Origin of the sequence: Psychrobacter sp. NG27, assembly GCF_016106655.1 — a bacterium.
GTDB lineage: Bacteria > Pseudomonadota > Gammaproteobacteria > Pseudomonadales > Moraxellaceae > Psychrobacter.
Genome location: NZ_JADGIN010000001.1, coordinates 807,401 through 858,670 on the forward strand (window position 1 = coordinate 807,401; position 51,270 = coordinate 858,670).

A 51,270-nucleotide genomic window follows, 5' to 3' on the forward strand; every position below is an offset into this window, starting at 1 on the left:
ATGCTCAGCCGCCAAAGCCATAATGCCGTCCATTTCACAAGGCCACCCAGCGAGATGCACACAAACGATCGCTTTGGTACGCTCAGTTATTACCGCAGCGATGGTTTCAGGGGTGATATTACCCGTCGCGGCATCAACATCAGCGAAGATCGGTGTCGCGCCAGCATTGACCACTGATGAGATACTGGCTATAAAGGTACGCGGGGTGACGATGACTTCATCGCCCTCTCCTAAACCCAACGCTTGTAAGGCAACATCTAAGGCTAAAGTGCCATTACCCATGGCGATCGCATACTGACTGTCTGCCCATATCGCAAATTCTTTTTCAAATTCACGACCCTCAGTACCGGTCCAGTAGTTGACTTTGTTAGATAATAAGACTTGGCTGACGGCATCGGCTTCAGCTTGAGTAAAGCTAGGCCAAGGTGAAAATGGGGTATTTAGCATAGATGTCTCAATATATTCTTTGCAATAGATAGTGAAAGCTAATTATCAGTGTTGATTTAATTTTACAATGATTACTTATTTAAAGGTCGAGCCGGATTGCCAACGACGACCGCTCCAGCTGGTACGTCTTTAGTCACGACTGCACCCATACCGACAACAGCGCCTTTGCCAATGATCAGTGGCTTATCAGGCGTGCCTTGCTTGATAACTGCCCCTGTGCCGATATACGCGTGGTCATGGATATGGATATTACCGTTACAGCTGACTCGCGGAGCAAAGGTGACGTAATCACCGATGATGCAATCGTGCTCGACATAGCTATATAAATTAGCATGGAAGCATCTACCGATAGTGACGTTAGCAGCAATAGTGACAAACGGACTAAGAGCAGCACCGGCATCGATACTAACTTCATCCATAATCAAGGTGGTGGTTCCCTTTACTGTCCACAACGATATACCATCTTGAACCAGTTTATCTGCAATTTTTTGACGAATACTGCTATTAGCAATGGCGATCAGTACTGACTTATTAACAGGTTGCAAGTCGATAAATCGTTGGTAATTCATCGCTACGTGACCGTTAACTTTGGTGTCTATCGCTAAGGCATCATCTATAAAGACCAGCTGCTGCGCGTTATAATCATCGCCGTACAGTCGCTGTAATTGCTCAACGGCTACCGGCATTAAGCTACGACCACAGCCTGATGCGCCATAGACGGCAAATACTTTACTCATGGCTACTTTCCAAAGCTGAGTGGTCTTGAGAACCAGTAAACTTACTCATTGTCGCCTCACCATCAGCACTGATATCGTCTTTGACTAGTACTTTTTTTACAGTCTTAAGTAATATCTTGATATCTAGCCATAATGATTGATTGTCTACATACCACGTATCTAGGGCAAACTTCTGCTCCCAACCAATGGCATTTCTGCCATTTACTTGTGCATAGCCAGTCACACCGGGACGCACATTATGACGACGCGATTGGTCATCGCTGTATAATGGTAGATATTCCATTAGTAGCGGTCTTGGTCCGACTAGGCTCATATCACCTTTTAGTACGTTCCATAGCTCAGGTAGCTCATCGAGGCTAGTATTACGCAGTGCCTTACCAAAATCAGTCAGACGCTCGCTATCCGGCAATACATTACCCTCGCTATCGATAGCATCACGCATACTGCGAAATTTGATCATCTCAAACGGCTTACCATCGAGTCCGGGGCGCGTCTGACGAAATAATACTGGCGAGCCTAGATTCTTTTTAACCTTGTAGGCAGTGATGACATATACCGGAGAGAGGACGACTAAGGCGGCGCTAGCAGCAGTAATGTCGAATAGGCGTTTTAACATAAAATATCCATTTCATTTAGCATCGTTTGATTGACAGCATGTACATCAAATTTTTCTTCCACCAATTGGCGTGACGCCTTACCCATTTCAATAACAAGCTCGGGATTAACGATAAAACGCTCCATCGCAGCGGCTAATTCTTCCACGGCTTTGACAGGAACGAGATAGCCATTATAACTGTCAATGACGGTCTCACGACAGCCAGGCGCATCGGTAGTGATAATCGGTCGACCCATTGCCATCGCTTCTAGTACGGTGCGCGGAGTGCCTTCACGATAAGAAGGCAATACATAAATAGAACTCGCTGCAATAGCTGGCTTGACATCACTCAGCTTACCCCAAAAGTTAAACAACCCTTCATTAATCCAGCTGTCTAGCTCATGCTGCTGGATAGCATCAGGGTTATCATCGATCCAACCGACCAGATCAAACTGGGCTTGTGGGTATTTGGCTTTGATCAGTCGAGCCGCCTGTGCATACTCACGCACGCCTTTATCCCCTAGCAGTCGTGCTATTAGTAGGAACTTAGGAAACGGCTTGTCATCATCAATAGGAAAAGGCTGTACGCTGTACTCAGAGACATCGACACCAGAGCCATTGACGACTTTGGTCTCTGCGGTAGGTTTCAGTATATTCATAGACTTAAATAGAGCCTCGTCATCGGGGTTTTGAAAAAACACTTTATGAGTCGATGCCAATGCTACTGAGTATAATTTATGCATGATCTTTTGAAGATTAGACTTTTTATAGCCTTTTTCATCTGCACCCTGGAAGGCATAGCCTAAACCCGTAATTAAGGCAAAGCGATGCGGTACTCGTGACATCTTAGCAGCTAGTGAGCCGTAGATCACCGGCTTGATCGTATAAGCGATCATACAGTCAGGCTTAATCTCTCTCATTAGTCGATATAGCGCGATCAAAGTTTTGCTATCGGCAACAGGATCAGTACCAGTACGCTGTATGGGAATATCATGAACGATATAGCCAAGCGCTTCGAGCTGATCGCATTCTTCCGGATAGTCATCAAATTCAGGTGCGGCTATATGTATCTCAAAGCCAGCCTCTTGAATCGCGGCAATCAATGCGCCACGGAACTTTAGAATAGAGGCTGGGTAGCTGGCTATTATTAGAAATTTCATTGATAAACCTTTGACTTATTTACTTTATAGTTGTGAAAAGCGTATATCAATAGATAAAGCAGTACTGGCATAAACATCCACTTTTGACGAGTAGCGATACCCAAATTAGCTGTAGTCATCGCTAAAATACTACAAGTTAAAAAAACATAGGTAAATAACCAAAGGTTTTTACCTTGTATGAACGGTCGAAAATTAAATTTTGACTTCAATAATATGTAAATGAATAAAAATAGTATTATTATATTTTCTAAGCTAGTAACCAAAGCAACGACACTACTAGCTTCAAATGGCAATGGTCTAAAAACATAGGTAAACATCTGCATCGGATAACTCATAGAAGATATATCTAAAGAAGAGCCACCTTTACTATTTAATCCTTGTCTTCCGTCTATATAACCAGAGACACCTTCTAATGACACTTCATCTAGTCCAACATATTGTTGAACAAAATCCACAGATAAAAACACACAAATACCAATAACAGGGAGAAAAAACAGTTTAAAAATAAAATTAACTTTAGATTTAATAATAAAGTAAATTATATAAGAGACCAACATAATAAAAGCAATATGAGGCCTAACCATAAACATAAAAAAGAAAGAGATTGCGATTAATAAAGATGCTTTCTTACTAGTCGTAATAGAATATAAGAATAGACAAGTTGCGAAAAATGACACAGCATCCTTGCCTAAACCTGCACTCCAAAAACTCATAGATGGAATAAATAATATAAAGATCCAATACCAAGAAAACACTTTAAGATATTTTTTCAAAGATAAATACAATAAAACTAATCCAAGAGTACCTAAGAGATTATATAATAGAGTAGTGTTCAAGTAACTTGCATCAGCTCCTTGCGATAGCATAGAGCTAAAATAATTGACGAATGGAGTACCTGGATAAAAATAGGTACGTTCACCAATCACAGAACTTGAATAATAATGTGTTGCATCCGCAACATTGAATAGAGAATACAAATAATAAGTTATTGAAAACAATATATGCCATAAAAAAATGGTAGTGACTGTTATAAAATCACTTCTTCTTCTACAACCAATTAAACATACAATAATAAAGCTAACTATAATTATTATCACAGTAAGCATGTTTTGATAAAAACTTACACCATACATTTTATTTACCTAACAGATTTTTGACAATTCTAAATTTACCACTTTTTTCTGTAGGTATATCATTAACATTTTCAATAGAAATATCGATTTGAAGACCTAGACGCTCTTGTAGAGCTGCAACAAACTTGTCTTGCTCAATGATATTAAATCTATCATTAGTTACTATTAATACTTGAACTCTATCCAAAAAATTCTGTATAACTTGAAATTTTATGATTCCATTGACATTTTTAGTACTATTACTAATATTACCTAGATTTACTTTGCCATGTGTCGGAGATAAAATATAATCAGTTGAGCGGCCTTCAATTTTCTCTACTATTGGAAATAATGAGCCACAATCGCAAATCTGACTGTTTGAGCCAAGCTTTATACGATCGCCAATGCGATATCTTACAAGAGGAGTACCATGGGTTATAAAAGATGTCACGAGTATTTCACCTTCTTGAGCAGGTTGCATATCTTCATTAACCACTTCAAATATTCCAGTAAGCGGGTGTATATGCATATTCCCAGCTTCACATTCTAAAATGAAAGGCGCTCCTTCGGAAGAAGCATATTGATCCACTAGTTTACAGCCCATTACACGATTGATGACTTCACGATGTTCAGGTAAAACTGTTTCAGCCGTCGGGAAAAAAACCTTTACTTTATGTGTAAGATGAAGTTCTTTACTATCCGCCATTTTACATAATTCATAAACACTTGATGGAAAGCCAACTATGAACTCAGGTTTAAAGCTATTAAGAGACTTCCAGTAAGTATCAAAACTTCTCTCATTGATATGAAAAGTAGAATAAAATCTAATCTTATTAATAAAGTCGTAGTGAGAGCAGATCCCCTTTTTTATATCTTTATCTGATATTAAATTCTTACCTGAAAACCAGGCTGTTTTTTTACCAAGCTCATACCCGTGTCTTGCTCTAAAATGATCTAAAATGGCAAAACGCTCTTGCATATCACTTTTGGTGTAGATAACTTTCATTGAAGCACCAGTAGTGCCTCCTGTTAAGCTAACTAACCCATCTTTTTCATTTATTGTTTTTATTTCGTTAAGATGATTAAGGATATCTTGTTTATTTAAGACATTCATTAGACTAATATTTTCAAAGTTATAGTACTTATACCAAGATGAATGAGTTTTGATATATTCGAAAAATTTACTTTTCTTTTTTTCTATTTCTGTTTGCAAATCGATCTTATTAAGATTATCAGCATTTTTATAGTAATTCCTATAGTATCCATATTCATTACTATGTCTTATCTTATACATATAGGTATTATAAATAGTAATAGATAGGTTTAAAATCGGTTCAGGCGAATAATTTATAAATATTTCTTTAAGTTTCATTTTCTACTCTTATAACTCATTTTTAGATTAGCAACATGTATGCATAATTCGCTCAATACTGGAAATAAAGCCTTTCCAGCATTAGCTCTTGCTAAAATTGCATCACCTTCATCCTCCTTAAAAGACTCTTTTATATGAGCTAAATATATCTTTCGCAAATATAATTTCGACCAAAATGTGAGTTTTCTTTTATTTTTTGGAATAGAATAGTTAATAAAAGGATATGGAATACTTTGACTCCTACCAACCCTAGAATGATCCTCACTTATATTAATCCTGACAGAAACAGAGTTAAAAAAAGCGATTTTACCTAGTATTGCAAGTTCAATCCAAACGTATAAATCTTCACCAGCCTTATAATTTTCAGGAAACCCACCTAAGTCTAAAATCTGTTTTTTGTTAATACATACTTTAGAGCTATTTGCAATACTTCCAAATATGGAAGCTCTAAAGAAATTTGATACGTATCCTCTAAATCCTTCTTTATAAAATGAAGGGTTTTTGACAGGCTCATTACACTCTGACTTATATTCATGTTGCAAGCAGTAGAGACCAGCATCAGGAAAATCCTTAATTAAAGATTCCATATTATAAAGAAAATCATCTTTCCATTCATCATCAGCATCTAAAAAACATACATAGTCTGACTTTGCTATAGAAACACCCTTATTTCTAGCAGCAGAAACACCTTTATTAGATTGGTCTATAATAGTTATTAATTTACTTCTTATTTCGCCACTATATTTACCTTTTATAATAGATAGGGAATTGTCAATCGATCCATCATTAACGATTATTATTTCAAAATGAGTATATGTTTGAGACAGAATCGAATCAATGCAACGGCATATCGAATATGATTTGTTATATAAAGGCACTACTATAGAAAAAAACACATTCTCCCCTTAGTTTAATTAAAACCCTAAAATCATTTTAATATATTAAAATAGTGATTAACAGCTTCATACATACTGCTATACTCTAAGTTAATAGACACATTTGCACTGCTTTGAGCAGTAACTAAATCGGAAAAATTCCTACAATGATGCATACTTAACTGGGGATTAGTCATAACAGAATAGTAATCATTAAACTTAAAACCATCTCCTTTTACATTGTCACTAAAGCTAATCCACGTATTCGGAACGTTCATAGCATCAGAGAAAATCAATCCATGTAAAGAAGAGGAAAGAACTTTATCGCATCTTAGTATCTGATTACAAACCTCTTTATAATTTTTCTTAATGTCAATTATCAAGTAATTGGGTTTATTTTTAATAATTTCAGCGGCCAGTTCCAAATCTACAAAATGTGGAATCACTCCAATTAATCCCGTATTAATATAATTATCAGTTCTTGGTTTTACAATCTCTTTAGCTAGGAGTCCGGGATCACCTTTGAACTTAAATCTAATTGAATTGTCGTTTAATAGCAAACTCTTAGCAGTCAAGTCACCTCTTACACCAATAACATCATAATAATCAATCGATTTTAGTGACTGCTCTTCAGAAATAAAGCCAGCTCCTAAAATAATACTGTTTTCATTAGATTTTGCAAGAATGCTTCCACAAAACAAAGCATGTTTTCGTTTGCCACCGTAATATAGTCTAGTTTTTTTCTCAAAAAAGTCTTGTATAAAATCTTCATTGAAAGAGTCACCTGAATTTTTTTCAATGCAATAACTTAGTAAAGGTCCATCTTGAAAATAATCAAGACCCATTATTAAATAAGACTTAGTTTTTATTAAAACGTAATTATTTAATTTAAATAAATTATTATAAATATTCATATAAAACCTTAATTATATAATCTATACGTTAAAGAAACTCTCTTAACACTTTGTACTTTTCTGAAATGCTTATTTTCTCTTTTAATATAAACCTTAGGGTCTTTCGAGTGAAAACATAATAAAAAGAAGGCGATAACTTCTGGGGTAGCATATTTCTTAGTATCTTATTTCTATTTAAGAAGGATTCAAAGTTTTTTATTCTTAAGCTGACAGAGTCTTTGTTAGCTTTAGACCATGATCCCGAGTGCATTGATCTGTATACTGAATAATAATATGGTAAATAACCTGCTCCACCCTCATAAGAACCTAAAATTTGAATAGTAGAATGCCATAGGTTTTCTGAAAAGAAATCAGGGTGAGTAGCAAAAAAATCTATAAAACAATTTTTTCTTGCTATAATTGAAGCCATTGGCATAAACCCTGAACTAGATTTGATAACATCTTTAGCATCTAAAACTTTAGTATTTTCGCCATAAAATCCATACTTCATGTCCTTTAATTGATCATTAATTAAAGTATAACTAGGATGAAAGCAAAGGTTGATTTCTTTATTTTTTTCCAAGTAATTAACTTGGTCTTGAATTTTCTTATCAGAAACCCAATAATCATCACCTTCACAGAAAGCTATATATTCGCCTTTAGCCTCTAATATCAAATCAAAAAAAACAGTTTTTCCTTTGGAAAAAGTATTCTCTTCTGGATATATCACTTTAATTCTATCTTTATTAGATGCTTGAAAATTTAAAACTATTTCTGTTGTGGAATCCAAAGAACAGTCATCAAATATAATGATTTCAAAGTCAAAATCAGTTTTCTGTTTTAAAAAGGATGTAATAGCTTTATCAATATATAGTTCGTGATTATATGTTAAACAGCATATAGTTAGCTTTATTTCTGAACTCATTGTATTGGGACCTTTTACTATAGCTAGTATAAATATTTGAAATTATTTATTATGTATATCTTGTTTTTAAAGTATCAACTTTAATTATCATGCAGTTTAAACTTTTAGATTCAGAGTGTAACTCGCTATAATTCTTCTAACATAACTAGATAAAAATGATGAGGTAACTAATATTACTAAACTAACTATCGATATTTTGAATATCTCTACTATTCTATCTTCACTAAGTATATCTATGACATACTGGTTTGCAAACACAGCTATAATTATAGGTAAAAGTAGTATTTGAATAATATCATTAAACAGCCATTTAATATGCAATCCAGGCTCGAGCTTAGAATGAACATAACCTACCCAAAATACTAAATAAGTTAAATTGACGGACAACCACACCCAACCTGCCCCTATTGCCCCATATTCTCTTGCAACGATTACTAAAGTTGGCAATAGCATTATCAATAAAATTATATTTCCAATTAAATGATATTTTAAGTTACCTCTTGCATACTGGAGATAATAAGGAAAAGCTCCAATAGATAAGAAACCATAGCCAGCAGCATAAAGTTGTAAAATCGGCGCAACCTCCGCCGTTAATAATTCATCCCCTGTCCAAGCAAAGACTATATTATAAGAACATGCAATTATCGTAACAGTCGCTGCTCCTGCAATAACAGTAACTAATTGTGTTGAATTTCTATATAGCTGGATAAGTTCAGCATTTTTATCTTCTGAATGTAAACGTGCCATACGTGGCATAAGTGCAGTCGTAATTGGACCTGCTAGAATCATTATACCTGAGGCTAACATTACAGCTAGAGTAAAGTATCCGTATTCTGTTAGCGATAATATACCCGATAGAATTAATTTGTCAGTCTGAGTAATCAAGACCCAAACTGATGAGGTAAAAGCAATCGTTAAAGAAAACTTCAAAACTGCTTTAACTGGTTTGAATGACCAACCTATTTTAACTAAAATATCATTTTTTCTCGGAAGTAAGCTATTACCTTTCAAGTATATAGCCAATAACTCTAAGACAGCTATCATCAATTGATAAACAAAGAAGATTGTAGGTGTAGCTCCGAAAACCCACATTACAGGTAAAACCACTATAAATCTTAAAGAAGCTATAATTATATTATAGAGGCTTAGCCACACAAATTCTTCTGCACCAGTAATAACTCCTCGGTAAAGTCCACATAGCCATCTCAAAGCAATACTGATAGCCATTATTTCCACTGCTAAATTTACTTCGTCTACTTCAAGAGTTTCAATACTTAACCAACTTGATGAAATATAACTAGAAGAAAAAAACAGTATACTTCCTCCTATAATAGCTATAGCGAGAAAGATCACACTCAATGCTCTGTGTAATTGCTTATATTCTAAAGGGCTAATTGCTCCACCATGATACCTAGCACTTTGACGACTTATAGTGGGCGTGAGTCCTAAATCCAACATCGCAAAGAATGCTTGTAACATAGAGAAAAAGCCAACCAGACCATAAGCTTCTGCTCCCATATACTTAATGTATAAAGGTAGGATTAATATGCCTATAGCTGCTACATAAATTTGACTAGCATAGTTGGCTAGTATATTTTTCCTAAGAGACAAAAGCTTGTACCTTATTTAATTTATTTTCTAATTCAAGCAAGTCTCTTTTTCTCTCTTTTATTTTCTTTGCAGGAGTACCCATATAGATACCAAACTCTTCACAATTTTTGGTAACCAAACTCAAAGCACCAATTGCAACCCCATCTTCTAAAGTAACATTGGGTAATATGACTGAGCCTGAACCCACTATCACATGTCTTCCAATAGTAACCGGGGCATGATTTACATTAGTGAACTGAATAGGCACCATGGGGTTGGTCATATACTCACCACTATAGTCATCATTACTACTATAAATTGCAACTTTCGATGATATGTTACAAAAATCTTTTAATATTATTTTCCCTGATCCAATCAAAGAGCTAAATACCGCAATATGTATATAGTTGCCAATTTCGATCCCATCTACTCCAGCTGAAAGTACAGCAAAGTCGTCTATTCGAACATTATTGCCTATACTAATATTCTTACAGTTATAATAAGAGGCTTTATCTGAAAGAAGAACATTTTCACCGACTGATTTAAAGCCCATAGACTCTATCTGCTCTTTGCTTAAAAAACTCATATTAGTATAACTCCAATAAGTTTATGATCCTCTGAACATCGTTTAATTCTAGATTTGGATATATAGGTAAACACAAAATTCGACTGGCGATATCTCTCGAATTCTTACAAATTTGTTTACTATCTAGATAGGACAAAGTATCTAAGCTAGGATAAAAATATCTTCTAGGTAATATATCGTTCTCTTTAAGCCTAGCTTCAACTTTCAGTAACTGCTCTTCATTTTCAAAAAGTACTGGTGCATAAGCACAATTATTTCTACCATGCTCATTCCACTGCTGCAGTTCCATCAATCCTGATAGGTTTTCAGTGTAGATCTGCCAAATATCTTCACGGCACTGTCTGATCGTATCGATGTCATCTAATACACATAAGCCCATTGCCGCTTCAAACTCATTCATCTTGGCATTAGTTCCCACTGAATCAATAGAAGTCGGACTACTAATACCAAAGTTAATCATCAGTCTGATTTTTTTAGCCAGCTCATTATCATTAGTGATAACTGCACCACCTTCGATAGTATGGAAAAGCTTGGTTGAATGGAAGCTAAGCGTACTGACATCACCGAAATTTAAAACACTCTGACCTTTAAATTGTGAGCCAAAAGCATGAGCGGCATCATAGATAACCTTGAGGTCATGTTTATCAGCAATAGCTTGTATTTCCTCGACATTACAAGGATTGCCAAATACATGTACAGGCACGATAGCACTAGTACTGGGCGTTATCTGTGCTTCTATCTGACTGGGGTCTATATTGAAAGTTTGCGGATTGATATCAGCAAAGATAGGCGTTAAGCCTTCCCAAGCTAGTGTACTGGTTGTCGCAGCAAAACTAAAAGGTGTAGTAATGACTTCACCTTTTAACGCTAGTGCCTTATAGGCAAGTTGCAGAGCAAACGAACCATTAGCTACTAGGATTATATGTTTAACCCCTAAATAATCTGCAAGCCTACCTTCTAACTCTTGCAACAGGCTACCATTGTTAGTCAACCATCCACTCTCAAAAATACGATCAACATAGGATTGATATTTTGCTTTGTTAGGTAGATAAGCTTTGGTAACTGGTATCATAATATTTACTCTTGAGCTAAAGAAATTAAATATTGGCCATAAGCATTTTTACTCATCGTTTGACCAATCTCAGCTACTTGCTGCTTAGTCAACCAGCCATTATTGAGGGCAATTTCTTCTAAGCAAGCAACCTTATAGCCTTGACGCTTTTCAATAGTTTCTACGAACTGCGCTGCTTCTAATAAGCTCTCATGCGTACCCGTATCTAGCCAGGCAAACCCTCGACCTAACAGCTCTACATTTAAATCACCACGTTCCATATACATCTGATTGACCGTTGTGATCTCAAGCTCACCGCGCTCTGATGGCTTTACTTGCTTTGCTATCTCTATGACATCATTATCATAAAAATATAAACCTGTCACTGCATAATGAGATTTGGGATGAGCAGGCTTTTCTTCTATTGAAATCGCACGCTTATCTTCATCAAATGCCACTACGCCAAAACGCTCAGGATCTTTAACTTGATAGCCAAAAACTGTTGCGCCTGATTGACGATTGACTGCTTGACGTAATAATGGGGTGAATCCTTGACCATAAAATATATTGTCACCAAGTACTAAACAAACATTACTATCACCAATGAACTCTTCACCAATAATAAACGCTTGAGCCAAACCATCTGGGCTTGGCTGAACCGCGTAGTAGATATCGATGCCAAGCTCTTTACCATCGCCAAGTAAGCGCTTAAAACCATCTATATCATCTGGTGTACTAATGACAAGCACTTCACGAATACCGGCTAGCATTAAGACAGATAATGGGTAATAAATCATCGGTTTGTCATAGATAGGTAGCAGCTGCTTAGAGACACCCTTAGTAATAGGATAAAGACGTGTCCCTGAACCACCTGCTAAAATAATACCTTTAGTATTCATTATAGTCGTTTCCATTACACACTTGCTCCCAATCTTTCACGTTGATAACTGCCATCTTGTACTCGGCGACACCAGTCTAAATTATCTAAATACCATTCAACTGTTTTTCTAATACCACTATCAAAAGTCTCTGTCGGTGTCCAATTTAACTCATTGGCAATTTTTCTAGCATCAATTGCATAGCGCAAATCATGTCCCGGGCGATCTTTTACGAATGTAATTAATGACTCATATTGAATGCCGTCAGTACGAGGTTGTAACTCATCCAATATTTGGCAAATATTTTTAACTACTTCAATATTTTGTTTTTCGTTATGTCCACCAATATTGTAAGTTTCACCTACCTTCCCTTCAGTGATCACTTTATATAATGCACGCGCGTGATCTTCCACAAATAACCAATCACGTATTTGATTGCCTTTACCGTAGATAGGCAAAGCTTTGCCATCTAACGCATTGAGTATTACTAACGGAACAAGCTTTTCAGGAAAGTGATAAGGTCCATAATTATTAGAACAATTAGTAATTAGCGTTGGCATACCATAAGTACGCTGCCATGCTCTTACTAAATGATCCGAGCTGGCTTTAGATGCTGAATAAGGAGAGCTTGGTGCATAAGGTGTTGACTCAGTAAACAAGTCTGTTGTACCTTCTAGATCACCATAAACCTCATCGGTTGAGATGTGATGGAACTTAAACTGAGATTTTTTGGTCTGATCAAGACCTTGCCAATAATGACGTACTACTTCTAATAGCGTATAAGTGCCTACGATATTCGTAGTGATAAACTCTGCTGGGCCATCGATAGATCTATCGACATGCGACTCAGCTGCTAGATGCATAACGAGATCGGGCGCAAAACTACTAAAAGCTTCTGTCATTGCCTCTGAGTTACAAATATCGATTTGCTTAAAACTATATCTAGCACTCTGGTCAATGTCTTTGAGGGATTCTAAGTTACCTGCATAGGTTAACTTATCGATATTTAAAACTTCATCATCAGTATGATGCATGATATGACGGATAACAGCAGAGCCGATAAACCCTGCACCACCTGTGATTAATATTTTCATAGAAATCTACTCATTATTTAAAGCTAAAGACTGTACATACCAAGGCATCGCTTTTTCAATACCCTGAACAATATCAAACTGTGGCGCATAACCTAGCGCGTTCTGAATCTTACTGATATCTGCTTGGCTATGACGCACATCGCCTTCACGGAAGTCTCTATACACAGGCGTTTGAGTATAACTCACGCCGTTATCGCTTAAGCTCTCTTTTAGTGAATCAAATAGCGTATTAAGCGTGGTACGACCCCCGACTGCTACGTTATACACCTCGTTTTTAGCTTCATCGGTAGCAGTCGCTGCTAAGATATTGGCCTGCACGGCATTTTCGATAAAATTAAAATCACGGCTAGTATCACCATCACCGTTAATGAACACTTCATCACCAGCGATCATAGCGGCCGTCCACTTTGGTATTACCGCTGCATAGGCACCGTCTGGCGTTTGGCGCTTACCAAAGATATTGAAGTACCGCAGACCAATCGTCTTAAAGCCATAAGTACGTGAGAACACATCTGCATACAGCTCATTGACATATTTAGTCACCGCATACGGCGATAATGGATTGCCAATAGCATCTTCAACTTTTGGCAAGGCTGGATGATCACCATACGTTGAGCTACTCGCTGCATAAGTGAAGCTCGATACTTGTGCATCTCGAGCCGCTGTCAACATATTTAAAAACCCTGAGATATTGGTCTCATTGGTCGCTATAGGGTCAGCGATAGAGCGTGGTACTGAGCCAAGTGCGGCTTGATGCAATACGTAATCAACGCCCTCACAGGCCACTGAGCAATCAGCCAACTGACGGATATCACCCTTTATAAAGGTAAAGTTCTGCCACTGGTCTTTGCTTACCAAACTCTGTACTTCATCTAGATTATGCTGAAAGCCAGTCGCGAAATTATCTAGACCCACGACCTTTTGATCCATTAGGAGTAGCGTCTCTAGTAAATTAGAGCCGATAAAACCTGCTACCCCAGTGATCAGCCACGTTTTGGGAGCTCGAGTTAACGTTTCTTTGACTTCTTGATAAGCTATCGCGGTCATAAATTTTCCAATGATTTTATAAAGGTATAGTGTGATCAGTTATAAACGGATATCGGTGTCTTCTTTGGCAAACACATACTTCAGATCATAGAGCACATGATTGGCTTTACCCAGACTTCTAATGTGCGCGATACCCATCTCGACGAACTCATTATGCGCCACTGCTAGAATAATACTGTCATAGTTATTAACCGCCGGCTCACTAATAGGCATAACATTGTATTCACGCTGAGCTTCTTGGCTATCTACCCATGGGTCATATACATCAACTTCGATATTGTATTCTTGCAGCTCATGGACGATATCGATAACCTTGGTATTACGCACATCAGGGCAGTTTTCCTTAAAGCTCAACCCTAAAATTAATACTCTTGCGCCTTCTACCTGAATACGCTTTTTAATCATGGTTTTGACCAGTTGCGTGACGACATACTCACCCATGCTGTCATTGAGACGACGCCCAGCCAATATAATCTCTGGGTTATAGCCTATCGCTTGCGCTTTGTGCGTGAGATAATATGGATCTACACCAATACAGTGACCGCCAACGAGACCTGGGCGAAACGGTAAAAAGTTCCACTTAGTCCCAGCAGCTTCTAGCACCGCTTCGGTATCGATATTCATCTTATTAAAAATAACCGCTAGCTCATTGATCAGCGCGATATTGACATCGCGTTGCGTGTTCTCAATCACCTTCGCCGCTTCTGCTACTTTAATACTTGCCGCTTTATGCGTGCCTGCGGTAATGATTAGGTTATAAACCTCATCGACGAAATCAGCAATCTCAGGGGTTGAGCCTGCCGTTACCTTGAGGATATTGGTCACGCGATGCTCTTTGTCACCTGGATTGATACGTTCAGGGCTATAACCGGCATAGAAGTCTGTATTGAATATTAGCCCAGAGACTTTTTCTAATACTGGAATACAGACCTCTTCTGTCGCACCAGGATAAACTGTTGACTCATAGACGACGATATCGTCTTGCTTCAATAGACTGCCGATAGCTTCTGACGCTTTAATCAAAGGCGTAAGATCAGGCTGTTTGTAGGCATCTATAGGTGTAGGCACCGTGACGATAAAGAAGTTACAGTCTTTTAGCGCATTGATATCAGAACTATAGCTTAAATGAGTGGCTTGCGTTAATTCCTCATCGCTCACCTCTAACGTGTGATCAATACCGGCATTTAGCGCAGCAATACGACTAGCATTGATATCGAAGCCCACCACTGGATGCTGCTTACCGAACTCAACCGCTAGTGGTAGACCTACATAACCCAAACCGATTACCGCGATTTTTAAATTTTTAATATCATGCAGCTCATTCATCTTAGTCATTACTTTCTATTCCATTGATGATTCAAGAGTTTTAACGGTTGATTTATTTGTTGTATTAAACGATGTCTTAACACTATTACTAGTCGTCGGTGTACCATCCTGATAACCCGATACGAACTGCTTAAACTGCTCTTTTAACCAAGCCACATCATGCTGGTCCGCCCTATGCGCTAGCTGATGTAGCGTGGCCTCGATATCGGATAGCGGATAGCCATGTTCCATCGCCTGCATAATCAGCGGATGATCGGTATCTTTTACATTATCCTCACCGATGATCAGCTCCTCATAGAGCTTTTCACCTGGACGCAATCCGGTAAAGGTTACTTCGATATCCCCATACGGATGCGCCTCGTCCTTTACCGCAAAGCCACTTAACTGAATCATCCGCTGCGCTAGATCGACGATCTTGACTGGAGCACCCATATCGAGTACAAACACCTCGCCGCCCCTCGCCATAGCCCCTGCTTGGATCACTAGATTGGCCGCCTCCGGTATGGTCATAAAGTAGCGTGTGACATCCGGATGAGTAACGGTAATAGGTAGACCTTTCTCTATTTGCTTAGTAAATACTGGCACGACCGAACCCGATGAGCCGAGCACATTACCGAAGCGCACCATGCTGATACAAGTTCCGCTATTGTCACTATCTTGACTTAAGCCCTGACAGGCCAGCTCCGCTAAGCGCTTGGTCGCCCCCATGACATTAGTCGGCCTCACTGCCTTATCGGTTGAGATCAGCACAAAGGTATCGACCTGAGCACTGATAGCAGCACGCGCGCAGTGATACGTACCCTTGCTATTATTAATCGCACCCTCAAACGGATTGGCCTCGACGATCGGCACATGCTTATAGGCAGCGGCATGATACACCGTCTGGATCTGATGACGCTTAAATATCCTGACCAGATTGGCCTCATTAGTCACATTACCGATGACCGCGATCAGCTCTATATCATTATAGATCGTCTTGCTGGCGATTTTGGCGATCAGCTCTTGATGGATACTATAGAGCGCGTACTCCGATAGCTCATAGAGCACCAGACACTTAGGCTTATTCTTAATAATTTGACGACACAGCTCACTACCGATAGAGCCGCCAGCGCCAGTGACCAGTACACATTTATCCGTGATATTCTGCTGTAGTAGCTGTGCATCTGGCTCTACTGTTTGCCGATCTAGCACATCTAAGATATCGATCTTACGCATACTGCTGACAGTAACTTTGCCATCGACGATTTCCTCTAGGCTTGGCAGCTCTTTGATCTGAATAGATATGCCAGCGAGCTTATCAATAATCTCTCTCTTGCGTACACGGCTGATAGACGGCATCGCTAAGAATATCTGCGCGATATCCAGCTTTGAGACAATTTCTACGAGCGCATCAGCGTTGTAAATACGCTTGCCAAGTAAGTAAGCATCCGTGAGCTGCGCATCATCATCAATATAGGCCACTACATGATACTTGTGTGAGTTTCTTAGCCCCTCAAGTAGCTCTTTTCCGGCTTCACCAGCTCCATAGATCAATACATTATCATAGTCATTCGTACGACGACGCTGTGGACGTTGCCCTTGCAAACGAGCTAATATCTCCCGAATAGTCAGACGGCTATTCCATAACCAAATAAATAACAAGAATAAATACAGCATAGGCACAGCACGCGGCATACCCGGCACTGGATGGAAATAGAGAACGACTTGAGCGACAACTATCAACACAAAAAACAGTTGTAAGACAGTACCCATCAGCGCACCGAAAAAGCTACGAGCAACTCCCTTATAGAACCCGATAGCATACAAACCGATGACCGGCACTACCGCGTATAAGCATAGCGCAAGCAGACCGATATGATTATCCATATAGCCATAGCGCACCGCTATCGCCAAATATAGGCAAACCACGGACATAACAAAATCAGCCAATAACAAAACGGCTCTTTTGCTACTGCGAGGTAGCGCTAATAATCCGTCCGCAATACGCTGTGAGCTTTTGGTATTGGCTTTTTGATCAGTCTGATACGATGCTGATTCTATAGACATAACAAGCAACCATTTAAATGAGAAACGCCATACAAATAATAAAGTAGCAACAACTATTCAGAAATAACAACTGACTATATAAGCGTTAGTCTTTAGTGTTGCCATAAGCATAGCTATAGTGATAGCTGTATTTGCTCATCAACCCTTGTTGCACATCATTAAGAATAAGTCCATCGACTTGGATATTGGCTTTATTCATCTGTTTAATAGCGTAATAAACCTGACCTTCTATCGACTTGTCATAACGTGCGACCATCAGCACCTTATCAGCGTACTGTGATAGGATTATCGCGTCTGAAGCGGCGAGCACGGGCGGCGTATCGATAATGATATAATCATACTGAGCCTTTAGCGCGGTCATCAGTAGCACGAATCTCTCGCTCATCAGCAGCGATGCCGGATTGTGCGGATGGCGACCACGCGGCATAAAGTCGATATCATCCATACCCGTCTGATGGATAAAGCTATCGATAGCTAAGTAGTTAGTCGTAGGCGCGGTACTATCCAATTTGGCCAATCGACTGCTGCCCTCATTGAGGTAATCCGCCAGACCATTATCTTGGGTCAGGTTGAACATCTTGTGCAGCTCACCCAAGCGCATATCGGCGTCCAGCACTAGCACTTTTTTGTTTAGCTGAGAGAATACCTCTGCTAGATTGGCGGAGATGAAAGACTTACCCACACCTGGGCTTTCACCGGTCACTAAGATCACTTTACCGTGCTGACTGACTTGTCCGTCTATCGGTGCGGTGGCTACTGTTTTGGGTAGCGAGAACATTAAGCTTGTTCTGAGGCTCTTTATCGCCTCATAGCTCAAGCTATTATGATCAACATGAGCCAATAGCCGTGTGCTCGCTTGCTTATTTTTGCCGATTCTAGAGAGTAGCGGTGAGCGTGGAATAGTCGCGATCACTGGCACACCAGTTTTAGTCTCTAGACGCTCAGGGTCTTTGACTACATTTCTCAGTAGACTCTTGATCAAGACCAGCATAGTGCCGAGCATAGCGCCCAATAATAGCGCTAGCACCATAATCTGTAGCTTTTTGGGTGCAATGGCGTTGTAAGTGCTGATCGGCAGGTCAATAATACGTGCAAAGCCAATTTGACCTGCTTTGACGATTTTGAGCTGTTCATAGTTTTTGAGTAAGGTTAAATAAATCTCTCTATTGATCTCGGTATCTTGTGAGAGCTTTAAAAACTCTCTTTGAATCTCAGGCAGCTCAGCGATCGTCGCATCGATCTCTTGCTTTCTATTATCCAGCACTTGTAGTTGCTCATCGATTTGTACAACTAGTGGATGCTCATCGGTATAGTAAGTAGTGAGATCCGCTTTTTTGAGGTTCAGCTCATTGAGTTGGGCATCGATCTGTGAGTTTTCTGTCAATAAAAGCTGCGCCTCTTGACCAACATCGATCGTCCCATTCTCTTGACGAAACTCATTGAAGCTCGCTTCTGACGCTTCCAGCTTCTCACGCAATAGCGGAATCTGCGTATCCATAAATGCGAGTGTCTTAGTGGTCTCTTCAGTACCACGTGACTGGTTTTGACCCGTATAGGAGAGCACAATTTCATTGAGCACTCGCGTCACTTGTTGCTGGTTTTCACCAGTCATTGATAGCTCAATGATACCGGTCTTATCCCCTTGTTCAACCACAGACAACGCGCTATTGATCTTATCTGTGGTCGCTTTGAGCGATTGCTGACTGATCGTGATCGGATAGCTCTCATCAGGTAGCTCATTGACTGTGATAGTGATCTGACCTTCGCTACCACTAAATCTATGCACCTTACCAAGTTGACCCTCAAAGTCATCGAAACCATCAGTCAATACAAAGCCCGTCTCTGATTGAGTCAAAGTGAATGCACGATTGAAGTAAGCACGCGGCACCTCGAACTGACTGACTTGTACACGTCCTTTTTCACTGTCTAAATACACCCCTTCAGGGGTATTCATCTGTGTATCGATACGGTTATTCTTAATTCTATCGATAGCACCGATATTGGGATCGGTAAGCTTAATGCGCAAATTCAATAGGGTGACGACGGGTTCTAAGATCATTCTGGACCTAATCAGTTTCGATTCTGTCTGCGCTTTACTCGCCTCTGAGCCCACCAATTCTGAGATGTCAGTGCCTAGTGCTGAGATACCTGAAGCGTTATCTTCGATCTGAATTAAGGCATCTGACTTAAAGGTAGGATTGACATAACGGCTGTACAAAACGCCGATGGCTAGTCCTAACAGTGCAAAGAACAGTACGATCTTCCAGCCACGTAATAGCACAAAAAGCAGCGCCATGAGATCAATCTCATCATCGTCTTTTTCAATCGTCGTTTTGGAAGTATTCGGTGAATCTGTAGTCATAAGGTCAATTCATTCATTTAAGGTAGTGGCTTATTTATTGCTGGTTCGATACCGAGTCATTGATAATAACCGCTTAGCTGATTTTATCATCCCATGGTTTTAGACTGTCAAAGATATCTTGCCGAGCATCCTCAAATACTGAGAGATCATGTCGATACGGGTCAGCAATGTCTTGATCGATCCAATGACCAATGCGAAAAGTTTTGCCACGGCAATGCGGCCAGCGGTCCTCAATCCATTTGCTCTGACTATCAGACATCGTCAAAATTAGATCAGCACGCCTCACTAGCGTCTCATCAATTTGCTTGGCAATATGTTCAGACATATCGATACCTAACGCTGACATGACGGCTAACGCATTAGGATCCGCACCATTGCCCACCACAGCAGAGAGTCCAGCGGAGTCAATTTTTTTATTTGGATGTTGTTGTTTTAATACCGCTTCAGCGATAGGGCTACGGCAGATATTGCCGACACAAACCACCAAAATATTATCGAATGCCATAATAAATACCTATAGTCCTGAGAGACTTCTGACTGCTGAGGTAGAAGGCAGCAGTGAGTTAATAACACGATTCCAACGTGTCAAGCCGGTAGGATCAACATACAGAATATCGTTAGGCTGCATCTCAAAACGGTTAGCGAGTGCTAAGTTAGTGATAGTCTGCATGTCTACATAATAGATATTAGTACGACGAAACTCTAAGTTATCACGCACAACGTAGACTTTTGCAGCATTAGCAGTAAACGAATTCAGTCCTTGTGACTCACCCAACACTTGCGCCAAGCTTAGCCCTTGCTCTAAGATAGGAACAGGTTTTATTTGACCGAACTCGCCCAATACATAGACAGTATTACGGCTTTGACTATTGAGATGAATAGAGTCGCCATCTTGAATATAAATTTGATTGCCCGAGGCACCCATCTGACGCAGCATTTGCAAGCCAACATTATAATTACGACCCTTACGACTCAAGACAATGCTGTTTGAATCTCCAGTTTCTGTGACTCCGCCAGCCTTAGAAATCGCGCTATAGAGCGATACTGGCGCATCCTCAATAGCGAACTCGCCAGGCTGTCTGACTTCACCATCGATAAAGAACTTATTACCGCGATAGTTGATAATTTTGACTTGGGGATCGGAGTACTTTAGATAACGTTGTAGTTTACTCTGGAGAGAGGCGGTAAACTGAGGGACGCTCAAACCTGATGCTTTGACTCGACCCACCAAAGGAAACTGTACAAAACCTTGCTGATCGACAGGATAGCCATTTGCTCCGGCAACTGCCATGTCAGGATAACCCACTAGAACAATACCTAAAATATCACCTTGTGCGATATGATATTCCATCTTTTTTGAGCTTGCGAGGAGCTGATAAATATCGTTATTAGGGCGAGTCACTTGAGGCAAGGGTAAAGTCGCTAGACTCAACGGTTGAATATTGAATTGCAAACCGTTTTCAGCGGTAAAATCCCCTACTGGTGGCAACTCTCCCGCTTGAAGTCCAGAATTGATGGTTGTAGTCGCACATCCAGCAGACCACAATGTGATCAATAGTAAACTTAATGCTCTCAACACCTTAAGAGACTGGCGCATAATAGAACCCCTTGAAATCACAACAATATACGGCATCAAATAGTAGCTACGTTAAGCAATCTGAGTCTCAATAGAAAATAAACAAAAGTTTTTCTAAGAGGTAAATTGATTGATAAAAAAGGCGTTATTCTATCATAATTTTACGTACTTCATACATAGTTTACAATTAAAGCTATGATACTAATATTGTATTTAATAAATTGTGTTGTTTTTATTCAACAGATAATTCTCAATAAAAACATTATATTACCTGTAAGCCATATTAAAATACTCTGGTGATGTCTGATTCGGTAGACTCCTGAGCACAGATAACATATCAATGAACAAATATTTATAATAGAGCAGAAACGCCTCACTATCTACAGTGACAGTAATGACGATTTTTTATAAATTTTAAATGTCATAAAACGCACAATTTTGCCTGATATTCATGCCTTGTTGTTCGACACTTTTAGCACTACTCATGATGTGAAGGTAGCTCCAGACTTAATTGATAAGATAGGTTTAAGGGATACTGACATTTTATGTGCCGATAAAGGTTATAATTCTGATCCGTTGCGAGCGCATACTGAACAAGCGGGTTGCATCAATAATATTCTTCGAAAACAAAATAATCATTCCACCAATGACCATATGGACTGGGACTTGTACAAATCTCGCCACTTAGTAGACAATGCTTTTGCTAAGTTAAAAACTGCAGGGCGGTTGCGACTAGATTTGATAAGCTCAAGCAAAGTTATGAGAATACGGTAGCTCTCGCTTGTGCTCATATTTTCTTTGGTTAAAACTTTGAATGTTCAACATGTCCTAGAAAACTAACAATTACTATTGATGACAATCAGGGGCTGTATATACGGCATAAATAGCGTAGAATAGTCAATCCAATTTTTTTACATTGAGAAATGTAAACCCACCGACTCAAGGTTATGATTATGAAAGACGAAAAATTACAGAAAGCCCTCGCCCGCATGGGCCTTGGTTCACGCCGTCAGATGGAAGAAGTCATCAAAGCTGGTCGCGTCACTGTCAATAACGGCCCAGCAACCATCGGTGATCGTGTTGAACAAGGCGATGAGATTCGCGTTGATGGCCGTCAGATCAAATACACCTCTGAAAATGAGAAGCGTCGCCGTGTTATCGCTTACTACAAGCCTGAAGGCGAAGTCTGCTCTGCTAAAGATCCAGAAGGTCGTCCAACCGTTTTTGAGCGTTTACCAAAGCTAACTCATGATCGCTGGGTCATGGTTGGTCGCTTGGATATTAACTCAACGGGTCTGTTACTGTTTACCAATGATGGTGAAATGGCGCATCGCTTGATGCATCCATCTGGTGAAGTCACTCGTGAATATGCGGTACGTGTATTGGGTGAAGTGACGCCTGAGATCGCTCGTGCCTTAACGGCTGGCGTCATGCTAGAAGATGGCCTTGCAAAGTTTGAAGATATCAAAGACGGTGGCGGTGAAGGCGTCAATAAATGGTATCACGTCCAGCTAAAAGAAGGCCGTAACCGTGAAGTACGTCGCTTGTTTGAGTCGCAAGGCCTAAAAGTTAGCCGTCTACTGCGCACACGCTATGGCACGATTGCTCTACCAAAAGAGTTACGTACTGGTCGCTTCTTAGAACTCGACAGAAAAGACATCAATACGTTAACCGATTTAGTAAGCTTGCGTCCTCGTTATGGTACGGGTCTGCATGGCGCAGCGAAAGAGAAGCAAGAGCGTATCAGAAGCAAGCCGCTTAAAGCGCGTCGCGCTACTGACAGTCGTAGCGATAGCCGCAGTGGTAGCGACAATCGTAACAGCAGCGCAAAACCTAAAAGCAGTGCTAGCCCTGCCAGCCGTGGTACACGTAACACTCGTGACCGCAACGACAAGCGTTAATAATATTAATCTATCGTGACTTTAAGTCTTCAATAGATTTAGAGTCACCTATAAAAAAGCTGCCAGTGATTATTTATCATTGGCAGCTTTTTTGTGGGTCGTTTATAGCAAGTCGTGATAAATCTCACAATCTAGGCTTAGCTATCGTGACTGTTGATATAGTTTTTCATTACTCGTAATTCCTGCAACTGCTGCATGTCCATTTGCGCTAGCAACTTATCTAAGCGCTGCTCAATATTATTTAACACGCTCTGTAATAATTCATTGGCTTCCGCTTCATTATCATTACTTATATTATCGGCGCTTATATTTGTTAAATGGTAATGAGTGGCTAACATTTCTGGAAGCCGAGTATGCAGCATCTTATTCAATACAAACTGCTCCTCTGTTATCGCAGGCGTCTTATGCTGAGCTTTTAGTGATTTCTGATACGCTTGATAGTGATTCACTTTTTCGTCGATGCGTTTTAATTGGCTCAATTGACGCTCTGGCAGATTTTTTAGATGTTTCTTATTTAAACTTAATTGTTGCCAACTGAGTTTGGATAATGACAATGGTGCATTATCATTCTGATAGACGAGCACACCTGGCGTAATACCGACAGCTTTATGGAAAGCTTGCCAGCCTTTTTTACCTAAATAAAAGGTAGTGACTGTCGTTACAATGCCAATGCCTATTAAGATGCTCATATACGCTTACTCTTTATGCTTTCCTTTGATCAGACAACTCTGCATTTACAGCTTAATATCTTTAGCACTCACATTTGTACCAGTTGAATTTTCAATCGCTTGAATATCTACATCACTGCTCACATCACTACGGGCACTACTGACATTGCTATCGAGCTTTTGCGTCTCCGTATTACTAGCAGGATTGTCAAAGCGTTTTTGTAGATAGCGATTGGTCGCGAGCAGCTTTTGTCCATCTTGATGATAGGAAGCATTGAGCAAATCATCGAACTGCGTATTGATCGTACTTAGCACATCTAGCAACGCCTCTTTACCAGTGACGTTAGAATGCTTAATCTTGGTCGTGTCAGCGAGTGCACCGTCTCTACCATCTAAGTCATGCAAACGGCGATAGTCCACCACTGCAAGTGGTACATGTCTGTCCATCAAATTTTGAATCATAATGTAGGTTTCAGTGACAGTATCTTTATCATCAATCTTTCCATCATTATTGGTATCACCATAAATGACACGCAGCTTCTCACCTTTTTCATTGATTTGGTCGAGAGCTGTTTTGACCTCCACTGGCAAGCTCTTTTCAGGAATATAACCCAATTGCGGCATCGCTTTATATTCAAGCATTTTGGGCGCTGTGACTTTCTTAATGCCACGATACCCCAGATATAACCCAGCGGCTGGTAGCACCCCATACAGTACAAACATCACGAGCATTGCAGTCACTTGGGTCATCAGGTTGTCCTTATTATTTGGCAAAATGGTTTGGCAAATTCTTTATTATTTTGGCTCATACTTTAAGCAAAGCGATTTGAGCATATCCAACTATATTGATTGGCCATGCTTTTATTAAACAAAAAAATAAGGCTCTATTAAAGCCTTATATTGTTATACATTGAGTCAATTGTGTTTATAGATAATTGTTCTCTTCTAAAAAGAGCGCTAGCTTTGCGTGCGGCTTTTGACATAACGGTGCGTTGAGGCCAGACGATTCATTACCGTTTGATGTAACTCATCCAACAACTCATCAAGCTCATAATCTATCTCTAAAAACAAATCGGTCAACATATCTCCTGCCGTCATCTTGCCTTGTACCATATTGTTTTTGGTACGATGGGGGCTGAACCGCTGTAGTTGCTCATAATGATGTAGCGCTTCTGGAATACTCTCGGACACCAGCTTATCTATAACAAACTGACGCTCATTATGTTGCTGCTGTTGCTGCTCGTTGAGCTCGCTGCTCCATTCACGGTAACGCTTTAACTTACCATTGATTCGGTCTAGGATTGCCACAGCCTCAATAGGCATGGCATTTAGCGTGGCCTCATCCACCACATCAATAAGCTCAGTCATAATCGGACAGCGTCCATGTTTGAGATACCATAAAGTATCTGGGTCGAAAGGAGGTCTATTGGTCGGACGCATCTGAGCACGATTGGACAAATAGCGATCAGTCAAAGGTGTGGGCGTTCGAATATCACTCACTTGTGCCAATGCATCACAAATACGGTTGGCACGTTCGGGCGGTGTCAATACAGAAGGCGTTCTATCAGCTTGCTCGCTGTCATCATTTATACTGTCATTATTCACACTAATATCAGTCGATCTAATATCCGTCGAATCTGTCACTTGACTGGCACCCATTTCCTGAGCATGCTTGGCCGCTTGTGTTGGCAAGTCATCTGGCGCTTGTCCAAATGATTGTAGTATTCTCGTCAAACTTACCACCATGACCTACCTTGCCTCTCATTCCGTGCACTCAAATTGAGCTCATATTGCATATATTGATTCAATAACGTATCTTAACAGCTTTTTTTGGCACTGCCAGTAAGCAAAGTGTCAATATTCCTACTCTTCAAAAGAATAAGTACATTACTATGAATGCGACTGACTATACTTCTGGCTTTTTACTTGGTCTATCGCTCATCTTAGCGATTGGATCACAAAACGCCTTTGTACTTAAACAAGGCATTAAACGTGAACACGTCTTTTTCATCTGTTTATTTTGTGCCGTTAGCGATGCGCTATTGATCTCGGCAGGCGTTGCTGGATTTGGTGCTGTAACCGCTCGCTATCCACAAGCGGTAAATATAGCCCGACTAGCAGGCGCTCTGTTTTTGCTGGTCTACGGGCTACAAAGCTTATATGCCAGTGTCCGGCGCTCACATGCAATGACTGTCGATGGTCAGGTTGTCACTAGCTTAAAAAAAGCACTATTGCTATGCTTTGGCTTTACGTGGCTCAACCCACACGTCTACTTAGATACATTGGTACTCGTTGGCATGGTTTCAACGGGTGCTAGTAGTAAATTAGCATTTGCCACTGGTGCCGTTAGTGCTTCATTCTTTTTCTTTTTTGCATTGGGTTATGCGGCACGACTACTCAGACCTTTGTTTGCAAAGCCAAAAGCATGGAATATCCTCGATGCTCTAGTCGGCATACTCATGCTGTACTTGGCTTGGCATTTGTATAATAGCTAATATATCGTCAATCCTCTATAAATTGGATACTGTGTCAGTCTCCAAATTATATTGAGCAGACTATAGTAGCTGAATGTACCGTGCACAAAAAAAACCAAACACGCTGAAACGTATTTGGTTTTTTATCTTTTTAGACAATACTAACTGTTAGCGATGCCAATTGTTTACGATGCTTTTTTGCGTTTTTTAGGCTTCACAAGCGACATATTCAAAAAATGCTCAAGCGAATCATCAAGGACATCTAGCCAAGGCTCCGGTAACTCAGGGGATAATGTACCCGTCAATGTCGAACGATAGCCTTTCTCTCTAAAGGTCATGATATTGTCGGTTTTATCTTCTTGCCACTCTTTTAAGATATCACCCTGCTTTTCTACCGCGAATTCTGGATAATCTGTCGCATTGGTCAAATCACGGATATAAGCCGCCTGAAAGTCAATCGAATCGCTAACTGTGACACATTTAGCATAGGTTGCGACCCACTCTTGCTCATCGGCTGTCCGTGTCGCCAAGTCAGGTACGGCAACATCGCCCATAATAACGTCACGTGCATACCATGCTTGGGCATCAAACATATTAAAGGTGAAATACTGATCCTGCATACCTAAATAAATAAGCTTTGGATTGGGCTGCCAAAAGACACCTTTGTATAGATTGGCTGGATACAAGCAGTTATGCGTCTGCAAGCGCAATTCGTCCGGCATAAACGGGAAATGGAACAAATAACCAGTACACATAATAATAGCGTCAAACTTTTGACTCGTACCATCGGCAAAATGCGCAACATCATTTTCAAAATGAGTGACGAGCGGCACTTCTTTAATACCCTCTGGCCAGTCATAACCCAGTGCTTGTGTGCGATAGCTAATGGTTACTGATTTAGTGCCATATTTATAACACTGCGTGCCAATGTCTTCGGCTGAATAGCTACTACCAATCAGTAGAATGTCTTCATCTTTGAACTCTAATGCATCACGGAAATCATGTGCATGCAGGATACGACCTGGGAACGTTTCTAAACCTTCAAAATATGGCATATTTGGCGTTGAGAAGTGACCAGTCGCTACCACCACATAATCAAACTCTTCAACTTCTTGCTCATTGGTTTTATGATTCATCACCGTCACGGTGAATTTTTGTGTGTCATCGTCAAACGATACCCAACGTACAGGGCATTCAAAACGGATGTATTTTTGGATATCTTGTTTATCGATACGCCCCATGATGTAGTCTTTTAAGACTTCACGTGGCGGGTATGAAGGGATGGCTTCCCCAAAGTGTTCATCAAACGAATAGTCGGCAAACTCTAAGCACTCTTTTGGACCATTCGACCACAGATAACGGTACATACTGCCGTGAACGGGTTCACCGTTTCTGTCTAAACCGGTACGCCAGCTATAGTTCCACATACCGCCGATAGCATTTTGCTTTTCATAACAGACTATCTCAGGTAAGTCGGTTGCACCAGCCAATCGTGCCGCCTCAAAAGCGCGTAATTGTGCTAAACCACTTGGACCTGCTCCTAAAATAGCAATTCTTTTGTTACTCAAAATTAACTCCTATGATATTAGTTGTTCCTCCACTGTAACATATTTTTATGGGTTGTTTTTTTCCAATACTTTTGGTGATTGATACCATTATTTTAGACATAATTATTCTATAAAAATCGCTTTTAGCCATTTTTATAGAATGTTTAGAAGTTTTGAAGAGTTTTAGAGGTTTTTTAGCTGATAGTAGGAGTAAGCTATAAGCTTTCTTTACAACCTAAAAATTGAAAGGTCATTCTAAATATTTTAGGCAAGCGTATAGGGAACCAATCTTTTCATTAGACCAAAGCAGGGAACAGCGTGCGCAGGCCATTCACGATAATTTCGATAGACACGGCAGCTAGTAGCATACCCATGATTCGGCTCATAATATTCAGACCCGTATCACCCAACAAGCGACTAATACGACCTGCTGCCATCAATGCCAAATAACAAAATAAGCTGATGAACAGGCCAGCTATCAATATGGCAGATACCTGCAACACACCTGAGACTTGTGAAGAATAGATAATAACTGTAGAGATACCGCCAGGCCCGATCATCATCGGAATCGCGAGGGGCACCACGGCAGCTGCCATCGAAACAGGCGCATCTTTTACATGATCGACATCGAAGTTCTCTTGATCAGGCTTTACAGGGTTACCCTCTCCATTCATCATATTCAGGGCAATCAAAAACACCAAGATACCGCCAGCCAATTGGAACGACCCAATTGAAATACCAAGGGTTTTTAGCAGTGTCTCACCTGCAAGCGTAAAAAAACTGATGGTGATAAAAATAGTCAGACAAGCAACGCGCGCGACTTTACGTCGATTGTTCATCGAATAGCCGCGAGTCAAATCCAAAAACAACGTCAATGCGCTGAAGGGATTGATCAATACCATGAAGGCTAGGATTATCTTGATAATTTCAGTGTTCACTGAGCGCTCACTTGTCTATTGGTACCACTGGTGCAAAAAGATAAGGCCATCGTGCAAGTGCAACGATGACCCAATAGGCAGTTAAAAACGGCATTGTAGCTTATATTCTAACATAGGCAGATAAGCTAATTAAATCATTAACTTTGCTTGGTTACTCTCTTACATCATCTTGGCAAAAAATCCATGTATATAGCAGCCTATTATTGGTCAATAACTAATAAATAGATTGCTCACTCACAACATTACTAACCATTGTTGCGCTAAAAAACCTGTAAGTCGGAACACACTAAGCAATGCTTGTTTTAGGCACTGAAATCCAGACCAATATCCAAGGCAGTAGTACTGTGCGTCAAATAGCCCATCGCGATAAAATCAACGCCTGTTTCTGCTGCTGCTCTCACGCTATCTGGCGTGATACCACCTGAGGCTTCAGTCTTTGCTCGTCCTTGGCATAGAATAACGGCTTGACGTAGCAATTTGGGTGGCATGTTGTCTAATAATACCAAATTAACACCCGCATCTAATGCCAACTCTAGCTGCGCTAACGTATCTACTTCCACTTCAATTGGAATCAAGTGACCAGCAAATACTTGGGCTTGTTCAATAGCGGTTGTGATGTCACCGGCAATCGCAATATGGTTGTCTTTGATTAAAATAGCATCATCGAGACCCAAACGGTGATTGCGCCCGCCGCCGCAGCGTACCGCGTATTTTTGGACGATACGCAAACCAGGAATGGTCTTACGGGTGCACGTGATTTGTGCAGGATACTCAGCCACACTATCGACAATCTGACGGGTCGCTGTTGCAATACCGCTGAGATGCGTCATGAAATTCAATGCGGTGCGCTCAGCTGTTAATAAGTGACGCGCATTACCACGTACTGTTGCCAATACGGCCCCCGCCTCGACTGTCTCGCCATCTTGTACTTGCGCCACAAACTCAATTTGCGCATCGACTAAAGCAAAAGACAAACGTGCCAAATCCATGCCGCATATCACACCTGTTTGCCGTGCCTTGATCTGTAATTGTGCTTGCATGTCCGCTGGAATAGTCGCTTGGGACGTCACATCACCGCGCCGACCCAAATCTTCAGTGAGAGCGTCTTTCACCAATGGCTTGAGCAACACATCATCCAACGCTGGCTCTTTTTCGATGGTCATTTTTGATCCTCATATAAGCATAGAATTGATAAAAACGGCTGTTTATTTAAACTCAAAATGAGCATAAATATAGCGTAAAATTATCGACTCTGCAAGGAAGGGTGACAAACTTCTCAGTGCATCAATTCTTTTCATAGTGAATTTGAATACATTTTTCGGGCTATTTACGCTTAGGAAGTTTGCTGTCCATTAATAGACTTTGCAGCTCAATATCATGACAAAAGCGATATAGTTTGGCTGGACGACCGCGCTGAGCACTACTACTCTCTCCTGTCTCCATCACTAGGTTCTGTGAATCGAGCAAACGGCGAAAGTTCTGCTTGTGCAAACGTATCCCTGATAACGCCTCAACACTCTGCTGCAACTGCGACAAAGTAAACACATCAGGCATCAAACCAAAAATAAGCGGCCGATACTCAATCTTGGCACGCAGTCTCGAGATAGCGGTAGCAATCACGCGACGATGGTCATAATACATCGGTACGCCTATGCGCTGTGACCAATCATCAGGCAGGACAGTATTTTGATAATTGGGCGGATAATTAGGCGCTTCAGGTATCAGACCTGCTTCGTATAGCATCTCATAGCGTAGCAGCACATGCTCTGAAACCCACTCGCTGCTTTCATTGAGGTGAGCGTTGGCATTGGCATTGGCATTGGCAGAATCTGCGTTTGGCGATGCCTGACCTATCAAATAAGCTTCGCTGACTCCCCAGCACAGACGAATACGCTGACGTCGGCGCTGCTGGATAGTAACGTCTTCGGCGGTATTCATCCAGTCCAATAGCACAGGAACAATAAAATCTATAATAATGCTGGGCATACCATCCAAATGGTTTTCCCACGGAAAATAATCATACCAATCACGCCATAGCGCTTGGCTTTGTAACTGCTGCGTCTGTGTCTCCTGCACCAACCCTAAATAGCTGACATATACGAGGGCGTGTCCATCGATATTGCGCCTATTGGTATCAACGAAAGTATATAGCTGCTCCAAATATCCAAGTGGCTGCTGTGTTTGCTCCTCTACCCATTGGCGCACGCCTGCTTGCAAGGAGCGATGCAGTGGCATCAGCGGTCCGTTCGGCAATAGCTTGCCTTGATCAACGGTCAGGACACGCGCGATATGATCTGTGATAGCGACCAGTACGGCGACCACTTCTGTTGTGCCGCTACCTTGCTGGTGCGCATGTGAATAAGACAACGTCATGGCTCTAGGGGTTATCCTTTATCTTTAGACTGTCATAAAAAAAGGCTATCTGTATCGATAGCTACCTCTCATCTTAGCATAGCGGAAATATAAAACGATCATAGTCTGTCGTTGTAATCATAGCGGAAGTGCTATCAATAGATGCATCAAATATACCAAAAATTGACGTATTGAATCACTTAGTATAAAAAAACCACTTGTATTTATACTCAAAATGAGCATAATTAATATAACTCATTCATTTTTATATCTCATTACTCTATTTTTAATACACACATTTATCGTTATCGCACCAACAGAGGCTGCCATTATGAAAACCTATCCCTACGACGCACCCGTCATGAGCACAGACAATCGCATCGCCACTCAGATGCATATCGAATATGCCAAAGCCAAAATGCCAGCAGATTTGCCACGGACTGAGCGTCTGGTGGTTGAGGCCAATATCAAGCAACTGTTAAAAGAGCACAATGCGGTGCTGGTCGCACACTATTATGTTGACCCTTTTATTCAAGATTTGGCATTGGCGACTGGCGGCTGTGTGGGTGACTCATTAGAGATGGCGCGTTTTGGTCAAGCACATAGCGCCCAGACTTTAGTAGTCGCTGGTGTACGCTTTATGGGCGAGTCTGCCAAAATCTTGAGTATGGAGAAGACCGTACTCATGCCAGATTTAGAAGCGGAGTGTTCGCTTGACTTGGGCTGCCCTGCCGATGAGTTTTCAGCCTTTTGTGATGCGCACCCTGAGCGTACCGTGGTGGTGTATGCCAATACCAGCGCCTCGGTAAAAGCCCGTGCAGATTGGGTGGTAACCTCATCGGTTGGTATCGACATCGTCCGCCATCTACATGCCCAAGGCGAGACTATCATCTGGGGCCCTGACCGTCATTTGGGTAAATACATCGCGCGTGAGACTGGTGCAGATATGCTGCTTTGGCAAGGCTCTTGCCTCGTGCACAATGAATTTAAAGCCACTGAACTGATGCAATTAAAAGAAGAGTACCCCAATGCCAAAGTGTTGGTACACCCAGAATCACCTGATAGCGTGGTTGCCCTTGCTGATGTGGTCGGCTCAACCAGTAAACTACTCCAGTCCACTTACGAGATGGATGCTGATACTTTTATCGTCGCCACTGATTTGGGTATCTTGCACGAGATGCAAAAACGCTCACCAAATAAAAGGTTTTTGGCCGCACCAACTGCTGGTGAGAGCGCAAGTTGCAAGAGCTGTGCCTTTTGCCCATGGATGGCGATGAATGGTCTAAAAGGGATTGAGCAGTGCCTAACTCATAGTAGTGGTGAAGTAGTGATGACGCCAGAGCTAGCAGTAGCAGCCAAAAAGCCTTTGCAACGTATGCTTGATTTTGCTGAAGCACAAAAGCAACGAGTTGCTGCCAGTGGCGATATCATAAAAGACCGTGCACTGTTCGCTAACGTTGGGGCAGCCTAGCATGGGTAAGTCGCCTTCAGCTAATCAAACCAGCACCACTCGCTATAAAAATAACAGGAGTAGCAGTGATATGAGCAATATTGTAAAAACTGACGTTCTTATTATTGGGGCTGGTCTGGCAGGCTTGAGTACCGCGCTATCGTTACCAAAGTCGCTGAATATTACTGTTTTAAGCAAAGCGGCGCTCGATGTCTGTTCGAGTCACTATGCGCAAGGCGGTATTGCCGCCAGTTTAGATAAAACTGACACTGTGACTGACCATGTGTCTGATACGCTCATCGCTGGCGCAGGCTTGTGTGATGCGGCGAACACTACTGATATATTGAGTGCAGGGCAACAAGCGGTTCAGTGGCTATGCGAGCAAGGTGTTCCCTTTACGCCGACACTACAACAACATACTACAACAACATCAGATAAAATATTGCGGACTGCTAGCTTAACAACCAGTGAATTGCATTTAACCAAAGAAGGTGGGCATGGCTGTCGTCGTGTGGCGCATGCAGATGATGCGACTGGGCGACATGTGATGGAAGCCTTAACGGTGAAAGTACAAGCCGCGGCTAACATCAACATCTTGCCTTATCACGAAGCCTTATCATTATTAACACGCCCTACGATTGGTGAGTCAGATATAAACCGCACTGACAATACTGACCATAAAAAATGCTACGGTGCCACTGTTTTCGATCATGCCAATCAACGTCAGCTTACAGTTTATAGTCGGGCTGTCGTAATGGCGAGTGGCGGCTTAGGGCAGTTGTTTAAACGTGCCAGCGCACCTAATGTGTGCGTGGGTGATGGCGTGATGATGGCATGGAAAGCAGGCTGCCGTCTGGCAAATTTGGAGTTTGTGCAATTTCATCCGACAGGTCTAGCCTTAGATGATAGCAGTTTTTTAATCTCTGAAGCACTTCGCGGTGAGGGTGGACGGTTGTATTGCCCGCAGACAGGCAGGCGCTTTATGCTAGAGATTGATGCGCGTGCAGAACTGGCACCGCGAGATATTGTCGCACGTGCGATAGCCGAGCAAATTTCAAAAAATGGCATGGGCTATGTACATCTTGATGTCAGCCACTTGCCAGCAGACTTTTTGCAGCAGCATTTTCCGCAAATTTATCAAACCTTATTGCCACTAGGTATTGATATGACCACCGACCCTATCCCCGTTGCCCCGACAGCGCATTATAGTTGTGGCGGCGTTGTCACATCAGTGAACGGTATGACCGATGTGCAAGGGCTATATGCAGCAGGTGAAGTGGCATATACAGGTCTGCACGGTGCCAATCGTTTGGCAAGCAACTCGCTATTAGAATGTGTGGTGGTTGGACGCAATATTGCTAACCACTTGCCACATTATTTAGACAAAATAGTTAAATTGGATAGCACACGCTATGATGCGTTTGAGCAACCACTCACTGACCTGTGGTCATCGCCAGTCCTAATAGAGACGCAACCTATTGTCCTGCCTTTGGCGATAGCATCAACGCATCTGCATGACACAGCAAATAGGGTGCTTCATTCAGACATCGATATCACCGCAATAATCAACGCTTTAAAATCACTCATGACAGCCAATATGGGCATCACACGTAGTGCCCAACAATTAGAGCAAGCCCTGACCCAAATTCAGCAGTGGCAAGCGCAGCTTGCAGATATGGAGCTGCATCCACTTACTGCGAGTGACGACAGCATTCCTAACGCTAACGAACTTGGCAATGCTCAATTGGCAAGTTCGTTAGCTGATAGTCGATTAACCACACATCAATTATCGAAGCATCAGTTAGCAAAGCATCAATTATCAAAACAATTGCAACTGGCAACATTGATCGTTCAATCTGCCTATCAGCGCCTTGAGAGTCGTGGCGGCCATTATCGACTCGACTACCCCAATTTAGATGAGGTAGCATTGACCAGCATCATTGCGCCGCCTAACCGCTATCCGCTTGCGTCCATCAGTCATACTATGAATAACGAGACAGACTCTATACCTGTCATGGATAGTGTCTGACACTAGGGTTGAAGTAGCATTTAAGCTATTATTATAAGGAGGCTTTACACGCCATCTATTAATTGAGTGCTAAAACATGGCTACAGACACATGGTTTGTTATCGGGCTGATGCTTACTGTCAGCGTCGTATGGGGCGTGCTAGCCCTGCCTCGCTTGCGTGCCCGCTTACCTAAGATTTACCTAATTGCCCGCTCGTGGTGGTTCATGTTGGTGGCACTGTGTCTTTGCTACAGTATCGCAAAGCTAGAGAACCCTAATCAGTACGATTATTCTCATCCTTATCAGTGGCTACTCATTGCTTTTTTTGTTTTAATCGGGCTACGCGGTGGCTACGAGCTCAAACGCTTATGGTGCTTAAATGGTAAGGCAGGTCTCATCCGTAAGCTCCAAGCGCGTGGATTACAACCAATCACCAGCACTCATGAGAAACATTCAGCATCCAACAACGCATCTGCACATTTAAATGCATTAGATATCATCTTTAGCACTGCCTTTATTTTACTGATTATTAGCCTTATTACCTTGCAGCAATTAACGTGGCAACGTGAGCAGTATGGCGTATTGCTATTTGTGCTATTTGCCAGCCAGTTTAATGACATTGCTCAATATTTATGCGGACGATTACTGGGTCATAAATGGTTTAAACGAGGTCTGGCACCAACCATCAGTCCAAACAAAAGCATTGAAGGGGCGATTTTTGGCAGTTTGTGTGCTGCTATATTGGCTTCCTTACTGGGACTATGGCTCACACCCTTTAGCTGGTGGGTTTGTTTACTAGCAGCTTACAGTCTGGCCGTGAGTGGTATCACGGGAGATTTATTAGAATCCGCATTTAAGCGTCAACATGGCGTAAAAGACACCGGTACGATGCTGGCTGGACATGGTGGCGTATTAGATCGGATAGACAGCTTGCTGATTGGTGTGCCCATATTCACCCTACTCTACTGGCTATTTGGATAAGCTGCCCATTCTTGATTAAGACAGTGCTTGATTAAGAAGGCTTATCCAGCTTACTGCGTAATATCCAGTTGAGTAATGGCTTGGGTAAGTGGTTTAGCGTCTGAGTGATATAACGCATGGAGCGTGGAAATATTGCCAACTCCACATCATTCTCAATCGCTTGCATAATCTTCGCCACAGCAGTCTGCGTACTCATGATAAATGGTTTATGACTAGCATCGCCGTCATTTAAATCACGCAATGCTTGGGTATCGATATAGCCTGATGCAATACAATTCACTTGGATATCATAAGGCGCAAGTGCCGCTCGATAAGCACTGGCAGTCGCAATCATCGCCCGTTTGCTTTTGGCATAAAGACTGGCGTAAGGATAATCCATCGTGCCAGCGATAGAGGCGATACAAATAAGGCTTGGCTTAAGGTTATTGATGATATCAAGCGACTGGCTTTGCTGCTTTAATTGCGCGCTTGCCCATCTAAAAACCTGCTCAAATGCCTGCAAGTTAATCGCTAGCATTTTATCACTGTCTACTTGATTTAGATGATGGACACGCTCATTGGTGTAACTACCCGCACTATATATGAGCCTTTGAAAGCTCATAGCTGACAATTTATCTAATAGACTCTGTGTTTGAACACTATCAGTCAAATCGCAAGTATAAGTACTGATGGCAGGATACTGGCTATTGATGCTTTCTATCTTGACCTCATTACTACCAACAACGCTCACCTGCCAGCCAAGCTGTAGATGGTGATGAGCCAATGCCAAGCCAATGCCACTCGTACCACCAACGACAATAATATGCGGCGCATGATTTTCGGCGGTATATTCTACGAGAGTATTCATAAATTATGCAGCTGTATATAGTCAGCTGTACGCTGGTAGCCGTACTTCCATTGCGCCTGCATTTGCTGCACAAAGCCATCATAATCAGCGTGTATCAGCTCAACAGTCATTTGCTTTATATTAAAACGCTTCTGCACATTCTGACCTACTAACTGCTGTTCATTATCGGCAAATGGTAGCCAGTGTAGCTGATGATGATTACTTGCGGTACTAGTGTGCGACGCTACTTCTGTTGGTTGATAACCGTGTACTGCTGCCAATCGCTCATTGGGATCAAAACCAAAAACCCGCTGAATCGCTGGAGCAGCCAGCCACGAGTCGTAACCTGCCTTAGTTTCTGCAAATACGCTATCACCCAACTGACAGGCTAGCTCAATCGGTGTGAGATTGATGACCCCACCTAAGCACCAACCAAGCTCTGTAATATGTATAGGCGGTAGATAATACATGTCGGCCATAGAAGCACGAACCACTGACGCAAAATCCCATTGCGTCAGTATCTCTACCGCCTCATGTATACGACCATTTGCCAATGTATGCGAAGGTGATATCAGTTGCTCGTCAGCCAGATTTGATACAGAACTTGGCAAATTTGCTAAGCGCGACGGTGCAAATAACAACTCTTGCAGCGTTAGCTTTTCATCAGATGAACCATCAATAGGCGCTTGATACAGTCGGCTGGCAATGATGGCTATCTCAGGGGTATTAGCGTTAGACTGACTATTGCCATTTTCGCTAGAAGCAAAGCTAGACAGCTCATCGAGCCATCGCGCCTCATCATCAATACGAAACATCGCCAACTGCTGTAGTTCATCTAAGAGTCGCGCATAGCTGTCTGCCTGTCGTTGCCGTTGTGCTTTAGACGCTTTACGTGAAAAGGACAAACGTTTGAGTGCATGCGTTATATAACGTATTTTTACACGCCTATTGGCTTCATCTGGTGAGACATGTCTGATTGCAGCAATGGTACGAGACAACTCACGGCTGCACATCAGCGCTTGCAATTCCTTAGGGTCAGGAGCTAGGTTGACCAGATAAGCGGATAAGCTGCCACCGCAAGTACCAATAATAATATCTGGCGTCAAATCATGCGCCACTAACGCCGCATAGCTGCCTAAATAATAGCCAAAACGCGAGCCTCCTCCTGAAAAAAGTTGAACACGCTCATAAGGCTTGATGGACTTATTATTCATTTATTACTTATCATCGATTGGTGCCATTTTAATCGCCAATGACACGGTAAAGATACCAAAGCGGTCGATACGCATGGCGACTTTCTTAAAGCCCGCACGCTCAACCAATTGATCCATCTCGGCTTGCGAGCGACAACGCATCACCCAACTACTGCCACGGTGATTGTTTAAGGTTTTACTGATGAACTCTTGCTCAGGATGCCACGGCTGATTGGTATAAATTAAATAACCGCCCGCTTTTAAACTGTCATAAATACCCGCCAATGCCGTTTCGGGTAGTGTATTGTCAGAAAACAATTCAAACACGCCTGAGCTGATGGCAATATCAAAACCTGACGTTTTCAATGCTTCGCCTTTAACGCTTGCACTTACCGATTTTATACCTTTATAACTTGCCACGTCAAAAGCATCTTTTTGACAAGCAATGACTCGATCAGTAATCTTTAGCTGCTCCGCTTTTGCTTGCAATGCTTGGATATTATGCATCTCATAATCTCGTAGCTCAGCATGCAAATCGGTAAACCCAGTCAGTAGATCAAAGGCATAAAAACCATGGCCACTAGCGATATCTAATAGTTTTGGTTGATATGGCTTAGCACTACTTTGGTTTTTGTCTTCAATATCTGCAAGTGCTATACGTGCCAGCTCTAAGATATGTGCGCGGCGTATACGAATGCCTTGCCAGCCGATATTACTTAAATAAAATTTATCGATTGCGTGACCAAATTTATTCTGACCGCTCGGCTGATTGTAATAAACATGGTCAAGCGAGTGACCAGAATCAAACCCATGCTCAAGCCCTGTCGCAATCGCATCGCTAACATGACCGAACTTTTGCATTGCAAAACGGGTAATAGCAAAACTCGGATTAAACGGCTTAATCGCTAAGCGGTCTACCTTATCTTTACTGGCACTATTCAAATGCGCGGTACTCAAATCAGGTGCTTGGACTTGTATGTTAAATACTTGCTCAGCGAAATCAATACAGTCAGCAAAGACGTCTGCTTTATTGGTCTCATGAAAGATTGCATGGTAGCTGTCGGGGTATAATTGCCAGCGTTTGGTAGGTGTATTAATCGCTTCGTAAAACGTGCGTTCAGCCTGTTTATCCACCACGTAGTCTTTACCTGCACATAAAACAAACGTCGGTACAGTGATAGCCCCTGCATCGTCGAGCAAACGCTGACCAGTGGCATGCGTATCGATAAGTAGGTCAGTTGAAATACTGTTTGATATCAATGGATCAGCATTATAGGCTTGCTGCGCGTCTTTATCATGGGTCAATACTTGCGCTTTAACATAGCTACTAACACGCGACATCAGACCCAGTGTCCGTGCTACCTTCAATGACGGTATCGCAAAAGGCATATACAAGCGAATGCTTAGTGCAGGTGTACCCAATATCATGCCGCGAATATTGGGCGCATAATCATGCACCCACGCTGCCGCCAGTACCGCACCGATACTACTGGCGACAATCAACGTATCTTCGATAGCAATACCAGTTTGCCCGATGACCAACTGCACAAATCCGTCTAAATCTCTCTCTAGCTCGGTAACACTCTCGGCATGGTCTTTGACACCGCCTGAGCGCCCATTACCGCGTGCATCCCAAGCAAAGACTTGATAACCAGCTTTTGCAAACTGCTGTCCTAGCTCAGCTAATCGGCCCGAATGCTCATGCCCACGGTGCAATAAAATTACTTGGCGTAATGGCTGAGTAGATTTTTCAATGGCTGATTTTTTCATATCTGTTAAAGGCATCGTGAGCCAGTAGCGATAATAAATAGCCGTGCCATCATAAGCGTTGTAGCAACTTTCACCAGTTATGATTTTGGCTGAAGACTGCTCAAAACTAATACTAGCCTGTTCTTTTAATTTTTGACTATTAACGGTAGTGGTTAGCATTTCTTTGAACTCCAATGGGCGAGCATTATCAGTAGAAGTATTTGGCAAAACAGTATTAAGAGATGGCAAGTTGTTTGTTGACTCACACGTTACTGCTCGAAGTGCTGGTGGCTGATGCATTAAGTATAGATTTGCCATATAACGTAAGCGATTTAAACACGTTTTTAATAATAGCGTCTCTACCAACAGGGACAACTGAACGATTCTTTTAGAAGAAAGCGATAACGGTAGCTTGCTCCCCATAGAAGCACCAAGAACGCCTAGTATTAAAGCGCGGTCACTTTTGCCTAAAGGCCCTTGATTTGCCCTAGCCCCTAGCATCGTATTGCTGACGATACCGAGTAGTTCGGTACTCATACTTAACGCGACAATACTGCTGATATGCCGCTGGGTAGTTAGCGACTTACTCGTGAGAATTTGTCGTTCAGAATTAACTTGCAAATCATGCTTAGTAATATGGGGAGCCAAGCTGACAATGAGCGCTGTATCAGCGATAATATCGCCCGCCTCATTTAGTACTGCGCCCAGCGTCGATGCTTGACCATGCTCGCGCGCCATCATGCCGTCGATGGCATTGAGTGCCATCCGCATGAACAATGATGAAGGCAATAGCAGCCATAACGATTGTTGATCGGTTGCAGGCTTAGCAATCACGAAAGCGGTACCCATACTCAATAATACTGCGGATACAGTGACTTGATTGGCAGTGATGTTCTTTGCGACCAATGCATTACTCAGCGGTCGAAGCTGATCTTGAAATTTAGGTTTGAGCTGATATAGCGACATAGTATTGCTCAATCTCCCGAATACCTTAATGTAGCAATAAACCGCTATAAGGTAAATATTTATGCCTACCGACTCTCAATAAGCGGCAGTCATTTTGTAAATCAGTCTCGTTTTGAGGTTTTCTTTCAGTCATAAGTTGGCACAGTAATCCACATTTTGAACCCGCACACCAGCATTTGTGCAGTAATATGCTACAATCTTCAGCTTCTTAAAAATGCCTTGTTTAAAACGCTGCGAGTCCTTCACCATGCAAAGCCTGATTACTCTTGTTCTAGTCCTAATGCCAATGTTTATTGGCTTTGCCATTCCTTCTAATCCGACTATGACCAAGCTTGCCGATAAAGGCCTATCGTATTTGGTCTACATCATCTTGGCACTTATTGGGATTGAGCTATCACAAGTAGAAGGGCTGGGTAACCAGTTGGGCGAAATTGCTCTGTATGTCACTGTTTTGTCGATCTTAACGATTGGTACGGGCTTATTTGCACTCATGGCGTTCGATCATCTGCACCCTTGGCATGCCAAAAAACCCAGCGTCAAATCCAAAGAGCATCGTGTCAGTATTCGTGGCAGCCTTGCGCAGGTTGTTTGTGTGGTGATTGGGATGGTGATTGGCTACTTCTTACCTGCCAACTATATGCCACCAGAGAACACCATGACTGCTCTGTTGATGATTTTGATTTTGCTGGTTGGTATTGGGCTTAAAGGTTCAGGCATTACGCTCAAAGAAGTAATGCTGAATAAACGCGGCGTACAAATGAGTGTTATTTTTACGCTAGCGGTATTAGTGGGCGGGCTTATTTTTGCGTTGCTATTTACCGATGTCTCATGGACCAAAGGCTTGGCACTGTCATCAGGGTTTGGTTGGTATTCGCTATCAGCGATTGTGATGACAGACGCTTATGGTGCGGTTTGGGGAAGTGTGGCGCTATTTAATGACTTGGTACGCGAGTTTTTTGCGCTATTGTTTATACCTGTTTTTATGCGCAAATATCCTTCTGCAGCGGTAGGACTTGGCGGTGCGACCAGTTTAGATTTTACGTTACCGGTTATCCAACAGTCAGGTGGTCTAAAAGTTGTACCATTGGCGATTAGTTTTGGCTTTTTGATTAATATCGTATCCCCTGTGCTGATGGTGTTCTTTTCGGCACTTGGCTAGATCTAAATTCATTTTCATATCGAATCGAAGCCCCTATTTCATCGCATTTGATGAGTCGTCTCGAATATTTTTAACAATAAAATTATTTTTGTTCTTCAGGCTCAAACGCAATCGCATAAACTCGCCGATTCAACATATTACCCTCTTCACTATCAGAGGGCGCAATTGGTCTTCTTGCGCCATACTCAGTCGTCGTAATACGCTCAGAGTCAATGCTATATTTCGATATTAAATAATTTTTAATCTTATTCGCTCGGTCTTCCGCCAAGGCGTTCGCTTTGTCTATAGAGACACTATCGATTTCAGTTTTTGAATTATGACCTTCAATCCATATGATCGCGGTTTTATACTCTTGCAACTTCATTCCTACTTTATCAAGCTCGGCTTGATACTTTGGCACCAGCTCACTACTGTCTTTATCGAAAAATGCGCGATACTCCATTTTTAGACCTACCCCAATGCCCGAAAAAGGACAACCTGCTTCATCTATTATCACCTTCCAAGGTGTAGCAGGACATTCATCTATATCATCAAGTACGCCATCCCCATCTGAATCCGGAGTATCTGGTACTAACGTAATAGGCGGCTCTTCAAGACTTTGATTGAGCGCCGTGCTTCCTAATGGTGTCTGACAACCTGTCAGTGCCAATACGCCTAGCATACTCGTCATCATTATCGATAATTTAATACTCATAGTCTACTCATCCTTAAGTATAGAAACTAAACCCCACTCGCTTGCTTAGCAAACAATCTCATGAGCGGCTTCATTTTACCAACGCGGTACATGCCCTCATTACGTATCTGCTGTACGGGACGTAATTGCGCCAGCGACCCTGCGAATAGCCAATTAAGGGCAGAAAAGCTGTGCATCATTAGGCTATTATGCGGACGACGCAGACGCTCGTAACTACGCAACGTTTGATTACTGCCCCAAATCGTACCACCACTACGAGTAAAGTCGTGTGCTAATTGCTCACTTAATACCTGCACATCGAGCATGCCCAGATTCAGCCCCTGACCTGCCAACGGATGCACGCCATGTGCCGCATCGCCAATCAAGACCAAGTTATCAGCGACATAGCTATTCGCTTGTTGCGCAGTCAGCGGAAAGCTAGCGATCGATTCAATCTGACTGATAGCGCCTAACTCATAATGACAGGCAGCAGCCAGTTTATCAGCGATAACGCGGTCATCTTCTTCTATCAATGCCAATGCTTGATTGCGTGGCAACGTCCATACAATCGACTGCCAGTGCTGTGGATTGGCTTTATCTTCATCGGTAATATCCGCTAACGGCAATAAGGCTAACGTACCCGTGGGCAACATCGCCTGACGCGCCGTCGCTTGATGTGGCTTTTCGGTGTGAATCGCACAGCAAATTGCCGTTTGATTATAATCGAGCGTATCTAGACTAATCGCTGCTTGCTTACGTACAAATGAGCCGCGACCGTCAGCACCCACTAATAGTTGAGCGTTAATAGTGGTATGATTTTCTAAAGTCACGCGGTAGCCTTGCTGCGCACCCAGCCAATCCATGTTTGTGACTTTTTGCCCCGCGATAATGGTCAGATAACCACTGACGTCATCCTCATACAAGCGCTGCCATAACGCATGTTCAATGACGGCTGGCTCGACCATACTACCAAGCATTTGCGGTATAACAGAATTAGACAAATCAGCGCTACTCTCACCAAATAACAGCTCGCCCCTACCGTTCAGTTGCCATACCTGCATTTGTGAGTAGTCAGCCTTACGCTCAGAGCTCGCAATCTTTTGCCAAGCACCCACGTCTTTAAGCAAATTAATACTGGCCAAACTCAGCGCATACACTCGAGCATCACGTTTGTTCAGCACGCCTTGCCAATCTGATTCATCGCGTGCAGGACGAGCATCAATCAATGTCACAGGCATTTTTGCTTGTGCCAGTTTTAGCGCAAGCGTTGCACCAACGATACCACTACCGATAATCAGCGTATGGTTGTTTTTCATAAGGTGTCTCTCAATACTGGTCAATATTAGAATACTTGTTATCAATCTTACTTATATGTAGTTGATTCAGTTTAAAAGGGAGCCAAGGCAACCAAGTGTAGATGTATAGGCAATACTTCAATCGAGGTTAACGCTGTCACTCTTTTAAAGAGGATTGGCTATAGCGCTATGATTTTAAGCCCATCGCATAGGTCGCAACCAGTGGTTTAATATTTGGCAGTTTATCAAAGGCGACTAGAGCCACATTACGAGCTAGCTTTATGACTGGATTAGGATGGGTAAAGCCATGTACCACAGCATCACAGAAACGAATGACTCGTTTTTGGTCGCTTAGACGTGCTTTTTCATAGCGTTTGAGTAGCGTTGGATCACCAATGTCTGCGCCCTTCAGTACTTGCGCATTCATCATCTGCGCCAATACATGCGCGTCACGCATACAGAGATTGAATCCTTGTCCTGCTACAGGATGCAGCGTATGAGCCGCATTGCCCATGACCACGCAACGACCTTCTACTTGCTTGTCGGCTAGCACACGCGTCAATGGATAAGCACCGCGGCGACCGGCAGCGACAAACTTGCCAGCACGTTGACCAAAGGCTTGCTGCAGTGTCTGTAAAAAATGTGCGTCATCTTCTAGATAACGTTTCTCTTCGCCCGTCGGGCACACCCACACGACCGAGCGTCTATAGCCACTCTGATACTCATCATTGCCATCGCCATCTGGATCCGTCAGTGGCAGTACTGCAAGTGGACCTGCTGGGCTAAAACGCTCAATTGCGACATGCTCATGCGGCATAGAAGTTTCCACCACACCCACAATAGCCGTTTGTTGATAATCATAAGTGGTTGTGCCAATATCCAATAGCTGACGCACGGTAGAGTCGCGGCCATCACAAGCGACCAAAACACTACCCTGTAATTGCTGCTCTTGTTCCTCTTCACCATAATGGCTAAAGCTCAGCGTGACACCGTCCGCTTTTTGTGTCACTGCGCTGACATTGGCATTATCAATCAACGTGACCAATGGTGCTTGCTGCGCGGCTAATAGAAGCTTGCGTCCGAGCCATGCATTTTCTATTACTTGACCAAACGATTCGACTTTTTCTTCAGCTTTATTGAGTTGCGCACGGCCAAAGCTGCCTTGTTCGCTAACCTGTACTGAGTCGATACGGCAGGCATGGCTTTGTAACTCATCCCACAGGCCAATCTCTTGGTAAATCTGTACCGTGCGGCGTGATAGCGCCGTATTGCGACTGTCCAAATAGTGACTGCGATTGTCATCATCTTTTGGACTGATAGTTGGATAGCTGTTTTTTTCTAATAACGTGCTGGCAATACCCTGATTCGCTAGCAGCAATGCAAAGGATAAACCGACATGACCACCACCCGCGATAAGTACTTGCTGCGCCGTGATTGCCTTACTATTATCAGCTATGTTTTCAATTACATTGTTTTCAACTGCATGCTCAACTTTGCTTTTAGCATTTGATAAATTTAAATCAGCATTTTGTATCATTATTATTCCTACTTTATTGTATGGGGCGTGCTTTCTATGAGCGGTTAATGGGCCATTGATTGCTATTATTAGTCACTTTAATATTATGACCCTGCCCATTTTATTCATGTTTTAAATTTAATTACAAAGCGCTATGATATCACTCATAGATTACCACAAATAACCCATTATTCTGTGCGGTTAACGGTAGGCAAAACGTGTACTAAAACAGCTTTAATATTGATAACAATGAACGCAGTAACCACGAAGCATTGAGAAGTAACCAAACCTGAAAAATGCACTCTACTAAAATTATTAAAAAACCACTAATGATTGCAATCACCATACAAAAACAGCCTCAGGGATATGATGTATGGCTTGAAATTTAAAAACTATCTACCATAATAAAGGCAAGACCGTTACTTATCACCATTCCTAAAACAAACAATAAAACCAACAGCACTGCTACCGTCATTTCTATCTCTACCATTTAAAGCCAAGACAATAACGACCGACTACTTTATCTCTTAAGTCCAAAGCTTAATAAAACAACATCACTTTGGGCACACAATAAAAGGATAATCGCTTGACTGATTCCATGAGCCGCCGTATAAAATTTGAATCATTGACGCCAGCACAGCTCAAAATCGTGCTAGGTGAATACAACAATCACATGAAATACATCCAAAAACGCCTCGATATCAAAATCATGCAACGTCAAGGTGATTTTTGCCTGAGCGGTGATGTAACTGGTGTTGAGCGTGGTGAGCGTATTATTTATAAAATGGTAGATGAAGCACAAAACAAAAAAGATATCAGTGCAGAAGAGCTGCATCTCATCATCCAATCGAGCATCTCTCGTGACGAAGACATGGCAGCGGATGCACAACAGGCAGAAGAAGCTGCCAAAGAAGAAGATTTCGATATTGCTAGTGAATTTACGCCAGTTAGCTTGCGCACGCGTAAGGGTCGTATCATTCCTCGCGGTGGCAACCAGCAGACCTATGTCCAAAGTGTACTGAACTCTGACGTCTCATTTGGTATTGGCCCTGCTGGTACTGGTAAAACGTATCTAGCGGTTGCTTGCGCCGTGGATATGCTCGAGCGTAATGAAATTGAGCGGATTTTACTCGTGCGTCCCGCGGTAGAAGCTGGTGAAAAACTGGGATTTTTACCAGGTGATTTGACGCAAAAAATTGACCCATACTTGCGTCCATTGTACGATGCGCTATATGAGATGATCGGCGTTGAAAAAGTGGGTAAGCTGATTGAAAAACAAGTCATCGAAATCGCACCCCTTGCCTATATGCGCGGTCGTACATTAAACAATTCGTTTGTCATCTTGGATGAAGCGCAAAACACTACACCTGAGCAGATGAAAATGTTTTTGACCCGTTTGGGTTTTGGCTCGCGAGCCGTGATTACTGGTGACGTGACCCAAGTGGATTTACCCCGTGGTCATAAGTCTGGCTTGGCGCAAGCGATGGAAATCTTAAGCGGTATTGAAGAGATTCATATCACTAAATTTGACTCAAAAGACGTGGTGCGCCATCAACTGGTACAAAAAATCGTCGAAGCGTATGATGTGTTTGATGAAGAACAAATCATATTAGAAGAAAAGCGTAAGTTTGAGCGTATCAAAGAGCAAGAGCGTAGACAAGCCATCGCTAATGCTGCTGCAAAGCTATAAAATAGCAGGTTTGATATTTGCCACCTTAAAAAGGCAAATATAGAAACGCAAAACCGGATTACTAATTAGTAGTCCGGTTTTTTGCTGCTAGACTGATAATTAGCGTAGTAGATTAGAGTTAGTAAATTAACCTTGAGTAGTTTTAGCAAATTAAACAAATGACATGACAATAAAGTAAGGAGAGAACAACATGAGCCAGTATAATGACGATGATAGTTTTAGCCAAAAAAAGGCAACTGATATCACTAATAATGATGAAAGCTTTGAGATATTAGATATCAGTGCAACGAGTAGTATTGATGACACCCTACTCGTTACTTTTTATCATCGTGACACGCTACTACCTGTGATGATGGCAACTTTGGATTACATAGATGAGCAAATTAATAGTGGTTTAGTACTGCCTTATTTTGCAGATATCGATGCTGAACTATGGCAAGAAAAAGTCAAATCACTCGATATATATATCACTGATGAGACTGAAGGTCGTGAGTTGAATTTGGAAGCCCGAGGCAAGGATTATGCGACCAACATTCTGTCTTATCCTAGTGATTTGCCAGCCGCTATCATCGGGCTGATGCCAACCCTAGCGCTTGGTGAGCTGATTATTTGTCATGATGTGATCGTGCGTGAAGCAGCAGAACAAGAGAAAACAGTCGCACAGCACATTAGCCATCTATTAACACATGGTGTGCTGCACTTACTTGGGTTCGATCATGAGCTTGGACAAGCCGAACAAGATGAGATGGAGCAGTTTGAAATTGAGGTTTTGGCAGGCCTAAACCTACCAAACCCCTATTTATAATTGATGCGATTCAAACGTCTTTATCTTTAAAGGTTTTGATCTTTGTCTAAAGATGGCAATGGCGATTCGTTTTTGTTGCCCATCAACATCTCTAACCCTTTAACATGTACACTGCGCTGCGGGAATGGAATGTCGATTTTATTGTCATCAAGCGCGTATTTAAACTGCTCAAGCAAATCACATTGCATGCTCCACCAGTCCGCATTGGTGGTCCAAACATTTAAGGTCAAATCAACTGAATTGTCCCCTAAGTTGGTCACACGGACGATAGGTTCAGGATCAGTAAAGGCCAACGGATTGTCGGTGGCCAGCTTTATCATGATGTCTTTTGCTGTCTTAATATCGGCATCATAACCAATACCGATAGTGATATCCACGCGGCGATTGGGTAACGACGAATAGTTGATAGTGGCGGTTGTCGTGATGTCACCATTTGGAATAATAATATCGTGATTGTTTGTCGTGGTCAAATGGGTATTGATCAAGTTAATTTCCGTCACCGTACCGGTATGACCGAGTATCTGTACATAATCACCGCGTACAAACGGGCGAAACGTCACAATCATGATGCCAGCGGCAAAGTTAGACAGTTGATCCTTAAGCGACAGACCAATTGCAACAGCGGCACCGCCCAATATAGCGACGACCGATGTGGTCTGCACACCCACTTTACTCAGTGCAGCCAACGCCACCACGACCAACAATATGCCATATAAGAGACGACCCAAAAAGCTGGCAACCGTGTCATCTAAATGACTACGTAACATGATTTTTTGAGCCACTGCGACGGCTTTTTTGGCAAGCCAGCGCCCGACGACGAATATCAGTATTGCCAATGCAACTTTGATGACCAATTCTATGCTATTGCTGGTTAGGGTGGCAATATCTACTGTAAAACCTAAAAATTCCATACTGACTCTTTACTTATAGCGGTGTGTGATGAATGTGGGTAGCTTTATATTTGGATAGCTGTATATCAAAAAATAGTATGACGTATTCATCGACATACTATGTTTATTTATCGTGCAGCCAACTTTCTACAACCTTAATAAGTGACTTTAACTTTGTCACTATATCGATACGTTCGTATCAGTCGCAGCTCGACGATGTCTTTCATATCTTTGGTGAATTGACCAAAAGGCGCGGCTTGTCTGACAGATTGCTTGGCCGCTTCATCCAATATCGTTGATTTTGAGCTTTCGAGCAGACGGATGGCCTTGATAGTGCCATCGCTACTGATGATGACCATCAGACGCACTTCACCTGTGATGCCTTGCGCACGTGCTTGCGCGGGATAATGCAAATTACCAACGCGCTCAACATGCTCACGGAAAGTATCGATATAGTCTGCCGCCGCGCCGCGCGTGGTCGAGTTGCTGTCTACTGTTACCACTTTGGACTTGGTCGCATAGAGCTGCTGGCGCTGAGACAGCTGTGCTTCTAACGTCGCGACTTGCTTACGTATCCGCTCTTCTTGAGCGATCACATCATCTTGTGCTTGTTTGCTATCATTGTCAGACTCGATGCTAGCCTGACGCCAGCTTAAGGTCGTGCGCAGATAGCTCTCTTGATAACGCTGCTGCCGAACTTGACGTTGCAGATCAATCACGTCCTGTGTTTCGCTCATTTGCGTAGCAGCCAATGCGCTCAGCTGATTGTTTTCTTGTCTTAGCTGCTCTTGTACCCTGCCGCCGCCTTCTTGTGAGGCATTGGCAATAAACTGAGCATCTTCATTGGGCTTCATATTATCAGTCAGGGCTTTTGCCACATCCTGCATCATTGCAGCAGGGTCTTTTCCAACAGAGAAACCAATGCCAAAGATAATCAGCGCATGAATAGCGACTGCGATGACAATTGCAACAGGCAAGCTGATATCACGCTTAGGGTCTTGCGCTGAGAAATGATAACTTTGTGAGTCTTTAATGTAGGCCAAAGCAGGTCTCAGCTTATGAGTATGAGCGTACCAGTATGTACAGTGCCGTATGAATGAGCGCCGAATACGGTGTGCTAGATAGTGAGCATCGCCATTCTGAAGACAGTGCTATGCTTGATATATACTGGCGCTATCATAACATGACAGAGAATTATGTCACTAGTGTAACTATTCTGACGAGTACAGCTTTGAGCATCCTAACACCCATTAGCATACGTAAAGTCAGTTTAAATACTGGCTTAATTATTCTTAGGCATTATGAGTTTTTATAAATTGTCGATATATCAAATGAATTGTCACAAAACGCATGTGTCCATTTTGAAGCCACTGTATTTGTTATATACTGTTTTAGCGCAGCCATCTCAGTGCTTTGTATCGTTACGTTTGCATCAGCATAATGATAGCCATTATCTAACCGTTACTCTCTTTATTAGTGATGGTTTATGGCTTTTAATCTGTAACTCATTGCAGCACCTCTTGAATGGCAAGCCCAGTAATTATAAGGATAATAAGTTTGAGTGACTTTGATAACGTGAGAGATTCAGACAATTTCGATGAGTTTTTTGAAAATATTGGCTATCGTTTTGATGAGTCATTCAGCAGTGGTTGGGAACGTCTCGCCCAATCCGTTAAAGACATCTATAATAAAACCACAGATAAGTTTGAAGACGAGCTGGCGCTGCCAGTCGCACAAACCTACGTCAATGATGCGCTACAAAACTTTGTCACGGACAATGTAAAGGCGATTTTAGAGCTGCGCGTTGAGCTACATGATGATTGGTTTCGCTTATACTGTACGGTCAATGCAGGCGGTATTTATGCGGAAATCGCCAGTAATTTTAGCTTGATCCACGTGCAACTCGATCGTAATGTCCAACGCTTCGTGTTTGGTCAGCAGACCTATACCGATATCTTAAACTTGCGCTGCGAGTCTTTTATCAAACGCCAAGGGGTAAAGCTTGCGATTTGGTTTTATCACAGCGTCCTAAAGAAAGACCCATTGGGCTTCCTTCTATCTTACGTCAATATCGCGCGCGTAAAGGACGAAGTGATTTATATCGATATCCATCGCTGGCTAAAAAACAATAAAAAGATCATGGGTGCACTATATAAGGTACAGGTCAACTATGGCGAGCTAGAAGAAGAACAGATGGTGCTAAAGGCTCAAATTAATTACCGTGATCTACTCGCCTCAAGCAATAGCGAAGATATCATCGGTGATGATGATGAGCCTGAGCTGATGCAAGGCCCAGTCAAACCCATAGATGATGCGACCGAACCAAGCCAAGAGTAACAGACTAAAATAAACTGTTCTCCATAAAAAAACGCTGTATCTTTAAGGATAGTAACCTTTAAGATACAGCGTTTTTTATTTTCTATAAAAGCAGATAACTACTAGGGCGTGTCTTCAATTGGATAAGCCATAAATAATAGTTACAATACCGCATCTATTGAGTCGATGCGAGAAATACA

Annotated in this window: 44 protein-coding genes and 1 pseudogene (1 of these 45 running past the window's edge); 10 read left to right on the forward strand and 35 right to left on the reverse strand. The window is 42.1% G+C overall.

What is annotated here, in order from left to right:
- The 20 genes from IP485_RS03210 to IP485_RS03305 form a co-directional block, all read right to left on the reverse strand.
- Positions 1-447: the start of a DegT/DnrJ/EryC1/StrS family aminotransferase gene (locus tag IP485_RS03210; protein ID WP_198325941.1), read on the reverse strand. The gene continues 765 nt to the left of window position 1, outside the view; 447 of the gene's 1,212 nt are visible here — the first part of the coding sequence; it begins with the start codon at positions 445-447; the stop codon falls past the left edge of the window.
- A gap of 71 nt (positions 448-518) precedes the next feature.
- Entirely contained in the window at positions 519-1,184 is a 666-nt protein-coding gene (locus IP485_RS03215) for an acetyltransferase (protein WP_198325942.1), read from the reverse strand.
- Complete coding sequence (locus tag IP485_RS03220; protein ID WP_198325943.1) at positions 1,177-1,800, reverse strand: sugar transferase; 624 nt, start codon at positions 1,798-1,800, stop codon at positions 1,177-1,179. The genes IP485_RS03215 and IP485_RS03220 overlap by 8 nt, the downstream gene beginning before the upstream one ends.
- Positions 1,794-2,939 (reverse strand): glycosyltransferase family 4 protein, encoded by a 1,146-nt coding sequence (locus IP485_RS03225; RefSeq protein ID WP_198325944.1) that lies wholly within the window; start codon positions 2,937-2,939, stop codon positions 1,794-1,796. The genes IP485_RS03220 and IP485_RS03225 overlap by 7 nt, the downstream gene beginning before the upstream one ends.
- Positions 2,936-4,072, reverse strand: a complete 1,137-nt coding sequence (locus IP485_RS03230; protein ID WP_198325945.1) for a hypothetical protein — start codon at positions 4,070-4,072, stop codon at positions 2,936-2,938. Before IP485_RS03230 ends, IP485_RS03225 begins: the two co-directional genes overlap by 4 nt.
- A gap of 1 nt (position 4,073) precedes the next feature.
- A complete protein-coding gene (locus IP485_RS03235) occupies positions 4,074-5,423 on the reverse strand; it encodes a phenylacetate--CoA ligase family protein (protein WP_198325946.1) in 1,350 nt (449 codons plus the stop codon).
- On the reverse strand, positions 5,420-6,319 hold the full coding sequence (locus IP485_RS03240) for a glycosyltransferase family 2 protein (RefSeq protein WP_198325947.1): 900 nt from the start codon (positions 6,317-6,319) through the stop codon (positions 5,420-5,422). The genes IP485_RS03235 and IP485_RS03240 overlap by 4 nt, the downstream gene beginning before the upstream one ends.
- Positions 6,320-6,351: 32 nt before the next feature.
- Positions 6,352-7,212 carry a polysaccharide pyruvyl transferase family protein gene (locus IP485_RS03245; RefSeq protein WP_198325948.1) on the reverse strand — a complete coding sequence of 287 codons (861 nt, stop codon included), beginning with the start codon at positions 7,210-7,212 and terminating at the stop codon, positions 6,352-6,354.
- Between the two features lie 28 nt (positions 7,213-7,240).
- Positions 7,241-8,116 (reverse strand): glycosyltransferase, encoded by an 876-nt coding sequence (locus IP485_RS03250; protein WP_198325949.1) that lies wholly within the window; start codon positions 8,114-8,116, stop codon positions 7,241-7,243.
- 96 nt (positions 8,117-8,212) lie between these two features.
- Positions 8,213-9,727: a lipopolysaccharide biosynthesis protein gene (locus IP485_RS03255; protein ID WP_198325950.1), complete on the reverse strand. Its 1,515-nt coding sequence runs from the start codon at positions 9,725-9,727 to the stop codon at positions 8,213-8,215.
- Positions 9,717-10,292 carry an acyltransferase gene (locus IP485_RS03260; protein WP_198325951.1) on the reverse strand — a complete coding sequence of 192 codons (576 nt, stop codon included), beginning with the start codon at positions 10,290-10,292 and terminating at the stop codon, positions 9,717-9,719. Before IP485_RS03260 ends, IP485_RS03255 begins: the two co-directional genes overlap by 11 nt.
- Before the next feature lies 1 nt (position 10,293).
- Positions 10,294-11,364 (reverse strand): DegT/DnrJ/EryC1/StrS family aminotransferase, encoded by a 1,071-nt coding sequence (locus tag IP485_RS03265; protein WP_198325952.1) that lies wholly within the window; start codon positions 11,362-11,364, stop codon positions 10,294-10,296.
- Between the two features lie 5 nt (positions 11,365-11,369).
- Complete coding sequence (gene rfbA, locus IP485_RS03270) at positions 11,370-12,242, reverse strand: glucose-1-phosphate thymidylyltransferase RfbA (protein ID WP_198326010.1); 873 nt, start codon at positions 12,240-12,242, stop codon at positions 11,370-11,372.
- A gap of 14 nt (positions 12,243-12,256) precedes the next feature.
- Positions 12,257-13,315, reverse strand: coding sequence for a dTDP-glucose 4,6-dehydratase (gene rfbB / locus IP485_RS03275; RefSeq protein ID WP_198325953.1), 1,059 nt, complete (start codon positions 13,313-13,315; stop codon positions 12,257-12,259).
- A 6-nt stretch (positions 13,316-13,321) separates the two neighbouring features.
- Positions 13,322-14,362 (reverse strand): NAD-dependent epimerase/dehydratase family protein, encoded by a 1,041-nt coding sequence (locus IP485_RS03280; RefSeq protein WP_198325954.1) that lies wholly within the window; start codon positions 14,360-14,362, stop codon positions 13,322-13,324.
- A gap of 39 nt (positions 14,363-14,401) precedes the next feature.
- Positions 14,402-15,688 carry a Vi polysaccharide biosynthesis UDP-N-acetylglucosamine C-6 dehydrogenase TviB gene (gene tviB, locus IP485_RS03285; protein ID WP_413787013.1) on the reverse strand — a complete coding sequence of 429 codons (1,287 nt, stop codon included), beginning with the start codon at positions 15,686-15,688 and terminating at the stop codon, positions 14,402-14,404.
- 15 nt (positions 15,689-15,703) lie between these two features.
- A complete protein-coding gene (locus IP485_RS03290; protein WP_198325956.1) occupies positions 15,704-17,734 on the reverse strand; it encodes a polysaccharide biosynthesis protein in 2,031 nt (676 codons plus the stop codon).
- Positions 17,735-17,819: 85 nt separating this feature from the next.
- Positions 17,820-20,096, reverse strand: a complete 2,277-nt coding sequence (locus tag IP485_RS03295) for a polysaccharide biosynthesis tyrosine autokinase (protein ID WP_198325957.1) — start codon at positions 20,094-20,096, stop codon at positions 17,820-17,822.
- Between the two features lie 73 nt (positions 20,097-20,169).
- Positions 20,170-20,601, reverse strand: a complete 432-nt coding sequence (locus IP485_RS03300; protein ID WP_198325958.1) for a low molecular weight protein-tyrosine-phosphatase — start codon at positions 20,599-20,601, stop codon at positions 20,170-20,172.
- A 9-nt stretch (positions 20,602-20,610) separates the two neighbouring features.
- Positions 20,611-21,693, reverse strand: coding sequence for a polysaccharide biosynthesis/export family protein (locus IP485_RS03305; protein ID WP_198325959.1), 1,083 nt, complete (start codon positions 21,691-21,693; stop codon positions 20,611-20,613).
- A gap of 456 nt (positions 21,694-22,149) precedes the next feature.
- Between IP485_RS03305 and IP485_RS03310 the strand changes: the two are divergent.
- Together IP485_RS03310 and rluB are read left to right on the forward strand one after the other, a co-directional pair.
- Positions 22,150-22,478: pseudogene (locus IP485_RS03310) on the forward strand (transposase); the annotation flags it as partial.
- Positions 22,479-22,625: 147 nt separating this feature from the next.
- Positions 22,626-23,573, forward strand: a complete 948-nt coding sequence (rluB, locus tag IP485_RS03315) for a 23S rRNA pseudouridine(2605) synthase RluB (protein WP_194362818.1) — start codon at positions 22,626-22,628, stop codon at positions 23,571-23,573.
- Positions 23,574-23,710: 137 nt separating this feature from the next.
- Here the strand turns inward: rluB and IP485_RS03320 are convergent, their stop codons facing one another.
- From IP485_RS03320 to IP485_RS03330, 3 genes are all read right to left on the reverse strand, one after another.
- Entirely contained in the window at positions 23,711-24,262 is a 552-nt protein-coding gene (locus tag IP485_RS03320; protein ID WP_198325961.1) for a hypothetical protein, read from the reverse strand.
- Between the two features lie 45 nt (positions 24,263-24,307).
- Positions 24,308-24,991 (reverse strand): hypothetical protein, encoded by a 684-nt coding sequence (locus IP485_RS03325; protein ID WP_227686380.1) that lies wholly within the window; start codon positions 24,989-24,991, stop codon positions 24,308-24,310.
- A gap of 207 nt (positions 24,992-25,198) precedes the next feature.
- On the reverse strand, positions 25,199-25,984 hold the full coding sequence (locus IP485_RS03330; protein WP_320159104.1) for a hypothetical protein: 786 nt from the start codon (positions 25,982-25,984) through the stop codon (positions 25,199-25,201).
- A 149-nt stretch (positions 25,985-26,133) separates the two neighbouring features.
- Between IP485_RS03330 and IP485_RS03335 the strand changes: the two genes are divergently transcribed.
- Complete coding sequence (locus IP485_RS03335) at positions 26,134-26,736, forward strand: LysE/ArgO family amino acid transporter (protein ID WP_198325962.1); 603 nt, start codon at positions 26,134-26,136, stop codon at positions 26,734-26,736.
- A 164-nt stretch (positions 26,737-26,900) separates the two neighbouring features.
- On the opposite strand, the gene IP485_RS03340 is transcribed toward IP485_RS03335, so the two are convergent.
- From IP485_RS03340 to IP485_RS03355, 4 genes are all read right to left on the reverse strand, one after another.
- Positions 26,901-28,283 (reverse strand): NAD(P)-binding domain-containing protein, encoded by a 1,383-nt coding sequence (locus IP485_RS03340; protein ID WP_198325963.1) that lies wholly within the window; start codon positions 28,281-28,283, stop codon positions 26,901-26,903.
- 275 nt (positions 28,284-28,558) lie between these two features.
- On the reverse strand, positions 28,559-29,200 hold the full coding sequence (locus tag IP485_RS03345) for a MarC family protein (protein WP_197175149.1): 642 nt from the start codon (positions 29,198-29,200) through the stop codon (positions 28,559-28,561).
- A 302-nt stretch (positions 29,201-29,502) separates the two neighbouring features.
- The gene (gene nadC, locus IP485_RS03350; RefSeq protein ID WP_198325964.1) at positions 29,503-30,363 is read right to left on the reverse strand and encodes a carboxylating nicotinate-nucleotide diphosphorylase; all 861 of its coding nucleotides are present in this window, start codon (positions 30,361-30,363) and stop codon (positions 29,503-29,505) included.
- A gap of 160 nt (positions 30,364-30,523) precedes the next feature.
- On the reverse strand, positions 30,524-31,573 hold the full coding sequence (locus IP485_RS03355; RefSeq protein ID WP_198325965.1) for an NUDIX hydrolase: 1,050 nt from the start codon (positions 31,571-31,573) through the stop codon (positions 30,524-30,526).
- A gap of 310 nt (positions 31,574-31,883) precedes the next feature.
- Here IP485_RS03355 and nadA point away from each other — a divergent pair, with 310 nt between their 5' ends.
- From nadA to IP485_RS03370, 3 genes are all read left to right on the forward strand, one after another.
- Positions 31,884-33,023, forward strand: a complete 1,140-nt coding sequence (nadA, locus tag IP485_RS03360; protein ID WP_198325966.1) for a quinolinate synthase NadA — start codon at positions 31,884-31,886, stop codon at positions 33,021-33,023.
- A 70-nt stretch (positions 33,024-33,093) separates the two neighbouring features.
- Positions 33,094-35,031: an L-aspartate oxidase gene (gene nadB, locus IP485_RS03365; protein WP_198325967.1), complete on the forward strand. Its 1,938-nt coding sequence runs from the start codon at positions 33,094-33,096 to the stop codon at positions 35,029-35,031.
- Positions 35,032-35,107: 76 nt separating this feature from the next.
- A complete protein-coding gene (locus IP485_RS03370; RefSeq protein ID WP_198325968.1) occupies positions 35,108-35,992 on the forward strand; it encodes a phosphatidate cytidylyltransferase in 885 nt (294 codons plus the stop codon).
- Positions 35,993-36,023: 31 nt separating this feature from the next.
- Here the strand turns inward: IP485_RS03370 and IP485_RS03375 are convergent, their stop codons facing one another.
- Genes IP485_RS03375 through IP485_RS03385 form a run of 3 tightly spaced genes read right to left on the reverse strand, consistent with a single transcriptional unit; the run spans position 36,024 to position 40,738 of the window.
- On the reverse strand, positions 36,024-36,839 hold the full coding sequence (locus tag IP485_RS03375) for an SDR family NAD(P)-dependent oxidoreductase (protein ID WP_198325969.1): 816 nt from the start codon (positions 36,837-36,839) through the stop codon (positions 36,024-36,026).
- On the reverse strand, positions 36,836-38,032 hold the full coding sequence (locus IP485_RS03380; protein ID WP_198325970.1) for a patatin-like phospholipase family protein: 1,197 nt from the start codon (positions 38,030-38,032) through the stop codon (positions 36,836-36,838). Before IP485_RS03380 ends, IP485_RS03375 begins: the two co-directional genes overlap by 4 nt.
- 3 nt (positions 38,033-38,035) lie before the next feature.
- On the reverse strand, positions 38,036-40,738 hold the full coding sequence (locus tag IP485_RS03385) for an alpha/beta fold hydrolase (RefSeq protein ID WP_198325971.1): 2,703 nt from the start codon (positions 40,736-40,738) through the stop codon (positions 38,036-38,038).
- A gap of 235 nt (positions 40,739-40,973) precedes the next feature.
- Here IP485_RS03385 and IP485_RS03390 point away from each other — a divergent pair, with 235 nt between their 5' ends.
- Entirely contained in the window at positions 40,974-41,885 is a 912-nt protein-coding gene (locus IP485_RS03390) for a lysine exporter LysO family protein (RefSeq protein WP_198325972.1), read from the forward strand.
- 82 nt (positions 41,886-41,967) lie between these two features.
- On the opposite strand, the gene IP485_RS03395 is transcribed toward IP485_RS03390, so the two are convergent.
- The 3 genes from IP485_RS03395 to IP485_RS03405 form a co-directional block, all read right to left on the reverse strand.
- Positions 41,968-42,579: an OmpA family protein gene (locus IP485_RS03395; RefSeq protein WP_198325973.1), complete on the reverse strand. Its 612-nt coding sequence runs from the start codon at positions 42,577-42,579 to the stop codon at positions 41,968-41,970.
- A 26-nt stretch (positions 42,580-42,605) separates the two neighbouring features.
- Positions 42,606-43,874 (reverse strand): FAD-dependent monooxygenase, encoded by a 1,269-nt coding sequence (locus IP485_RS03400; RefSeq protein ID WP_198325974.1) that lies wholly within the window; start codon positions 43,872-43,874, stop codon positions 42,606-42,608.
- A gap of 166 nt (positions 43,875-44,040) precedes the next feature.
- A complete protein-coding gene (locus IP485_RS03405) occupies positions 44,041-45,387 on the reverse strand; it encodes an FAD-dependent monooxygenase (RefSeq protein WP_413787014.1) in 1,347 nt (448 codons plus the stop codon).
- A gap of 580 nt (positions 45,388-45,967) precedes the next feature.
- On the opposite strand from IP485_RS03405, the gene IP485_RS03410 reads away from it, so the two are divergent.
- Complete coding sequence (locus tag IP485_RS03410) at positions 45,968-47,059, forward strand: PhoH family protein (protein WP_194197127.1); 1,092 nt, start codon at positions 45,968-45,970, stop codon at positions 47,057-47,059.
- Between the two features lie 190 nt (positions 47,060-47,249).
- The gene (ybeY, locus tag IP485_RS03415; protein WP_198325976.1) at positions 47,250-47,864 is read left to right on the forward strand and encodes an rRNA maturation RNase YbeY; all 615 of its coding nucleotides are present in this window, start codon (positions 47,250-47,252) and stop codon (positions 47,862-47,864) included.
- Between the two features lie 26 nt (positions 47,865-47,890).
- Here the strand turns inward: ybeY and IP485_RS03420 are convergent, their stop codons facing one another.
- Both IP485_RS03420 and IP485_RS03425 read right to left on the reverse strand, forming a co-directional pair.
- Complete coding sequence (locus IP485_RS03420) at positions 47,891-48,775, reverse strand: mechanosensitive ion channel family protein (protein ID WP_197175119.1); 885 nt, start codon at positions 48,773-48,775, stop codon at positions 47,891-47,893.
- Positions 48,776-48,909: 134 nt separating this feature from the next.
- On the reverse strand, positions 48,910-49,797 hold the full coding sequence (locus IP485_RS03425; protein ID WP_198325977.1) for an energy transducer TonB: 888 nt from the start codon (positions 49,795-49,797) through the stop codon (positions 48,910-48,912).
- A 514-nt stretch (positions 49,798-50,311) separates the two neighbouring features.
- Here IP485_RS03425 and IP485_RS03430 point away from each other — a divergent pair.
- On the forward strand, positions 50,312-51,091 hold the full coding sequence (locus IP485_RS03430) for a hypothetical protein (protein ID WP_227686382.1): 780 nt from the start codon (positions 50,312-50,314) through the stop codon (positions 51,089-51,091).
- Positions 51,092-51,270: the final 179 nt, after the last annotated feature.

Coding starts and splice junctions, on each gene's coding strand:
- IP485_RS03215 (WP_198325942.1), bottom strand. CDS start 1,184: ATGAGTAAAGTATTTGCCGTCTATGGCGCATCAGGCTGTGGTCGTAGC.
- IP485_RS03220 (WP_198325943.1), bottom strand. CDS start 1,800: ATGTTAAAACGCCTATTCGACATTACTGCTGCTAGCGCCGCCTTAGTC.
- IP485_RS03225 (WP_198325944.1), bottom strand. CDS start 2,939: ATGAAATTTCTAATAATAGCCAGCTACCCAGCCTCTATTCTAAAGTTC.
- IP485_RS03230 (WP_198325945.1), bottom strand. CDS start 4,072: ATGTATGGTGTAAGTTTTTATCAAAACATGCTTACTGTGATAATAATT.
- IP485_RS03235 (WP_198325946.1), bottom strand. CDS start 5,423: ATGAAACTTAAAGAAATATTTATAAATTATTCGCCTGAACCGATTTTA.
- IP485_RS03245 (WP_198325948.1), bottom strand. CDS start 7,212: ATGAATATTTATAATAATTTATTTAAATTAAATAATTACGTTTTAATA.
- IP485_RS03250 (WP_198325949.1), bottom strand. CDS start 8,116: ATGAGTTCAGAAATAAAGCTAACTATATGCTGTTTAACATATAATCAC.
- IP485_RS03260 (WP_198325951.1), bottom strand. CDS start 10,292: ATGAGTTTTTTAAGCAAAGAGCAGATAGAGTCTATGGGCTTTAAATCA.
- IP485_RS03265 (WP_198325952.1), bottom strand. CDS start 11,364: ATGATACCAGTTACCAAAGCTTATCTACCTAACAAAGCAAAATATCAA.
- rfbA (WP_198326010.1), bottom strand. CDS start 12,242: ATGAATACTAAAGGTATTATTTTAGCAGGTGGTTCAGGGACACGTCTT.
- rfbB (WP_198325953.1), bottom strand. CDS start 13,315: ATGAAAATATTAATCACAGGTGGTGCAGGGTTTATCGGCTCTGCTGTT.
- IP485_RS03280 (WP_198325954.1), bottom strand. CDS start 14,362: ATGACCGCGATAGCTTATCAAGAAGTCAAAGAAACGTTAACTCGAGCT.
- tviB (WP_413787013.1), bottom strand. CDS start 15,688: ATGAATGAGCTGCATGATATTAAAAATTTAAAAATCGCGGTAATCGGT.
- IP485_RS03290 (WP_198325956.1), bottom strand. CDS start 17,734: ATGTCTATAGAATCAGCATCGTATCAGACTGATCAAAAAGCCAATACC.
- IP485_RS03295 (WP_198325957.1), bottom strand. CDS start 20,096: ATGACTACAGATTCACCGAATACTTCCAAAACGACGATTGAAAAAGAC.
- IP485_RS03300 (WP_198325958.1), bottom strand. CDS start 20,601: ATGGCATTCGATAATATTTTGGTGGTTTGTGTCGGCAATATCTGCCGT.
- IP485_RS03305 (WP_198325959.1), bottom strand. CDS start 21,693: ATGCGCCAGTCTCTTAAGGTGTTGAGAGCATTAAGTTTACTATTGATC.
- rluB (WP_194362818.1), top strand. CDS start 22,626: ATGAAAGACGAAAAATTACAGAAAGCCCTCGCCCGCATGGGCCTTGGT.
- IP485_RS03320 (WP_198325961.1), bottom strand. CDS start 24,262: ATGAGCATCTTAATAGGCATTGGCATTGTAACGACAGTCACTACCTTT.
- IP485_RS03325 (WP_227686380.1), bottom strand. CDS start 24,991: ATGACCCAAGTGACTGCAATGCTCGTGATGTTTGTACTGTATGGGGTG.
- IP485_RS03335 (WP_198325962.1), top strand. CDS start 26,134: ATGAATGCGACTGACTATACTTCTGGCTTTTTACTTGGTCTATCGCTC.
- nadC (WP_198325964.1), bottom strand. CDS start 30,363: ATGACCATCGAAAAAGAGCCAGCGTTGGATGATGTGTTGCTCAAGCCA.
- IP485_RS03355 (WP_198325965.1), bottom strand. CDS start 31,573: ATGACGTTGTCTTATTCACATGCGCACCAGCAAGGTAGCGGCACAACA.
- nadA (WP_198325966.1), top strand. CDS start 31,884: ATGAAAACCTATCCCTACGACGCACCCGTCATGAGCACAGACAATCGC.
- nadB (WP_198325967.1), top strand. CDS start 33,094: ATGAGCAATATTGTAAAAACTGACGTTCTTATTATTGGGGCTGGTCTG.
- IP485_RS03370 (WP_198325968.1), top strand. CDS start 35,108: ATGGCTACAGACACATGGTTTGTTATCGGGCTGATGCTTACTGTCAGC.
- IP485_RS03375 (WP_198325969.1), bottom strand. CDS start 36,839: ATGAATACTCTCGTAGAATATACCGCCGAAAATCATGCGCCGCATATT.
- IP485_RS03380 (WP_198325970.1), bottom strand. CDS start 38,032: ATGAATAATAAGTCCATCAAGCCTTATGAGCGTGTTCAACTTTTTTCA.
- IP485_RS03390 (WP_198325972.1), top strand. CDS start 40,974: ATGCAAAGCCTGATTACTCTTGTTCTAGTCCTAATGCCAATGTTTATT.
- IP485_RS03395 (WP_198325973.1), bottom strand. CDS start 42,579: ATGAGTATTAAATTATCGATAATGATGACGAGTATGCTAGGCGTATTG.
- IP485_RS03400 (WP_198325974.1), bottom strand. CDS start 43,874: ATGAAAAACAACCATACGCTGATTATCGGTAGTGGTATCGTTGGTGCA.
- IP485_RS03410 (WP_194197127.1), top strand. CDS start 45,968: ATGAGCCGCCGTATAAAATTTGAATCATTGACGCCAGCACAGCTCAAA.
- ybeY (WP_198325976.1), top strand. CDS start 47,250: ATGAGCCAGTATAATGACGATGATAGTTTTAGCCAAAAAAAGGCAACT.
- IP485_RS03420 (WP_197175119.1), bottom strand. CDS start 48,775: ATGGAATTTTTAGGTTTTACAGTAGATATTGCCACCCTAACCAGCAAT.